54 protein-coding genes and 2 pseudogenes (1 of these 56 cut by a window edge) are annotated in these 55,618 nt (G+C 71.7%); 35 read left to right on the forward strand and 21 right to left on the reverse strand.

Annotated elements, in window-relative coordinates:
* Window positions 1-19 carry the end of a DEAD/DEAH box helicase gene (locus ACMCNO_RS05145; protein ID WP_412753620.1) on the forward strand. Its footprint begins 2,123 nt before the window's first position, so 19 of the gene's 2,142 nt are visible here — the last part of the coding sequence; the start codon falls outside the window, past its left edge; it ends in the stop codon at window positions 17-19.
* Between the two features lie 11 nt (window positions 20-30).
* Here the strand turns inward: ACMCNO_RS05145 and ACMCNO_RS05150 are convergent, their stop codons facing one another.
* A complete protein-coding gene (locus tag ACMCNO_RS05150) occupies window positions 31-984 on the reverse strand; it encodes an NlpC/P60 family protein (protein ID WP_412748273.1) in 954 nt (317 codons plus the stop codon).
* A 102-nt stretch (window positions 985-1,086) separates the two neighbouring features.
* Between ACMCNO_RS05150 and ACMCNO_RS05155 the strand changes: the two genes are divergently transcribed.
* The 3 genes from ACMCNO_RS05155 (at window position 1,087) to ACMCNO_RS05165 (ending at window position 2,688) form a co-directional block, all read left to right on the forward strand.
* Complete coding sequence (locus ACMCNO_RS05155; protein WP_412748274.1) at window positions 1,087-1,407, forward strand: metal-sensitive transcriptional regulator; 321 nt, start codon at window positions 1,087-1,089, stop codon at window positions 1,405-1,407.
* 92 nt (window positions 1,408-1,499) lie between these two features.
* Window positions 1,500-1,712 carry a heavy-metal-associated domain-containing protein gene (locus ACMCNO_RS05160; RefSeq protein WP_412748275.1) on the forward strand — a complete coding sequence of 71 codons (213 nt, stop codon included), beginning with the start codon at window positions 1,500-1,502 and terminating at the stop codon, window positions 1,710-1,712.
* Window positions 1,705-2,688: a hypothetical protein gene (locus ACMCNO_RS05165; RefSeq protein ID WP_412748276.1), complete on the forward strand. Its 984-nt coding sequence runs from the start codon at window positions 1,705-1,707 to the stop codon at window positions 2,686-2,688. Before ACMCNO_RS05160 ends, ACMCNO_RS05165 begins: the two co-directional genes overlap by 8 nt.
* A 20-nt stretch (window positions 2,689-2,708) precedes the next feature.
* On the opposite strand, the gene ACMCNO_RS05170 is transcribed toward ACMCNO_RS05165, so the two are convergent.
* Window positions 2,709-3,857, reverse strand: coding sequence for a class I SAM-dependent methyltransferase (locus ACMCNO_RS05170; RefSeq protein WP_412748277.1), 1,149 nt, complete (start codon window positions 3,855-3,857; stop codon window positions 2,709-2,711).
* 72 nt (window positions 3,858-3,929) lie between these two features.
* The gene (locus tag ACMCNO_RS05175; protein WP_412748278.1) at window positions 3,930-5,735 is read right to left on the reverse strand and encodes a hypothetical protein; all 1,806 of its coding nucleotides are present in this window, start codon (window positions 5,733-5,735) and stop codon (window positions 3,930-3,932) included.
* Window positions 5,736-5,962: 227 nt separating this feature from the next.
* On the opposite strand from ACMCNO_RS05175, the gene ACMCNO_RS05180 reads away from it, so the two are divergent.
* The gene (locus ACMCNO_RS05180) at window positions 5,963-6,151 is read left to right on the forward strand and encodes a hypothetical protein (RefSeq protein WP_412748279.1); all 189 of its coding nucleotides are present in this window, start codon (window positions 5,963-5,965) and stop codon (window positions 6,149-6,151) included.
* 116 nt (window positions 6,152-6,267) lie between these two features.
* Here the strand turns inward: ACMCNO_RS05180 and ACMCNO_RS05185 are convergent, their stop codons facing one another.
* From ACMCNO_RS05185 to ACMCNO_RS05195, 3 genes are all read right to left on the reverse strand, one after another.
* Window positions 6,268-8,040 (reverse strand): DEAD/DEAH box helicase, encoded by a 1,773-nt coding sequence (locus ACMCNO_RS05185; RefSeq protein WP_412748280.1) that lies wholly within the window; start codon window positions 8,038-8,040, stop codon window positions 6,268-6,270.
* A 429-nt stretch (window positions 8,041-8,469) separates the two neighbouring features.
* Window positions 8,470-8,694, reverse strand: coding sequence for a DUF3107 domain-containing protein (locus ACMCNO_RS05190; RefSeq protein WP_412748281.1), 225 nt, complete (start codon window positions 8,692-8,694; stop codon window positions 8,470-8,472).
* Window positions 8,695-8,750: 56 nt separating this feature from the next.
* Window positions 8,751-9,413 (reverse strand): TetR/AcrR family transcriptional regulator, encoded by a 663-nt coding sequence (locus tag ACMCNO_RS05195; protein WP_412748282.1) that lies wholly within the window; start codon window positions 9,411-9,413, stop codon window positions 8,751-8,753.
* A 157-nt stretch (window positions 9,414-9,570) separates the two neighbouring features.
* On the opposite strand from ACMCNO_RS05195, the gene ACMCNO_RS05200 reads away from it, so the two are divergent.
* From ACMCNO_RS05200 to ACMCNO_RS05220, 5 genes are all read left to right on the forward strand, one after another.
* Window positions 9,571-12,018, forward strand: coding sequence for a hypothetical protein (locus tag ACMCNO_RS05200; protein WP_412748283.1), 2,448 nt, complete (start codon window positions 9,571-9,573; stop codon window positions 12,016-12,018).
* On the forward strand, window positions 12,018-12,974 hold the full coding sequence (locus ACMCNO_RS05205) for an alpha/beta fold hydrolase (protein WP_412748284.1): 957 nt from the start codon (window positions 12,018-12,020) through the stop codon (window positions 12,972-12,974). The genes ACMCNO_RS05200 and ACMCNO_RS05205 overlap by 1 nt, the downstream gene beginning before the upstream one ends.
* Before the next feature lie 132 nt (window positions 12,975-13,106).
* Window positions 13,107-16,163, forward strand: coding sequence for a DUF3152 domain-containing protein (locus ACMCNO_RS05210; protein WP_412748285.1), 3,057 nt, complete (start codon window positions 13,107-13,109; stop codon window positions 16,161-16,163).
* Between the two features lie 108 nt (window positions 16,164-16,271).
* Window positions 16,272-17,453: an adenylyltransferase/sulfurtransferase MoeZ gene (moeZ, locus tag ACMCNO_RS05215; protein ID WP_412748286.1), complete on the forward strand. Its 1,182-nt coding sequence runs from the start codon at window positions 16,272-16,274 to the stop codon at window positions 17,451-17,453.
* A gap of 105 nt (window positions 17,454-17,558) precedes the next feature.
* Complete coding sequence (locus tag ACMCNO_RS05220) at window positions 17,559-18,389, forward strand: squalene--hopene cyclase (protein WP_412748287.1); 831 nt, start codon at window positions 17,559-17,561, stop codon at window positions 18,387-18,389.
* A gap of 105 nt (window positions 18,390-18,494) precedes the next feature.
* On the opposite strand, the gene ACMCNO_RS05225 is transcribed toward ACMCNO_RS05220, so the two are convergent.
* Window positions 18,495-18,935, reverse strand: a complete 441-nt coding sequence (locus tag ACMCNO_RS05225) for a MarR family winged helix-turn-helix transcriptional regulator (protein WP_412748288.1) — start codon at window positions 18,933-18,935, stop codon at window positions 18,495-18,497.
* Between the two features lie 84 nt (window positions 18,936-19,019).
* Between ACMCNO_RS05225 and ACMCNO_RS05230 the strand changes: the two genes are divergently transcribed.
* Complete coding sequence (locus ACMCNO_RS05230; protein ID WP_412748289.1) at window positions 19,020-19,871, forward strand: SDR family NAD(P)-dependent oxidoreductase; 852 nt, start codon at window positions 19,020-19,022, stop codon at window positions 19,869-19,871.
* 85 nt (window positions 19,872-19,956) lie between these two features.
* On the opposite strand, the gene ACMCNO_RS05235 is transcribed toward ACMCNO_RS05230, so the two are convergent.
* From ACMCNO_RS05235 to proB, 3 genes are all read right to left on the reverse strand, one after another.
* Complete coding sequence (locus ACMCNO_RS05235; protein WP_412748290.1) at window positions 19,957-20,592, reverse strand: hypothetical protein; 636 nt, start codon at window positions 20,590-20,592, stop codon at window positions 19,957-19,959.
* Window positions 20,593-20,693: 101 nt separating this feature from the next.
* On the reverse strand, window positions 20,694-21,935 hold the full coding sequence (locus ACMCNO_RS05240; protein ID WP_412748291.1) for a glutamate-5-semialdehyde dehydrogenase: 1,242 nt from the start codon (window positions 21,933-21,935) through the stop codon (window positions 20,694-20,696).
* A gap of 8 nt (window positions 21,936-21,943) precedes the next feature.
* Window positions 21,944-23,056 (reverse strand): glutamate 5-kinase, encoded by a 1,113-nt coding sequence (gene proB, locus ACMCNO_RS05245; protein ID WP_412748292.1) that lies wholly within the window; start codon window positions 23,054-23,056, stop codon window positions 21,944-21,946.
* A 60-nt stretch (window positions 23,057-23,116) separates the two neighbouring features.
* Between proB and ACMCNO_RS05250 the strand changes: the two genes are divergently transcribed.
* Window positions 23,117-23,431, forward strand: a complete 315-nt coding sequence (locus ACMCNO_RS05250; RefSeq protein ID WP_412748293.1) for an MGMT family protein — start codon at window positions 23,117-23,119, stop codon at window positions 23,429-23,431.
* A 16-nt stretch (window positions 23,432-23,447) separates the two neighbouring features.
* Here the strand turns inward: ACMCNO_RS05250 and ACMCNO_RS05255 are convergent, their stop codons facing one another.
* Window positions 23,448-24,851: a gamma-glutamyltransferase gene (locus ACMCNO_RS05255; RefSeq protein WP_412748294.1), complete on the reverse strand. Its 1,404-nt coding sequence runs from the start codon at window positions 24,849-24,851 to the stop codon at window positions 23,448-23,450.
* Between the two features lie 198 nt (window positions 24,852-25,049).
* Between ACMCNO_RS05255 and ACMCNO_RS05260 the strand changes: the two genes are divergently transcribed.
* Genes ACMCNO_RS05260 through ACMCNO_RS05275 form a run of 4 tightly spaced genes read left to right on the forward strand, consistent with a single transcriptional unit; the run spans window position 25,050 to window position 28,594 of the window.
* Complete coding sequence (locus tag ACMCNO_RS05260; RefSeq protein WP_412748295.1) at window positions 25,050-25,601, forward strand: NADH-quinone oxidoreductase subunit B; 552 nt, start codon at window positions 25,050-25,052, stop codon at window positions 25,599-25,601.
* A 10-nt stretch (window positions 25,602-25,611) separates the two neighbouring features.
* A complete protein-coding gene (locus ACMCNO_RS05265; RefSeq protein WP_412748296.1) occupies window positions 25,612-26,907 on the forward strand; it encodes a DUF2252 domain-containing protein in 1,296 nt (431 codons plus the stop codon).
* A gap of 35 nt (window positions 26,908-26,942) precedes the next feature.
* Window positions 26,943-27,635: an NADH-quinone oxidoreductase subunit C gene (locus ACMCNO_RS05270; RefSeq protein WP_412748297.1), complete on the forward strand. Its 693-nt coding sequence runs from the start codon at window positions 26,943-26,945 to the stop codon at window positions 27,633-27,635.
* Window positions 27,635-28,594 carry a complex I subunit 1/NuoH family protein gene (locus ACMCNO_RS05275; protein WP_412748298.1) on the forward strand — a complete coding sequence of 320 codons (960 nt, stop codon included), beginning with the start codon at window positions 27,635-27,637 and terminating at the stop codon, window positions 28,592-28,594. The genes ACMCNO_RS05270 and ACMCNO_RS05275 overlap by 1 nt, the downstream gene beginning before the upstream one ends.
* Before the next feature lie 40 nt (window positions 28,595-28,634).
* Here ACMCNO_RS05275 and ACMCNO_RS05280 read toward each other — a convergent pair whose 3' ends face one another.
* Window positions 28,635-28,865 carry a hypothetical protein gene (locus ACMCNO_RS05280; RefSeq protein WP_412748299.1) on the reverse strand — a complete coding sequence of 77 codons (231 nt, stop codon included), beginning with the start codon at window positions 28,863-28,865 and terminating at the stop codon, window positions 28,635-28,637.
* A gap of 101 nt (window positions 28,866-28,966) precedes the next feature.
* On the opposite strand from ACMCNO_RS05280, the gene ACMCNO_RS05285 reads away from it, so the two are divergent.
* The gene (locus ACMCNO_RS05285; protein ID WP_412748300.1) at window positions 28,967-29,218 is read left to right on the forward strand and encodes a hypothetical protein; all 252 of its coding nucleotides are present in this window, start codon (window positions 28,967-28,969) and stop codon (window positions 29,216-29,218) included.
* A 65-nt stretch (window positions 29,219-29,283) separates the two neighbouring features.
* Here the strand turns inward: ACMCNO_RS05285 and ACMCNO_RS05290 are convergent, their stop codons facing one another.
* Window positions 29,284-29,853 (reverse strand): Uma2 family endonuclease, encoded by a 570-nt coding sequence (locus tag ACMCNO_RS05290; protein ID WP_412748301.1) that lies wholly within the window; start codon window positions 29,851-29,853, stop codon window positions 29,284-29,286.
* Between the two features lie 104 nt (window positions 29,854-29,957).
* Between ACMCNO_RS05290 and ACMCNO_RS05295 the strand changes: the two genes are divergently transcribed.
* The 8 genes and pseudogenes from ACMCNO_RS05295 to ACMCNO_RS05330 all read left to right on the forward strand — a co-directional run bounded on the left by ACMCNO_RS05295 (window position 29,958) and on the right by ACMCNO_RS05330 (window position 39,166).
* Window positions 29,958-30,692, forward strand: a complete 735-nt coding sequence (locus ACMCNO_RS05295; RefSeq protein WP_412748302.1) for a 4Fe-4S binding protein — start codon at window positions 29,958-29,960, stop codon at window positions 30,690-30,692.
* Window positions 30,689-31,213 (forward strand): NADH-quinone oxidoreductase subunit J, encoded by a 525-nt coding sequence (locus ACMCNO_RS05300; protein WP_412748303.1) that lies wholly within the window; start codon window positions 30,689-30,691, stop codon window positions 31,211-31,213. The genes ACMCNO_RS05295 and ACMCNO_RS05300 overlap by 4 nt, the downstream gene beginning before the upstream one ends.
* A pseudogene (nuoK, locus tag ACMCNO_RS05305) lies at window positions 31,213-31,617 on the forward strand (NADH-quinone oxidoreductase subunit NuoK); the annotation flags it as partial. The gene ACMCNO_RS05300 and the pseudogene nuoK, both read left to right, overlap by 1 nt.
* Before the next feature lie 155 nt (window positions 31,618-31,772).
* Window positions 31,773-33,662, forward strand: a complete 1,890-nt coding sequence (locus ACMCNO_RS05310) for an NADH-quinone oxidoreductase subunit L (RefSeq protein ID WP_412753621.1) — start codon at window positions 31,773-31,775, stop codon at window positions 33,660-33,662.
* 11 nt (window positions 33,663-33,673) lie between these two features.
* Window positions 33,674-35,203, forward strand: a complete 1,530-nt coding sequence (locus ACMCNO_RS05315; protein ID WP_412753622.1) for a complex I subunit 4 family protein — start codon at window positions 33,674-33,676, stop codon at window positions 35,201-35,203.
* The gene (locus ACMCNO_RS05320; protein WP_412748304.1) at window positions 35,200-36,699 is read left to right on the forward strand and encodes an NADH-quinone oxidoreductase subunit N; all 1,500 of its coding nucleotides are present in this window, start codon (window positions 35,200-35,202) and stop codon (window positions 36,697-36,699) included. Before ACMCNO_RS05315 ends, ACMCNO_RS05320 begins: the two co-directional genes overlap by 4 nt.
* A 132-nt stretch (window positions 36,700-36,831) precedes the next feature.
* A complete protein-coding gene (htpX, locus tag ACMCNO_RS05325) occupies window positions 36,832-37,719 on the forward strand; it encodes a zinc metalloprotease HtpX (protein ID WP_412748305.1) in 888 nt (295 codons plus the stop codon).
* Window positions 37,720-37,897: 178 nt separating this feature from the next.
* Entirely contained in the window at window positions 37,898-39,166 is a 1,269-nt protein-coding gene (locus ACMCNO_RS05330) for an MFS transporter (RefSeq protein WP_412748306.1), read from the forward strand.
* A gap of 14 nt (window positions 39,167-39,180) precedes the next feature.
* Here the strand turns inward: ACMCNO_RS05330 and ACMCNO_RS05335 are convergent, their stop codons facing one another.
* Window positions 39,181-39,831: a class I SAM-dependent methyltransferase gene (locus ACMCNO_RS05335; RefSeq protein ID WP_412748307.1), complete on the reverse strand. Its 651-nt coding sequence runs from the start codon at window positions 39,829-39,831 to the stop codon at window positions 39,181-39,183.
* 74 nt (window positions 39,832-39,905) lie between these two features.
* Here ACMCNO_RS05335 and ACMCNO_RS05340 point away from each other — a divergent pair, with 74 nt between their 5' ends.
* The 6 genes from ACMCNO_RS05340 (at window position 39,906) to ACMCNO_RS05365 (ending at window position 47,937) form a co-directional block, all read left to right on the forward strand.
* On the forward strand, window positions 39,906-40,370 hold the full coding sequence (locus ACMCNO_RS05340; protein WP_412748308.1) for a DUF1707 domain-containing protein: 465 nt from the start codon (window positions 39,906-39,908) through the stop codon (window positions 40,368-40,370).
* A 52-nt stretch (window positions 40,371-40,422) separates the two neighbouring features.
* Window positions 40,423-41,265, forward strand: a complete 843-nt coding sequence (locus ACMCNO_RS05345; protein WP_412748309.1) for a GNAT family N-acetyltransferase — start codon at window positions 40,423-40,425, stop codon at window positions 41,263-41,265.
* Complete coding sequence (locus ACMCNO_RS05350) at window positions 41,262-41,921, forward strand: MOSC domain-containing protein (protein WP_412748310.1); 660 nt, start codon at window positions 41,262-41,264, stop codon at window positions 41,919-41,921. Before ACMCNO_RS05345 ends, ACMCNO_RS05350 begins: the two co-directional genes overlap by 4 nt.
* A 196-nt stretch (window positions 41,922-42,117) precedes the next feature.
* On the forward strand, window positions 42,118-42,426 hold the full coding sequence (locus ACMCNO_RS05355) for a protealysin inhibitor emfourin (protein WP_412748311.1): 309 nt from the start codon (window positions 42,118-42,120) through the stop codon (window positions 42,424-42,426).
* A 30-nt stretch (window positions 42,427-42,456) separates the two neighbouring features.
* On the forward strand, window positions 42,457-43,494 hold the full coding sequence (locus tag ACMCNO_RS05360) for a M4 family metallopeptidase (protein WP_412748312.1): 1,038 nt from the start codon (window positions 42,457-42,459) through the stop codon (window positions 43,492-43,494).
* A gap of 354 nt (window positions 43,495-43,848) precedes the next feature.
* Window positions 43,849-47,937 (forward strand): SGNH/GDSL hydrolase family protein, encoded by a 4,089-nt coding sequence (locus tag ACMCNO_RS05365; RefSeq protein ID WP_412748313.1) that lies wholly within the window; start codon window positions 43,849-43,851, stop codon window positions 47,935-47,937.
* Window positions 47,938-47,983: 46 nt separating this feature from the next.
* On the opposite strand, the gene ACMCNO_RS05370 is transcribed toward ACMCNO_RS05365, so the two are convergent.
* The 4 genes and pseudogenes from ACMCNO_RS05370 to ACMCNO_RS05385 all read right to left on the reverse strand — a co-directional run bounded on the left by ACMCNO_RS05370 (window position 47,984) and on the right by ACMCNO_RS05385 (window position 49,564).
* Window positions 47,984-48,352: a hypothetical protein gene (locus ACMCNO_RS05370; protein ID WP_412748314.1), complete on the reverse strand. Its 369-nt coding sequence runs from the start codon at window positions 48,350-48,352 to the stop codon at window positions 47,984-47,986.
* A gap of 24 nt (window positions 48,353-48,376) precedes the next feature.
* On the reverse strand, window positions 48,377-48,658 hold the full coding sequence (locus ACMCNO_RS05375) for a hypothetical protein (RefSeq protein WP_412748315.1): 282 nt from the start codon (window positions 48,656-48,658) through the stop codon (window positions 48,377-48,379).
* Between the two features lie 66 nt (window positions 48,659-48,724).
* Window positions 48,725-48,871, reverse strand: a pseudogene (locus tag ACMCNO_RS05380) (PadR family transcriptional regulator); the annotation flags it as partial.
* Between the two features lie 498 nt (window positions 48,872-49,369).
* Window positions 49,370-49,564, reverse strand: a complete 195-nt coding sequence (locus ACMCNO_RS05385) for a hypothetical protein (RefSeq protein WP_412748316.1) — start codon at window positions 49,562-49,564, stop codon at window positions 49,370-49,372.
* Between the two features lie 95 nt (window positions 49,565-49,659).
* On the opposite strand from ACMCNO_RS05385, the gene ACMCNO_RS05390 reads away from it, so the two are divergent.
* Window positions 49,660-50,571 carry a hypothetical protein gene (locus tag ACMCNO_RS05390; RefSeq protein ID WP_412748317.1) on the forward strand — a complete coding sequence of 304 codons (912 nt, stop codon included), beginning with the start codon at window positions 49,660-49,662 and terminating at the stop codon, window positions 50,569-50,571.
* 1,001 nt (window positions 50,572-51,572) lie between these two features.
* Here the strand turns inward: ACMCNO_RS05390 and ACMCNO_RS05395 are convergent.
* On the reverse strand, window positions 51,573-51,701 hold the full coding sequence (locus ACMCNO_RS05395; protein ID WP_412748318.1) for a hypothetical protein: 129 nt from the start codon (window positions 51,699-51,701) through the stop codon (window positions 51,573-51,575).
* Window positions 51,702-52,433: 732 nt separating this feature from the next.
* Between ACMCNO_RS05395 and ACMCNO_RS05400 the strand changes: the two genes are divergently transcribed.
* Window positions 52,434-52,802, forward strand: coding sequence for an NUDIX hydrolase (locus ACMCNO_RS05400; RefSeq protein ID WP_412748319.1), 369 nt, complete (start codon window positions 52,434-52,436; stop codon window positions 52,800-52,802).
* A gap of 376 nt (window positions 52,803-53,178) precedes the next feature.
* Window positions 53,179-53,577, forward strand: a complete 399-nt coding sequence (locus ACMCNO_RS05405; protein WP_412748320.1) for a hypothetical protein — start codon at window positions 53,179-53,181, stop codon at window positions 53,575-53,577.
* 302 nt (window positions 53,578-53,879) lie between these two features.
* Here the strand turns inward: ACMCNO_RS05405 and ACMCNO_RS05410 are convergent, their stop codons facing one another.
* A complete protein-coding gene (locus ACMCNO_RS05410) occupies window positions 53,880-54,167 on the reverse strand; it encodes a hypothetical protein (protein ID WP_412748321.1) in 288 nt (95 codons plus the stop codon).
* 278 nt (window positions 54,168-54,445) lie between these two features.
* Between ACMCNO_RS05410 and ACMCNO_RS05415 the strand changes: the two genes are divergently transcribed.
* A complete protein-coding gene (locus tag ACMCNO_RS05415) occupies window positions 54,446-54,991 on the forward strand; it encodes a hypothetical protein (RefSeq protein ID WP_412748322.1) in 546 nt (181 codons plus the stop codon).
* A 31-nt stretch (window positions 54,992-55,022) separates the two neighbouring features.
* On the opposite strand, the gene ACMCNO_RS05420 is transcribed toward ACMCNO_RS05415, so the two are convergent.
* Window positions 55,023-55,238, reverse strand: coding sequence for a hypothetical protein (locus ACMCNO_RS05420; RefSeq protein ID WP_412748323.1), 216 nt, complete (start codon window positions 55,236-55,238; stop codon window positions 55,023-55,025).
* Between the last annotated feature and the right edge of the window lie 380 nt (window positions 55,239-55,618).

The following is a 55,618-nucleotide window of genomic DNA, read 5'->3' on the forward strand; positions in this document are numbered from 1 at the left end:
GCTGGCCGTGGCGGGCTGACCCGACCCGGCTCAGCGGGGTCGGCCGTACCCGTGGATGGGCATGGAGTCGATCGATGAGACGCGCACGTTCTCCCCGTACTCCGGGGCGTGGATCATCCGCCCACCGCCGATGTAGATGCCGACGTGGCTGATCCGGCCGTAGAAGAACACCAGGTCCCCTGGGTGCAGCTGGTCGCGGCGCAGCGAGGCCACCACGCCGTACTGGCGGCCGGAGTTGTGTGGCAGGTGTACGCCCGCGGCGCGCCACGCCGCCGAGCTGAGCCCGGAGCAGTCGTACCCGTTCGGGCCCGAGCCACCCCACCGGTACGGCTTGCCGAGCTGCGCGTACGCGAACGCCACCACCCGCCCGGCCGGCCCCGGCACGTACGTCGGCGCGGGCAGCGGTTCCGTCTCGGTAAACCGGGAGCCACCGTCGTACGCGACCTGCCGCAGCTGTTGCAGCGCGGCGATCTCACCCTCGATGGTCGCGCGCCGGGCGGTCAGCCGGATCTGCTCCTGCTGTTGCCGGTCGGCCAGCTGGGCGAGGGTGCGGCGGGCGTCCAGCACCCGCGCGCGGGCGGTCCGCAGGTCGGCGAGCGCGCGCTGTTGCTGGCCGGCCAGCATCTCCAGGACCAGCAGCCGGTCCACGAACTGGTGCGGGGTGCGCGAGGTCAGCAGCGCCATCGTCGGCCCGCTGCGCGTCTGCTGGTACGTCCGGGCGGCCATGCCCCCGATCAGCCGCTGCCGCTGCCGCAGGTCGCGCTGCATCGGGGCCAGCCGTCCGGTCAGCGCCCGCGAGCGGACCCTGGTCTGGGCGAGGCCGTCCCGCGAATCGTTGTACTGCTCCACGACCAGCTCCAGTTGCCGGGAGGCGGCCACGATGCGACGGTCCAGGTCCGCCCCGCTCGGCCGGTCCGCGCTGGCGGCACGGGGCGGGGCGGCGCCGGTGACGGCGAGGACGGCGGCGAGCACGGCTAGGCCCACTCGGATGATCGGGGGGTACGGCACACCGGGATAACGGGGCAGGCCGCCATAGGTGACCGGGTCCGCGGATGAACCATACGGGTAGGGGGTATGCTGACGGGCATGTCCGACGACATCGGCCCCGCCGAGGCGCCCGCCCACCCCGGCCCGCACGGATACTCGGGCGACAAGGCGGCCCTGCTCGGCCGCCTGCGCCGGATCGAGGGCCAGATCCGTGGCCTGCAGCGGATGGTCGACGAGGACACGTACTGCATCGACGTGCTCACCCAGATCTCGGCCGCCACCCGGGCCCTGCAGGCGGTCGCGGTGGGCCTGCTGGAGGATCACCTGGCCCACTGCGTCGTCGACGCTGCCCGGGCGGGCGATCCCAGCGCCAAGGTCAAGGAGGCCTCCGCGGCCATCGCCCGCCTCGTCCGCTCCTGAGCCTGCACGCGAGCCGCCACGCGGCGGACCGCAGGGTCAATTCGGTGCCACCGGAGCTGCGGCCCGGCGCACACCCTGGGAAAGGAATCGCCATGTCCGTCACCACCACCTACACCGTGACCGGAATGACCTGCGGGCATTGCGTGCAGGCCGTGACCGGTGAGCTGAGCTCCCTGCCGGGCGTCGAGGACGTCCAGGTCGACCTCGGCACCGGGGCGGTCACGGTGACCAGCACCCAGCCGCTCACGACCGACACGGTGCGCGCGGCCGTGGACGAGGCCGGGTACGAGCTGGCCGATGCCTGACCAGCAGGCCCCCGCGCCACCACCCGCCGCCCAGGCCGGGACCCCGGGCGACCGGGACACGTTCCGGCTGGCCGCGTTCGGCGCGCTGCTCGTCGTGGTCCTCTTCGCCGGGTACGGCATCGGCCGCCTGACCGGGTCCTCCGGCAACGGTTCCGGCGCGGCGAGCGACCCCGCCGCGTCGACCGCCCAGCACCCGGGCATGACCGGTAACGAGAACGCCCCGCACACCCACACCGTCGGCGGCGCCGCGACCGCGAACCCGGGCGAGGCGGTCGGCGGGCTCGCGGTCACCGCCTCCGGCCTCACGCTCGCGCCGGAGCAGGGGATCACCACGTTCCCGGCGGGCGTCGCCAAGCCGTTCCGCTTCCGGATCAACGGGTCCGGCGGCGCGCCGGTCACCACGTACGCCACGGTGCACGCCAAGCCGCTGCACCTCGTGGTGGTGCGCCGCGACCTCTCCGTCTACCAGCACCTGCACCCCACCATGGCGCCGGACGGCATCTGGACGGTGGACCTCGTCCTGCCGGACCCGGGCAGCTACCGGGCCATCGCGGACTTCACCGCCGCCGTCGGCGGCAACCAGGTGCCCACCACGCTCGGCGTCGATCTGACGGTGCCCGGCGACTACCGCCCGGTCCCGCTGCCCGCGCCCGCCACGTCGGCGACCACGGACCGCTTCACGGTCACGTACGAGGGGACCCCGCAGGCGGGCGTCGCCGAGCCTCTGCTCATGTCCGTGACCTCCGTCGACGGCGGCCCGGTCACGCTTGAGCCGTACCTCGGCGCGTACGGGCACCTGGTGGTGCTCCGCGACGGCGACGTCGGGTACGTGCACGTCCACCCCGAGGCGCAGCTGATCGACGGCAAGGTGAAGTTCTGGCTGGCCGCGCCGGGCCCGGGCCGGTACCGGATGTTCTTCGACTTCCAGGTGGCCGGCGCGGTCCACACCGCGGCGTGGAGCGTGACGGTCAGCTGAGCGGTGCTCGGCGCGCCGGTTCAGGCCGGGCCGAGCAGGCGTTCCAGGGCGGGCGTCACGCCCCACTGGGCGGTCAGCGCCGCGTACTCGGCGCGCTGTGCCTCGGTCGGGGCGGCGCCGGTGTGTCGGGCCCGCAGCAGCATGTTGCGGGGGGTGTGCGCCGAGTCGACGAACTCGACGACCTCCACCCGGTAGCCGCGCAGCCGCAGCTGGGCCGCGCGCAACGCGTCGGTGAGCACGTCCGCGAACCGTTCCCGCAGGATCGCGTGGCGGGTCAGCTCGCCGTACGGCCCGGGGGCCGGGGCCGACTTCAGCTGGGCCGCGATGTCGTGGTGGCAGCACGGGGCGGCCAGCACCCAGCGGGCCTGCCAGCCGACCGCGCGGGCCAGTGCCTCGTCCGTGGCGGTGTCGCAGGCGTGCAGCGCCAGCACCAGGTCCGGCGCGGGGGTCACCTCGGCACCCGCGATGGTGCCCGCCACGAAGGTCACGTCGTCGCCGCACCCGAGTTCGCGGGCGAGCGAAGTGTTGCGTACCCGCTGGTCCTCGCGCACGTCGACGCCCACGACCTGGACCTTCGCGCCCCGGTCCTGCAGATACCGGTACGCCGCGAAGGTCAGGTAGGCGTTGCCGCAGCCCAGGTCCGCGACCCGCAGCGGCGACGGGAGCCGCGCCGGATCGTCCGGCAGCGTCGCGGCCAGCGCGCGCAGGAACGCGTCCACCTGGCGGCGTTTGGCCGCCGTCCCGCCCACCACCGCGAACAACGGGTCCCCCGGGTCGAGCAGCCACTGCTTGGCCCGGTCGTGGCCCTGCGCGACCGCCGTGGTCGTGCGCGCGGCCCGGTGCACCTGGGCGTCGCCCTTCTTGGTGACGCGCACCTGCACCGTGGCGCTGTCCGTCTCGACGTGCCAGTTCCCGAACGGCTCGGCCAGCAGCGCGTCGACCGCGGCGGCGGCCTGCGCACCCGCGAGATTCCTGGTGTACGGGCGGGCGCCGTCATCGGTCACGATCTGCAGCCGGGTGCCCGCCTTCAGCGCGACGGGCCGCAGTTCGGCGCGGGTGACCGACGGGGTCAGTCCGCGTCGGCGGCCCGCGGCCACCGCCCGGGTCAGCGCCGGATCCAGCAGCAGCTCGCGCAGCTCGGCGAACACGGCGTCCAGGGGTTGCGGCATCCCCCCATTCTGCCCGGCGGTCGCCCGGCACCTCGCGGGCTACTCCACCGATCTTGAAGATCGCACCGGCGGTCAGTGGTGACCGGTGGTCCATTCGACGCTGGTCTCGCAGGTGCCGGTGGTCAGCGTGGCGTGGAAGGTCACGTCGTGCAGCGTCCAGGACGTGGCGTAGTCGAGGCTCTGCTCCGGGTGGTCGGTGGTGAGGGTCCCGTGGGTGGCGGCCGATCGATTGACGTCCACCTGCCAGGACACGGTGCTGCCCGGGCAGGGTTTGGTGAGCCGCAGCCACCCACCCACGGTGGTCTTGCCGGGCTTGGGGCCGTCCACCGGGGTGAGCGTGGTGGTGATCGCGCGGGAGGCCGGGGTGAGCTTCCAGGCCAGCGTGGTGGTGCCCGGCGCCACCACGCAGGCGTCGCCGACGCAGGCGGCCTCCCCCGGTTCCCCCGTCACGGTCGGCCGGTCGCCGCTGGCGTAGTCGAGCTTTTCGGGAAGTCCCGCCGTGTTCACGATGAGGATCCCGAGTCCGGGAATACCGGTCACGACGGCGACCATCCCGAGGACCTTGTGCCAGCTGCGCCGCGGCGCGGATGCGGGCCGCGATCCGGGTACGGGCGGCGCCGGTCGCTGAACCGGCGGGTCGATGGCGGCGCCGCTGCCGAGGTCGGCGGGGATTTCGCGGGCCGGTGAAAACTCCGGGCTCGCGGGGAACGCGCTGTCCTGGTGACCAGCGGGGGACCGGTGGTGCCGCGGTGCGGGCACGCCCGTGCCGGCGGCAGGCCTCGACGCGCCGCCTGCCCCGGCCGGTTCGTGCGCTGCTGCCGGCACGGCGTCGCGGGTGCCGGTGGTGGTCAGCCTGGCGATCGTGGTGGTGTGCTCGGCGAGTTCGGCGGTGAGCTGGTCGATATGGGCGCGTGCGGCGACCAGTTCCCGGTCCGCGGCCGTCAGCCGGTGCTGCAGCTCGCGTCGTTGCGCGGCTTCGTCCGCGGCGAACCGGGCCGCGGCGTCGCGTTCCGCCTCCAGCCGGGTGCGTTCGGCGGCGGCGCCGTCGAGCATCGCCTCGATGCGCTGGTTCTGCCGGGTCTGCTCGGCCAGCAGGTATTGCAGGAGGTTCGCCTGTTCGTGCTCGAGCCGTCGGAGGGTGTCGGTGGCCGCCTGCCGCTGTGCTTCGTGGAGCTCAGACTGCTCGGCGAGTTCCTGTTCGCGGGTGTCGAGCAGGTGTTGCAGCTGCGCGAGACCGCGCTCGGTGGCCCGCAGGTCCTGCTGGGCGTGTTCGAGTTCCTCGGTCAGGTGCTGGACGCGTTCGTGCTGGGCGGCCTGCTGGCGGTGGTGGGTGATCCGGGCGGCCTGGTCGCGGTCGCGCAGCCGCCGGTGCTGGTCACGCAGCCGCACCAGCAGGCTGTGCTGGGCGGCGAGCTGACGGTGCAGCAGTGGCGCCTTCAGGTCCGCGCGGTCGGTCTGGGCGGGGTCTGTCATGGCTGGCAGCAACTGCCCGTCCGGGGTGCGGATGTCGTCGACGTAGCCGGGCGGGCGCTCCACACCGCCGCCCTCGGCGGCCATCCACAGTCCGGCCAGCCGCTGCGTCCACTTCGCCTGCTCCGGCGCACTGACGCAGACCTGGACCATCTGCACGACCGCGGGCCACGCGTTGCGGGACCGCTCGGGGCTCAGCTCCCGGGTGTTCTTCTCGAACGTGTCGTTCACGATCTTGCTGACCTGCTTGTCCGCCTTCCCGATCGCCTGACCGAGGCGGGCGTACGCGCCCTGCGGCGCCTTGGTGCCGCGCCGCCTGGCCTGGGGGAACTCGACCAGGTACCAGCGGCTGATCATTTCATTGAGCAGTGCACTCAGCGGCGCCGGTGACCTGTCGGGATCGGGCACGGTCTGCTTCTCTCATCGTGGGCGGCGAACCGGTCGATGATGCCAGCACTGTGGACGTTCTCGTCGCCCGACGAAACCCCGATCTGAGTTCTGAGCAGGAAGAACATGCCTTCGCGGCTGGCGGAAATTTCACCCGATCGGCTTCATGGAAGGTGCCGCGGCGCCAGCGTCCCGGCCCGTCCGGTGTCGCCGGGCGTCAACCGAACCCTGTGAAAGGTCGATCCAACATGAACCGGCTTCCCTGGATCCTGGTCATCGTGCTCAGCGCACTGCTCGGCGCGGATGTCACCCGGCAGGTCTGGCTGGCCCTGGACGGCACCGCGCTGCAGGCGCTCAGCGCCGCGGGGGCGGTCGCGCTGGGCGTCTTCACCAGCGGGACGGCCGTGTACCGCCTGACCGGCGCCACCGGCTCATAAGCGCCGTGCCGGCCGGTCCGTGGCCTTCGCTGCCCGACGCCGGGAGCTGGACTGAGTCCCGCGTCGGGCATGGCCACCCGGGGCCGTACCGTCGGTACGGCCCCGGGTGTGCATGGTCATGCGTCAGTGGTGTCCGAGCCGCCGCCGGTCTCGTCGGCCCCGGCCGTCCCGGTGTCGTCACCGCGCCCGCCGCGGCGGCGCCGCCGCCTCGGGCGGCCCGCGGACTCGCCGTCGGTCGCGTCGCCGTCGGCCACCGCGCCGGCTTCGGCACCGCCGTCCGAGAACTCGGGTACGGCTGCCGCCCGGCTCCCGCCGCGCCGCCGCCGTCGGCCGCCGGCCTGCTCGTCGCCCGCTTCGCCCGTGGGCGTCGCCTCGGCCGTGCCGGACTCCGTACCCTCAGCGGTCTCGGCGTCGACCCGGCGCCGACGGCGCTGGCGCTGGCGCGGCTCGCCGGAGGGCTCCTCCGTCGCGGCCTGGCCCTCGTCGCGGCCGCCGCGGGAACGCCCGCCGCGACCCCGGCCCGGCCCGCGCCCGCCCTCGCGGCCGCGCTTGCGTCCCCCGCCGAGGTCCTCCTCGACCTCGGCGGACAGGCCCGCGCGGCTGCGCTCCGCGGTGGGCAGAGTGCCGGTGACGTCGGTCGGGATGTCCAGGTCGGTGTAGAGCGCCGGGCTGGTGTGGTACGTCTCCGGCGGCTCCGGCATGTTGAGCCCCATCGACTTGTCGATGAGCACCCACCGCGGCATGTCCTCCCAGTCCACGAACGTCACCGCGACGCCGGTGGCGCCCGCCCGGCCGGTGCGGCCGATGCGGTGGGTGTACGTGTCCGGGTCCTCCGGGCAGTCGTAGTTGATGACGTGGGTGACCCCGGAGACGTCCAGGCCGCGGGCGGCGACGTCCGTGGCGACCAGGACGTCGATCTTCCCGGCCCGGAACGCGCGCAGCGCCCGCTCCCGGGCCCCCTGGCCCAGGTCACCGTGGACGGCCGCGACCGCGAAGCCGCGGAAGTCCAGGTCCTCGGCGACCCGGTCGGCGGCCCGCTTGGTCCGAGTGAAGATCATCGTGAGGCCGCGTTCCTTGGCCTGCAGCATCCGCGCGACCATCTCCAGCTTGTTCAGCGGGTGGGTGCGGTAGACGACCTGCTTGGTCAGCGGCGACGGCCCACTGTCCTGGGTGTGCCCGGCGTGGATCGTGACCGGGTGGTGCAGGAACCGCCGGGCCAGCGCGACGATCGGGTCCGGCATGGTGGCCGAGAACAGCATCGTCTGCCGCTTGTCGGGCAGCATGGCGAGGATCTTCTCGACGTCCTCCAGGAAGCCCAGGTCGAGCATGCGGTCGGCCTCGTCGAGCACCAGCCCGCGGATGCCGTCCAGCTTGAGCTGCTTCTGCTTGGCCAGGTCCAGCAGGCGCCCAGGGGTGCCGACGAGGATCTCGACGCCCTTCTTCAGCGTCTCCACCTGCGGCTCGTACGCGACGCCGCCGTAGATGGGCAGCACCCGCACGCCGCGGGTCTTGCCGGCGGCGGCCAGGTCGCGGGCCACCTGCAGGCCCAGCTCCCGGGTCGGGACGACGATCAGGGCCTGCGGCCGGCCGTCCGCGCCCTCCGAGGGGGCGAGGACGCGTTCCAGCAGCGGCAGTCCGAACCCGAGGGTCTTGCCGGTGCCGGTGGGGGCCTGGCCGATCAGGTCGGTGCCGCGCAGCGCGATCGGCAGGGCGTACTCCTGGATCGCGAAGGCCCGGGTGATCCCGGCCGCGGCCAGGGCTTCGACCGTTTCCGTACGGACGCCGAGTTCGGCGAAGGTGGGGCTGTCGGGGCGGACGGGGGCTCGGTTCAGCACTGGTACCAGTGCGGGTTCCTGCTCGATGCTTTCGGTGTTCTCGATTTCGGTCATGGAGTTCTGCGGGTGCCTCTCGTGGTGCGCCCGTCGAAGTCCAGGGCGCGATATGGGTGGTGCGCGGGCCACACGCGAAATCGTTCGCGGGCCGCACGCGCACGGCGGGGGCGCCGCACCGAACCGGATGGGCTCGGCGCTCGCCCAGATCGCCTATCGACTGGACCGACCAATCACCTGAATCGACCATATGGCGCATACCAGCCACATGGCCCAAATTGACCACGTTGCCTGTGCCGCTCGATGGCCGGGATCAGCCAGTGGGCCTGGTTCAGCAGTCGGCTGATTCCATCGGTTACATCGAATCGACGCCGACGGCGACCGGCCAAGTCTACCTGACCGAGTGAAAGCGCACCTCAGAGCAGGGGTTCCGCAGGCCCGACAGGCCGACGGCAGGAAATCCGGAGATCTCCCGCCGTCGGTCGCGGGTCAGCGCGTGGTGAAGCCGAACGGCCGGTTGGACGTCTCGGCGATCTCGACGTACGCCAGCTTTCCCACCGGAACGATCACCCGACGGCCCTTCTCGTCGGTCAGGGTCAGCACGCTGTCCTTGGCCATCGCGTCGGTCACCGCCGCCTCTACCTCGGCCGGCGTCTGCGCGCTCTCCAGCACCAGCTCGCGCGGGGCGTACTGCACGCCGATCTTGACCTCCACGGGGTCCTCCCTCGAATGAAATCCACCGGCCTGCCGGTTGTCTACCGGTCTGAAGGCTAGCCGATTTCGCGCGCCATTCCTCCCGTTGGCTCACCCTGCAACGGGAAGCTGGCGATACCGCGCCAGATGAGCGCCGCGACCAGTGCCTCCGCCTCCTCCTTGTTGGTGCGTCGGCCGTTGGCCAGCCAGAACTGCGCCGACTGGCCGGCCGCGCCGACCAGGCCCGAGGCCAGCAGTTCGGCCTGGTCCGTGCTCAGCCCGGTGTCCGAGATGATGGTGTCGGTCACCGCCACGATGCAGCCCTGCTCGACCCGCTCCACCCGCTCCCGCACCTGCGGGTCGTTGCGCAGGTCCGACTCGAAGACCAGGCGGAACGCCTCACTCTCGTGATCCATGAAGTCGAAGTACGCCCGGACCGCGCCGCGGACGCGCTCCTTGTTGTCCGGGGTGGCCAGCATCGCACCGCGCACCTTGGCGATGATCGAGTCGCAGTGCACGTCCAGCAGCGCCAGATACAGCTCCAGCTTGCCGGGGAAGTGCTGGTACAGCACCGGCTTGGAGACGCCCGCCCGCTCGGCGATGTCGTCCATCGCCGCGGCGTGGTAGCCCTGCGCGACGAAGATCTGCTGCGCGGCGGCCAGCAGTTGCTTACGGCGCGCGGAGCGCGGCAGACGCGCGGGGCGCCCCGCCGTCTGTGCTCCGCCGGACGCAGCGGTCATGATTCTCCAACCTCCGAGGTGTAAGTTCCCCGCGGTTACGGCGCGGATCGCCCGGCCTGGCGCGTGGCACAGCCGGAAGGGCAATTGTCGCGACGCTGCAACTTATCGCCAATGCCACCACACGGTAGCCTCAGGCGGGGCGAGCGAGGAGCGCGCGGTGGACGAGACAGGACAATCCGGTGACACCGGAGCCGCGGTGGGCGGCCCCGGCGCCGACGCGCGCGACCGTACCCGGCTGAACGGCTGGGCGACCTCAGACGGCGCCTGGCCCGCCACGCGCGACCCCGAGGACGACGTACCGGCCTGGCGGCGCCCGTTCACCCGGCCGTTCGCGCAGCGGGCGTTCCCGGCCAGCCGGGCGCCGCTGCCACCGGGTCACTCGTCCGGGGATTTCCCGGTTTCCGACCCCGTGTCGTACGGCGAGCCGGGTGGCTCCGGCGATGTCCACCCGTTCGGCGACGCCGGCACGTCGGGTGAGATCCGGCCCTACCCCAACGGGTCCGGCGGGCCTCGGCCGTTCGGCCTGAACGGTTCCGGTCCGTACGGCGACGACCACGGCTCCGGGGAGATCGCCCCGTTCGGTGAGGCGGGCTCCGGGGAGATCACCTCGTTCGGCGACGCCGGCTCCGGTGAGATCGCCGCGTACCGGGATGCCGGTGGTTCCGGTGAGATCCGGCCGCAGGGTGACGCGGGCGGCGGTGCCGACACGCGGGCCCCGCAGCCCACCGGCCCCGAGCCGAGGGTGCCGACCTGGTCCGAGGGCCGATCGCGGTTCGCCGACCTGTTCGCCCAGCGCTCGGCCGAGAGCACCACCCGGGCGATCTTCCCCGCGGTACGCCCGGCGACCCCGGGCGGGCGCCGCGTCGACTGGAGCACCGCCGAGTCGGCCCGGCACGCACGGGAACCCGGCAACCCCGCCGGGCGGGCCTACCCCACCGACGACCAGGGCGCGCCCCGGCCGCCGTACGACGCGGGCCTGCCGGGCCTGGCGCAGTACGAGCCGGGCACCCCGCCGGAAGCCGCCCCGTCCGCCGGCGGGTACGCCGCGCCGTCGGCGTACCCCGGCTACACCGACCGGTCCGCCGGTGACCTCGGCGCGGGCCTGGAGGAGCCGCTGTCGGGAGCGCTGCCCCAGCGCGTACCGGCGGAGCCGGACGTGCCCACCGTCCCGGAGCCGCCGTCCGTGGAGCCCTCGGCCGAGACGCCCGCGCTGGCCCGGATCGCGACACACCTGCGTCGCGGTGACGTGCTGACCGCACAGGACCGCCAGGAGGGCTTCGACGTCCAGGCGATCCTGGCCGCCGTACGTGAGGTGGCCGGGGTCCGCGACGCGTCCCTGCGCACGACGCCCGCGGGCGCGCACAGCCTGCGCCTCGACCTGGCCGACGGCGCCGACCCCGCCGAGGTGAGCCGCCAGGTCGCCCGGCTGCTACAGGACCGGATGGGCCTGGACGCGGCCATGCAGGGCGGCGAGGTGGCGCCGCCGGGCGCACCGGCCTCCGCGCCGCCGGCCGTGCCGTTCGTGCCCAGCCAGCCGACGCCCGCCGGGCGCGACAACCTGGGCGTTCCGTCAGCGGCTGCCGGGCCGGGTCCGCTCGGCCCATCGTCGGCGCCCACCGGTGCCGATTCGCTCGGCGGCCTCTCGAGCCCCGGCGGCGATCGGTCCGGTCCCGGTCGGTTGGAATCTCTCGGGGGCCTGTCCGGTCCCGGTGGGTCTCTCGGCAGCCCGTCCGGTCCCGGTGGATTGGAATCGCTCGGCAGCCCGTCCGGTGGCTTGGAATCACTCGGCGGCCCGTCCGGTCCCGGTGGCTTGGAATTACCCGGCAGCCCGTCCGGTCCCGGTGGGATGGAATCTCCGGGTAGTCCGTCGGCGCCAGGTGGGCTGGATTCGCGGGGCGGCCCGGCGGCCTCGGGCCTGCGTGAGCCGCGGCGGCTGTCGCAGCCCGCCGGGCCGGTCGACGCTCCGATCGCCGGGTCCGCGCCCGGCCAGGCCACGCCGCTGTCCGCGCCCCCGTACCCGCCGCCCGGGTCGTTCTCCGCACCCCCTGGGCCGCCCGCGACGCCCCTGCGCACGGCCGGGTCCCCGCCCGCGGCCGGAGCCACGCAGGCGCTGGAACGTGCCGCGTTCGCCGCGGTGGAGCCCCTCGCCACGGGCGTGAACGGCGCGCCCGCGCGCCCCCTCGACATCGGGGACCGCCCGGGCCCGCGCGTCGTCATCGAAAACGTGCAGGTCAGCACGTTCGGTGCGGAGGCCACGGTCGAGGTGCGACTGGCCGTGGGCAGCCGGATCGCCGCCGGGGAGGCCACCGGACCCGCGGTCGACGGGTACCTGCTGCGCCTGTGTGCGATGGCCACCGCGCGGGCGGTCGACGAGCTGCTGTCGGCGTCCGAGCATGCCGACGGGCCCGCCCGGTGCTTCGTCGAGCATGCGGCGGCCGTACCGTTCGGGCCGATGCAGGTGGCCGTCGTCGTGCTCCTGCTGTCCTACGGCGGCTGGGTGGAACAGATCGCCGGATCCGCGGTGGTCGCGGGCGACGACCGGCACGCCATGGTTCGCGCCACCCTGGCGGCGGTCAACCGTCGCCTCGAAGCCCTGCTCTCCTGATGAAGGGCGCGGTCCTCGCACCCGACACCGCCCTTCCCGACGACGGTGTGCCGCCGCCGTGGCCCGCCCGCCGCGTCACCATCGGCGGGGCGATGCTGCAGGTCCGCGACACCCCGGCCACCACGCCGGACGCCCAGCCCGCGGTGTACGTGCACGGGCTCGGTGGGTCCTCGCAGAACTTCACCGACGTCGCGGGCCTGCTCTCCGGGCACCTCGCCGGGCAGGCGGTGGACCTGCCGGGATTCGGCTACAGCGATCCGAGCCGCCGGTACTCCCTGCCCGCCTTCGCCGACCGGCTGACCGGATACCTGGACCACTGCGGGCGCGGCCCGGTGCATCTGGTCGGCAACTCCCTCGGCGGCGCCATCTCCGTGCTCGTGGCCGCGCTGCGGCCCGACCTGGTCCGGACGCTCACCCTGATCTCCCCGGCCATGCCGTTCCTCGACCCACGGCGTACCGCGCAGGGGCCGGTGCTACCGCTGCTGGCACTGCCCCGTGCCGAACGGCTGTTCGCCTGGGGCATGGCGCGGATGACGGTCGACGAGATGGCCGATCAGGTCCTCGCGGCCTGCTTCGGTGACGCTGCCCGGGTGAGCCCGCAGCGCCGGGCCGAGGCCATGGAGGAGATTCGGCTGCGGTACACGGTCGCGCACTACCCGAAGGCGTACCTGGGTGCGCTGCGCGGGCTGGTCTCGAGCTTCGTGCGGGCGTACCTGCCGGGGGACAACTCGCTGTGGCGGCTGGCCGCCCGGATCACCGCGCCGACCCTGGTGATCGGCGGGCTCGACGACCGGCTGATCGACCCCAGGGTGCCCGGCCAGGTCGCTCGCCTGGTCCCGGACGCGCGGCTGCTCATCCTGCCCCGCGTGGGACACGTGGCGCAGATGGAGGTGCCCCGGCTGGTGGCCCGCGGCATCGTCGGCATGCTCAGCGACACCCGCGCCCGGATCGGGTAATCCACACCGGAGGCACGGCGGGGGTGCGCTGGAGGGAGCGCAGGATCTGAAGCTTCCTCGCGAAACGCCGGTGACCCGGGGTGCGTGCATGGCACTCTGGCACTTGCTATGGCAAAGGCGACAAAAGGTTCCGTGAATCCCGCGGCCGACCCGCCGGCCGCGTTGCGGGCGGTTGAGGACGGCGCGCCTGAGCGGGCCGTCTCGGAGCACTCGGCGCGCGCGATCGCCGCCAGCGGTCCCAGCCCCCGGGAGTCGGTGACCGCCGAGGTGCCCGAGGAGGCACCGGCAAGCCGGCCACGGCGGCGACGCACCCCGGCGGACGGCGCATCAGCCGACGCCGTGGCCCGCCACAAACGCGTCGAGAACCCCGTCGAGGACGCCCTCGCGTGGGTGACCGAGCCCCGCCCCCGGCGCCGCCGTCTCACCGACGGCGAATCCAGCCGGCGCCGTCGCAGCGGCGTTGCCCTGTCGGCCGGGGGCGACGCGCCGCCGGGTCCCGGCGGCCCGCCCGGACCGAGCGCCGCGAGCCCGTACGCGCAGGAGGCCGCACGGCCGCGCCGTCGCAGATCGGGCACCGGATTCCCGTCCGACGTGGCGACCGCGGAGCATCCGCGGGGTGACCCGGAGCCCGGGGAGTGGGATGCGGCGGCGCCCGACGAACCGGACGAGCCGACCCGTGGCGAGGGAGGCAAGCCGCTCACGTCCCGATCGCGCCGCCGCCGCATGCCCTTGGACTCGGGTAACGGTGCCGCCTGGAGTGCCCTGTCCGGCGATGGTCCGGACGAGCCCCGCAAGGGGCGCGGCCGGTCACGTCGGGGCGGCGCCGCCGGGGCGCCGGACATCGGCCCGGCACCGACCGGGGCGCGGCGCCGGGGCGCGACCGACGACCTCGACGCGCAGCGGAACGTCATCGCGGCCCGGGCCGCGGCGCGACGCCGCCCGACGGCCGCCGCGGCGGCCCGCGCCACGGCACCCGGGGCGCTGGGCCAGCGACCGGGCGCGACCGGCGTGGGCCCGCTGACCCCGGAGCTGGCAGCCGCGCTGCATCGGACCCAGGAGGCCGTGAACCGGGCCGCGATGACGGACCGGACCACCGCGCACCGTCCGCACCCGGCGGAGGTCCATGAGGTCCACGAAGTCCACGACGTGCGCGAGGCGCAGACGGCCGCCGAGAACGACGTGGCCGCCTGGGTGGACATGCTCATCGGTACGGTGAACCGAACCGAGGAATCCCAGCCCGCGAGCCTGTGGCCGGACGGCCCGGAGGCCGACGTGGACACGGCGCCCGGTGACGTGGTCACGGGCGAGCCGAGCTGGGACCTGCCCGACATCGCCGGTCTGGCGGACGCCCGGCGGGCGTTCTGGCCGCCGATCGTGGTGGGACCGGCACCGGCCGAGCCGATGACCGCGGAGACACCGCCGCCCGACACCGCCGCGACGGCCGAGGAGCAGGCGACCGCACGGGCCGGGGATCTGGCGCCGGGTGCTGCGGCGACGGTGGAGGCCGAGGAGCAGGCGCGGGGCGCCGCGTCGACCGAGGTGGCCGAGGAACTGGGCGCCGAGACGGCCGAGGAGCCGGGCGCTGAGACGGCCGAGGAACTGGCGCCGGGTGCTGCGGCGACGGTGGAGGCCGAGGAGCAGACGCGGGGCGTTGCGACGACCGGGGAGGCCGAGGCGCCGGGCGCCGAGCGGGCCGAGGATCAGGTGTCGGGCGCCGCGGCGACGGTGGAGGCGCAGAAGCGGACCCGGGACGCCGAGGCGGGCGCGTCGACCGACGTGCACCCGCAGGACACCGTGGAGGCCGCCGAAGTGGCGGCGGAGCGGACCGGTGCCGGGACGCGCGACACCGGCGTGCCCGCCGAAGGGACCGAGCCCGAGGAACCCGCAGCGGACACTCTCCGCCCCGCCACGCAAGCCGCCGCTGCGGCGACGCTGGGCGCGGCGGAAGCCCACGAACCGGCCCCGGCGGATGCGGACACGGTCGAGGTGACCAAAGGCCAGCGGGAGGCCGCGACAGCCGGGCACCTCGCCGCGGCCGGTGCTGCCGCTACGGCGGTCGGACACGCGTCGGCCCCGCCCGATTCCGAGATCGCCCCGCCCGGCCACGGCCCGGTCGAGGTGGCCCTCCCCTCCGCAGCGGCCGGGGGTCTGGCGACCGCGCCGCCCGGCGCCCCGTCGGACGCGGGGCCGATCCTCCTGCCCGGGGTGGCGGGTGCCCCGCCGGACCAGGGCGCGCCGCAGACCGCACCCACACCGGGAAAACGGCGGCGGCTCTGGGCCGCGCTGCTGGCGCTGCTCACCGTCGGTGTGCTGATCGCCGGGATCATCTGGCTCGTCCGGCGGGACCCGCTGGCCGCGCGCCGCACCGTCGGCCACACGCCCTCGGCCGCCCCGATCACGCCGCAGGAACAGCCGGGCGGGACCGGGCCGGCGGCCGGGGCCGCTCCCGCGCCGACGGTGAATTCTGCGGCACCGGCCACGACGACACCGGCCACCACCGCACCGGCCACTACGGCACCGGCCCAGACCACCGCCCCGACCAGCGGGGCGGGCGCCGTGCCGCCGCCGGACGAGGCGCAGCAGGCGCCGAGCGGGAGCGTGCCGTCGGGCAGCTTCAAGTACGCCACCGGGTACGGCCCGGTGCTGGGTACGAAGGGCACGATGCGCACCTTCCACGTGGCGGTGGAGAAGTACATGGCCCAGGGCGACGGGGAGTACGTCGACTCCGGGCCCGACGCCAGCGCCTTCGCGGCCGAGGTGGACGACATCCTGGGCGACCCGCGCAGCTGGGTGGCCGGTGGGAAGGTCCGCTTCCAGCGGGCGCCGAACGGGTCACCCGCAGAGTTCACGATCTACCTGGCGTCGCCGGACACCTCGGAGGAGATGTGTGCGCGGGGCGGGCTGGAGACCAACGGCTTCAGTTCGTGCCGGCTGCCGGGCCAGGTGGTGATCAACTCCGAGCGCTGGCGCAAGGCGGTGCCGCACTACGACGCGCCAGTGGAGGTGTACCGGGCGTACGTGCTCAATCACGAGATCGGCCACCAGCTCGGCCACGGCCACGAGAAATGCCCCGGCAAGGGCAAACCTGCGCCGGTCATGCTGACCCAGACCTACAGCCTGGACGGCTGCACCGCGTACGGCTGGCCGTACCGCGACGGCAAGCGGTACACGGGACCACCGGTCGTCTGATATTCCCCGTCCCGCATGTCGGACCGGGTGTTCCTGGTCATGCCCGGTCGGCGCCCGGGCGCGCAACAATGGGGGCCGCACCTTACCGCCGAACCCGGGGAGTAAACCGTGTCGCTGCCCCCGCTCGTCGAGCCTGCCGCCGAGCTGACCGTCGACGAGATCCGCCGTTACTCGCGTCACCTGATCATCCCGGACGTCGGGATGGACGGGCAGAAGCGGCTCAAGAACGCCAAGGTGCTCTGCGTGGGCGCCGGTGGCCTCGGCTCGCCCGCGCTGCTGTACCTGGCCGCGGCGGGCGTCGGCACGCTGGGCATCATCGACTTCGACACCGTCGACGAGTCCAACCTTCAGCGCCAGATCATCCACGGCGTCTCGGACGTGGGCCGGCCCAAGGCCGAGTCGGCCGCGGCCAGCATCCGCGAGATCAACCCGCTGATCGACGTGGTCATCCACAACACCGCGCTGGACCGCGACAACGTCCGGGAGATCTTCAGCCAGTACGACCTGATCGTCGACGGCACGGACAACTTCGCCACCCGGTACATGGTCAACGACGCGGCGGTGCTGCTCGGCAAGCCGTACGTGTGGGGGTCGATCTACCGCTTCGACGGCCAGGCGTCCGTCTTCTGGGCCGAGCACGGCCCGTGCTACCGCTGCCTCTACCCGGAGCCGCCGCCGCCCGGCATGGTGCCCAGCTGCGCCGAGGGCGGGGTGCTCGGGGTGCTCTGCGCCTCGATCGGCTCGATCCAGGTCAACGAGGCCATCAAGCTGCTCACCGGCATCGGGGAGCCGCTGGTCGGTCGCCTGATGGTGTATGACGCCCTGGAGATGGAGTATCGCAAGATCAAGGTCCGGAAGGACCCGAACTGCGTGCTCTGCGGTGAGAACCCGACCGTGACCGACCTGCTGGAGGACTACGAGGACTTCTGCGGCGCGGTCTCCGACGAGGCGGCGGCGGCCACCGAGAACGCGACCATCACGGCCCGCGAGCTGAAGGAGTGGCAGGACTCCGGCAAGGACATCTTCCTGGTCGACGTCCGCGAGCCCGCCGAGTACGAGATCGTCAACATCAAGGGCGCGACCCTGATCCCGAAGGGGGACATCCTCTCCGGCGAGGCGCTGTCGAAGTTCCCGCAGGACCGGCAGATCGTGCTGCACTGCAAGTCCGGGGTCCGCTCGGCGGAGGCGCTGGCGGCGCTGAAGGCCGCCGGCTTCGGCGACGCGGTGCACGTCCAGGGCGGCATCGTCTCCTGGATCAACACGGTCGACCCGTCACTGCCGTCGTACTGATCAGGCCCATCCTGATCGGACACCCGAGGCCGGGTGTCCGATCGGACTGAGACAGTGGCCGATGCGGGGCAGCGGTCATGCGCGGCGCCCGGTAGCGTCACGGTCGTGGTCGACATCGATGCCGCCATCGGATACGTCGTCGCGCACGGTGACCCCGTGGAACGCGCGCGGCTCTCCTTCCTGCGCACCGGGGCGGTCCCCGCGGACGAGGTGATCGAGCGCATCACCGCCGGGCAGACGCCCGAGGGAGGCTGGCCCGCCACGGGGGACGGTCCACTGCCGTCGGTGGACGCCACGTGCTTCCGCCTCGGCGAGCTGGACGACCTGGGCGGCCTGCGCGTCCCGGCGGTGGAGCGCGCGCTGGCCTGGCTGGTCGGGGTGCAGCACCCCGACGGCACCTGGCAGGAGGACGAGGCGCTGGCCGCGGAGGCTCCGGCCTGGGCGGCGCCGGGCGACCCCGAGGCCACCTTGTATCAGACCTCGGTCGCGGGGTTCTGGCTGACGGTCGCCGCCGTGGAGGCGTACCCACGCCACGAGTGGCCCGCTCGGTATGCGGCCGCCCTGCAGGCCGCCGCCGCGTACGTGGTCGCGCACGTGCGTCCGGACGGGACCTGGCCGTCGTTCCTGGCGGCGGGCTGGCATGCCGCGGTGCTGCTGCACGAGCAGCAGCACTTCTACGAGTCGGCACGGATGCAGCTCGTGCTGGCCGAGCGGCTGGACGGCATGGCGCCGGCCGACCTCGCGTCGATGGCCGCCGCGGTGCGCCGGGTGAATCTCGGCGACGACTGGCTGCTGCGGGCGGCCTACAAGCGGCTCGGCGAGACGCAGCGCACCGACGGCGGCTGGGACAGCGCCGAGGGCCCGATCTTCGACGTCAACACGACCCTCACGGCCCTGCGCGCCGTGCTGCCCCGGGTCGGCGCGGGCGCGCTCTGATCCGCACTCCGGCCTGGACCGTCACCGTCGACCAAGGACCGCCGGTCGGGTCCAGTCGACTGGGTCCAGCCGAGCGAGGCCGGCCGCCGAGGGGGGTAGAGCGGGTCAGCGTGGCTGCCGGGTTGATTCCAGGGCGCGTGTTGCCAGCTGGTGCAGGGTTCGGCGCTCCGCCGTGCTCAGTCCGGCAAACACCGCGGCCTCGACCTCGTCGAGCACCTTCTCGGCCGCCCGTAGCGCGGCGATCCCGGCCGTGGTCGGGCTGACGACGTAGCGGCGCCGGTCGTCCGGGTCGCGTTCGCGGGTGGCGTATCCGCCCGCCTCCAGGTCGTCGACCAGGCCGACCATCGTCGTGCGATCCAGCCCGATGCCGGTGCTCAGCTGCTGCTGGGACAGCCGGTGCGTCTCGATCAGCGTCAGGACGTTCACGTGCTTGGCGCGCAGTCCCAGGGGCGCCAGCGCCCGCTCCGCCGCGGCGAGGGCCTCCTCGCCCAGCTTGATCAGCACGTACCCGGTGCGGGACGCGAGCTGGTCGGTGGGGCTGGTCATGTGCCGACTGTACGGGACGGCTTGTCAGCTCCGGCATCAGTCTGCAAGACTGACCGTCAGTGTCACTGACGATCTGGAGGACTGATGAACTGGCGAGGTCAGACGGTCATGATCACCGGTGCGTCGTCGGGCATCGGGGCGGGATTCGCCGAGGCGCTCGCCGCCCGGGGCGCCGATCTCGTGCTGGCCGCCCGCAGCGCCGACGTGCTGCACCACACCGCCCGGCGGCTGCGGGCGGCGCACGGCGTACGCATCGAAGTGGTTGTTCAGGACCTGACCGCGCCGGGGGCCGCCGCCGCCGTGCGGGCCGCGACAGACCAGCATGGACTGACCGTGGACGCCCTGATCAACAACGCCGGCTTCGCCAGCGCGGGCAAATTCCACGAGGTGCCCGCCGACCGGGTGCACACCGAGGTGGCCCTCGACGTCTCCGCGCTGGTGGATCTGACCACGGCGTACCTGCCGGGCATGGTCGAGCGGCGCCGCGGGGCGATCGTCAACGTCGCCTCGATCGCCGCCTTCCAGCCGACGCCGTACATGGCGGTGTACGGCGCCGCGAAGGCCTTCGTGCTCTCGTTCAGTCAGGCGCTCTGGCAGGAGTACCGGCGCGCGGGGGTGCGGGTCACCGCGGTCTGCCCCGGGCCGGTCGACACCGGGTTCCTCGGGGTGGTCGGCACCCCCGAGGTCCGCGTCGGGCGCCCCCGCCCGGTCGGGTACGTGGTGGCACGCACCCTGCGGGCGGTCGAACGCAACCGGCCGGTGGTCACGCCCGGCCCCGAGAACGCCTGGGTCCCGTTGGTGAGCCGGCTGCTACCCCGGCGCCTCGTCGCGACGGTCACCGGCCGCAGCCTGCGCGGAGCCGCAGACGCGCCCTCGGCGGAGCGGGTGCCGACCGCTGGCGCGCTCACCGCCGGATTCCCGGCGACGGAGCACTGATCGCGGCGGCCGTGCCCCTGCCCGGCACTCGACCATGCCGCCCTTCGGGTGCCGGCGTCGCCGGTCCTTGGGTCAGCACGATCGGTCATGGGGCCGTCTGGGGAATGGCGACGATTTCCATCCAGGACCAGCCATCGCCCAACGTCCAGCACCGCACATTCCACCGGCTCCGGCAATCCATGTCCGCGTCGGCCGGCAGGCCGTAGGCGTAGCCGGTCGGGCCGCCGGCCGGCCCGGTCCAGGTGGGTACGAACACGGCGTGGGAGCCGAGGGTGAAGGGGTCCCCATTGACCGCCAGGTGCTGTAGCTCGGCAGCGGGGTGACCAGTGGGGTCGAGCTGGCCGGTGCGGGCAAGTGCGGCTACTGCCAGGAAGTCGGAACGGTGGATCCGGTAGTAGCCGTACGCAAAGGGGCGGGTCCAGTCGATCTGCGCGATCGTCAGCGCGCTCACGGCGCTCAGGGCGACCACCATTCCGGCGCCGACGAACCGGCGGGTGCGACCGAGCCGTACCGCGACCAACGCCGTGACGGTGGCGGCAACCAGCCACGCCAGCCCGTACGCGCCGCGGGTCCAGTGCCCGAGGTGGCTCCACACCCAGATGCCGAACAGGTGGGTCACGGCGACCATCTCCCAGGTCAGGGACACGGCAACCAGCAGCCCCACCGTTGCCCACCGTCGCTTGCGCGACGCCAGCACTTCATGATCCTCGAGCGATCCCATCAGATGATCATGACCGTGACTCGCCCTCGACGCTCGCCGCGTGGGCACAGCTCCACGGAACCTCCACCGATCCCCCACATCGTCAGCAATCACGAACCGGCTCAGCGGGTGTGGCCGTTGCCGGTGACGATGTACTTGGTGCTGGTCAGCTCGGGCAGGCCCATGGGGCCACGGGCGTGCAGCTTCTGCGTACTGATGCCGATCTCGGCGCCGAAGCCGAACTCGCCGCCGTCGGTGAAGCGGGTCGACGCGTTGACCATCACCGCGGCGGCGTCCACCCGCGCCGCGAAGCGCCGGGTCGCGGTCACGGACTCGCTGACGATGGCCTCGGTGTGGCCGGTGCCGAAGCGGCGGATGTGATCCAGGGCGTCCTCCAGCGAGTCCACCACCGCCGCCGAAATGTCCGCGGAGAGGTACTCCGTGCCCCAGTCCTCGGCGTTCGCGGGCACCACGTCGTCGCTGTACGCGGCCACCCGGGGGTCGCCGTGCACGGTCACCCCGGCGGCCGCCAGCTCCTCCAGCACCAGCGGCAGGAACGAGTCCGCGATCTCCGCGTGCACCAGCAACGACTCGGCGGTGTTGCAGGTGGACAGCCGCTGCGTCTTGGAGTTCATCACCACCGCCAGCGCCTTCTCCAGGTCGGCGTCGGAGTCCACGTACACGTGGCAGTTGCCCACCCCGGTCTCGATCACCGGTACGGTCGACTCCTCCACCACCGCCTTGATCAGCGAGGCCCCACCGCGCGGGATCAGCACGTCCACCAGGCCGCGGGCGCGCATCAGCTCCTTGACCGAGTCGCGGGTGCTGGCGTCGAGCAGCTGGACGGTGTCCGCGGGCAGCCCCGCCTCCGTGACCGCCTCGCGCAGCACCGCCACGATCGCCGCGTTCGAGCTGTACGCGGACGACGAGCCCCGCAGCAGGGCCGCATTGCCCGACTTGAGGCAGATCCCGGCCGCATCCGCGGTGACGTTGGGCCGTCCCTCGTAGATGATGCCGACCACCCCGAACGGCACCCGCACCTGGCGCAGCTCCAGCCCGTTGGCCAGCGTGGAACCGCGCACCACGTCGCCGACCGGGTCGGGCAGCGCCGCCAGCTGGCGCAGCCCGTCCGCCATCGCGGCCACCCGTGCCGTGGTCAGGGTCAGCCGGTCGATCATCGCCGTGGTGGACCCGCCCGTGCGGGCCCGGTCGACGTCCGCCGCGTTCGCGGCGACGACCTCGTCCGCGCGCTGCGCCAGCAACTCCGCCATCAGCAGCAGCGCCTCGTCCTTCTCGGCGCGGGTGGCAGCGGCCAGCTCGATCGAGGCGGCGCGCGCGTCGGCCGCCTGCTGCAGGACACTCATCGTCACTCCTAGAGAAGGACGAGGTCGTCGCGGTGGACGACCTCTCGTTCGTACTCGGGACCGAGGGCGGCCGCCAGCTCCGTGGTGGTCCGGCCGAGCAGCGCGGGCAGCTCGACGGCGTCGTAGTTGACCAGACCCCGCGCGATCGGTACGCCGGAGTCCGCGGCCACCAGATCCACCGGGTCACCGGCGGAGAACGAGCCGTCCACCGCGGTGATCCCGGCGGGCAGCAACGACTTTCGCCGGGCCACGACCGCCGCGACCGCGCCCGCGTCGAGATGCAGCCGCCCACGCGGGGCGGTGGCGTGGGCCAGCCAGAACAGCCGGGCCGTGGGGCGCTGGGCGGCCGCCTCGAACAACGTGCCGATCTCCGCGCCCTCCAGCGCGGGACCGGCCAGCGGGGCGGCGGTGAGCACCACCGGAATGCCGAACCCGGTGGCGATGCGGGCCGCCTCCACCTTGGTGACCATGCCGCCGGTGCCCAGCCCGGCGCGCCCGGCCCGGCCGATCGCCACCGCCTCCAGGTCCGAGGAGTCCCGGACCACCTCGACGCGCCGCGAGGCGGGGTCGGCCGGGTCGCCGGTGTACAGCCCGTCCACGTCGGAGAGCAGCACCAGCAGGTCGGCGTGCACCAGCGCGGCCACCAGGGCGGCCAGCCGGTCGTTGTCGCCGAAGCGGATCTCCTCGGTGGCCACGGTGTCGTTCTCGTTGACGATCGGCACCGCACCGAGGTCGAGCAGCTTGCGCAGCGTCCGGTACGCGTTGCGGTAGTGCGCCCGGCGGGTCACGTCGTCGACCGTCAACAGCACCTGCCCGACCGTACGGCCGTGCCGGGCGAAACCGGCCGCGTACCGCCCGATCAGCAGGCCCTGGCCGACGCTGGCGGCGGCCTGCTGGGTGGCCAGGTCACGCGGGCGCTTCGGCAGGTTGAGCGGGGCCAGCCCGGCGGCGATGGCGCCGCTGGACACCAGCACCACCTCCCGGCCGTCCGTGGCCAGCTTGCCCAGCACGTCGACCAGGGCGTCGACGCGCTGCTGGTCGATCCCGCCCGCCGCCGTGGTCAGCGAGGACGAGCCCACCTTCACCACGATCCGGCGCGCGCCGGTCACCACTTCCCGCACCCGACCATTCTGCGCGGAGTGACGTACCGGGCCGATCCCGGATCCCATATCGTGGCGGCGGTGACACCGCAGGAGTACGTCGAAGAGGTGCTGGCGCTGGTCGAGCGCATCCCCGAGGGCCGGGTCATGTCGTACGGGGCGGTCGCCGACGCGCTCGCGGACCGCTCCGGCCGCAACTCGGCCCGCCAGGTCGGCTCGATCATGGCCCGGCACGGCGGCGGGGTGCCATGGCATCGGGTGGTCACCGGCGGTGGGCGGCTACCGCCCGGGCACGAGCAGGAAGCGCGCCAGCTGTTGCTGGCCGAGGGGGTACCGCTGCGGGGCCAGCGCGTCGACATGGCCCGGGCCGCCTGGCACCCCGACACGGTGCGGTGATGCGACGGCGTAGCGATCAGAGGTGCAGGCCCGCGCCGCCGCGCCGGGGGTCGCCCGCCGCGCCGCCCGGCCCCACTCCGGTCACGCCGCCGAAGTAGTGGTCGATGTCCGGCCACCGGTTGATCATCCACCCGGCGTCGGCCAGCGCGGCCAGCTCCACCTCCGGGTACCCGACCTCCGCGTGCACCGTGTCGCCGACCACGTGGAACCGCGGCCGGGCGACCGCCTGCTGCAGATCCAGCCCGTCGACGAGCACCCCGAGCAGCGTGTCGAGCAACGCCGTACGGATCCGGGAGGCCCCCGCCGAGCCCAGTGCGACCGTCAGCCGGTCCTCGGCGTCGGTGACCACCATCGGGCACAGGTTGGACTTCATCCGCAGGCCGGGGGCCAGGTCCGGGGTGAGCAGCTCCCCCTCGCCGAGCATCGAGTTCATGTTGACGCCCAGGCCCGGCAGCCACACCGCCGCGCCCAGCCCGAGCGTCGTGGTGACCACGCAGGCGTTGCCCGCGGCGTCGACCACGGCCACGTTCGTGGTGTCGCCGACCCGCTGGCGGCCGCGGTCGCGCAGGGCGGTCGCCACCGCGACGGCCCGCTCCGGGCGGCTCAGCTCGGCGACGTCGGGCGGCAGGGCGGCGATGGTGTCGACCGCACGGTTGAGGTCGTGCCGGGCGTGCACCCGGTGCCCGGCCAGGTACGCGTGGTCCACCGGCGTCTCGTACACCTGGTAGGAGGCCAGGTCGGCGGGGCCGAGGTTGCCGCCGTCGGCGCGGACCGCGTCCACCAGAATCTTGGAGAACGCCCCGGTGTAGAACACCGACGGCCCCTCCGCGGCCAGCCCTTCCAGGGTGGTCGTCAGGCCGGGGTGGAACAGCAGCTCGCCACCCTGCATGAGCTGGCCGTTCGGGGCGTACACCGCGCCGCCCTCGCCGTACGCCAGCGCGGGCGCGCAGGACGCCAGCGTGCGGGCCTGCGCCGCCGGCAGGATCACCCCGGTACGGGCCAGGTCCAGCGCGGGCGCCACCAGCTCGGTCCAGGGCAGCCGTCCCCACCGGCGGTGCAGCTCACCGCACCCGGCGGGCACCCCGGGCACGGCCACACTCGCGCCGCCGATCGCGTACACCTGGGGCACGCCGCCGAAGAACACGTCGACCGCCACCATCGCGTCCGGCTCGACGTCGCCGTCCGTGCCGGGCACCGCGACGAAGAAGTCCAGGCAGGTGGCCGTACCGGTGAAGGCGTCGTAGTACGTGGCGAAACCGCCGCCGCCCAGTCCGGTGTAGATGGTCTCGGCGACGCAGGTCGCCAGCACCGCGGCGACCGCGGCGTCGGCCGCGGTCCCGCCGGCCCGCAGGATCTGCAGCCCGGCTTCCGCGGTCGCCGGATGGGCCGCGGCGACCCCGGCGGCGATGGGAGCCTTCATCTGCCGAAGCGTAGGCCCGCCTTTTGAACAGGGCACTGCATTCGCAGCGACACTCGGCGCCGTCCCACTTCCGACGTACGGCCGGCGCGGCCGCACCTTCGGCCGGTGTGCCCTGGTCCGACCGGCCGACCAGGTGTCACCCCGGGTTTGCGGTGGCCTTGCTGCGGCGCGCCCGGGGCGCCGGGGTAGGTTGACGGCGTGGCCGGTCTGCCAGGAGTCCTCGGTGAGCCCATCAGGTTCGTCCTGAACTGGGGCCGCCGCTACTCGCTGTGGGTGTTCAACTTCGGGCTCGCCTGCTGTGCGATCGAGTTCATCGCGACCAGCATGGGCCGCCACGACTTCATCCGGCTCGGGGTGATCCCGTTCGCGCACGGCCCCCGCCAGGCCGACCTGATGGTCGTCTCCGGCACGGTCACCGACAAGATGGCCCCGGCGATCAAGCGGCTGTACGACCAGATGCCCGAGCCCAAGTACGTGATCTCGTTCGGCTCCTGCTCCAACTGCGGTGGCCCGTACTGGGACTCGTACTCGGTGACCAAGGGCGTCGACCAGCTCATCCCGGTCGACGTGTACGTGCCCGGCTGCCCGCCGCGGCCCGAGGCGCTGCTGCACGGCATCCTGCGGTTGCAGGAGAAGATCGCCGCAGAGCAGTCCGGGCCGGGCGGGGTGCCCCGGCCGGACCCGCTGCGCCGCGACGCTGCCTCGCTCACTGCCCCGATGGTCACCCCACCGGTGGCCACGGGCGGTTAGCCTGCGTTTCATGACCACGCGAGCCGATTTCATCATCGACGTCCTGACCCGCGAATTCGGCGAGCTGATGGCGCTCGATCCGGCCGCGTTCCGGCGCAAGTTCCGGAAGATGGCGGCCTCGCCGTTCGCGTTCTACCGGGGCAGCGCGTCGCTGTTCTACGCCGACCTGACCGGCGACTACGCCGACGACAGTTTCCTCGACGAGCGCACCAGCCGGGTGTGGATCCACGGCGACCTGCACGCGGAGAACTTCGGCACGTACATGAACTCGTCCGGCCAGCTGGTCTTCAACGTCAACGACTTCGACGAGGCGTACGTCGGGCCGTTCAGCTGGGACCTCAAACGGTTCAGCGCCAGCGTGGCCCTCATCGGGTACTCCAAGGCCCTCTCCGACGCGGCGATCTCCGAGCTGGTCACCACGTTCGCGCGGGCGTACCTGCTCGAGCTGCGGGCCATCGCGGCCGGCGGCGACGACGCGATCGGCTCGATCACTCTGGAGAACGCCACCGGCGTGCTGCGCCGGGTGCTTCAGCAGGCCCGCCTCAACACCCGGGTGGAGCTGCTGGCCGGGCAGACCACGATCGACGACTACGAGCGCCGCTTCTCCCTCGGCGACGGCGTGTACGAGATCGACACGGAGACCCGGACCACGGTCTGCACCGCGTTCGACGCGTACCTGACCACGCTGCCGGAGCACCGCTCCGTGGCCACCAACATCAAGGATGTGGTGCTGCGCAAGGGCGTGGGCATCGGCTCGGCCGGGCTTCCCTCGTACAACCTGCTGCTGGAGGGGCACACCCAGGCGCTGGAGAACGACGTCGTCATCTACATGAAGCAGGCCCAGGTGCCCGCGGTCGCGCGGTGGATCGACGACGAGCGGGTCCGCGGGTACTTCCGTCACCAGGGTCACCGCACCGCCGAGTCGCAGCGGGCGTTGCAGGCACACGCCGACCCGTGGCTGGGCTTCACCGAGCTGAACGGGGTCGGGCAGCTGGTCGCCGAGGTGTCCCCGTACGCGGCCGACCTGGACTGGTCCGACGTCAACGAGCCCGAGGAGCTGACCGACGTCGTCGCCGACCTGGGCCGCGCGGTCGCCCGCATGCACTCGGTCGCGGACGACGAGTCCAGCCACGACCTGGTCGACTTCTCCACCGAGGAGACCATCGTGGCCGCGGTCGACAAGGATGAGGCCGGCTTCGTGCGGCACCTGGTCGAATTCGCCCACCGGTATGGCGACCAGGCCCGCGAGGACCACCAGGACTTCGTCGACGTGTTCCGCAACGGCCGCCTGCCGGGCCTGCAGTAGCGATCCGGCGGGCTGGTGCCCATAGGATCAAGGCCATGACGCCCGAGGAGGTCGGTGAGCGCCTGGTCGCGCTGCTGACGGACGAGCAGCACGCCGACGCCGGTCCGGTCGCTGCGAGCGTGTCCGGGGGCGGACCCGGGCACGAGCGGGCCGTGGTGGACGTCCCCGTCGCCCGGTGGTGGGCCGCGGTCTCCGTCGCCCGCGACCCGGCCGCGCTGGGCTGCGACTTCTTCGACTGGCTGTCGGCGGTCGACGAGCTGGCGGACGGCTTCCGGGTGGTGGCCCACCTGTGGTCGAGCAAGCGCCAGCACGGTCTGCTGCTGCGCACCCTCGTACCACTCGACGAGCCGGTGATCGAGTCGGTGGTGGACCTGTTCCCGGGCGCCGACTGGCACGAGCGGGAGACGTACGAGATGTTCGGCGTCACGTTCGCCCGCCACCCGGACCTGCGGCCGCTGCTGCTGCCGCCCGGGTTCGAGGGGCATCCGCTGCGCAAGGAGTTCGTGCTGGCGTCCCGGGTGGCCAAGGCCTGGCCGGGCGCCAAGGAGCCGGGGGAGTCGGAGTCCGGCTCGGCGAAACGCGCCCCGATGCGCCCGCCCGGCGTCCCCGACCCGAACGAGTGGGGCCCGCTCAAGGGCCAGGTGCCCTCGCCGGAGACCCCACCCCGCCGCGCCGCCGCGGAGCGTCCCGCCCGGCGTGAGAAACCGCCGTCCGAGGGGACCGACTGATGCCGCTCTGGCTCGACCTGACCGTCCGCGTCGTCGCGGTGGTCGGCGGCTTCCTCACCCTCCCGCTGGTCGTTGGCCAGGCCGAACACAAGGTCATGGCGCACATGCAGGGTCGCCTCGGGCCGATGTACGCGGGCGCGTTCCACGGCTGGGCGCAGCTGATCGCCGACGGCGTGAAATTCGTGCAGAAGGAGGACATCGCGCCACGTGCCGCCGACCGGCGGGTGTTCCAGCTGGCGCCGATCGTCGCGCTCTTTCCGTACCTGCTGATCCTGCTGGCCATCCCGCTGGGGCCCGGCGGTCTGGTCGCGCAGGCCATGGACATCGGCCTGTTCTTCGTGCTGGCCGTGCTCGGCGTCGGCGTGGTGGCGGTGCTGATGTCGGCGTGGGCGTCGGCGAACAAGTACAGCCTGCTCGGCGGCCTGCGCGGCGCCGCCCAGCTGCTCGGCTACGAGCTGCCCCTGGTGCTGGCCGCGGCCAGCGTCGCGATGGCCGCGGGCACCCTGAGCCTGCCCGGGATCGTGGCGGCGTGGCAGCCGTGGTGGCTGGTGTGGCAGTTCCCGGCCGCGGCGGTCTTCTTCGTGGCGGGCCTGGCCGAGATCCGGCGGCCCCCCTTCGACATGCCGATCGCCGACTCGGAGCTGGTCTTCGGCTACCTGACCGAGTACACCGGCCTGCGGTTCGCGTTCTTCCTGCTGGCCGAGTACGTCGGCATCGTCGTCATCGCCGCCCTGACCACGGTGCTGTTCCTCGGCGGCTGGCACGGCCCGTGGGCGGATCAGCTCGGCTGGCTGTGGACGCTGGTCAAGGTGTTCGCGGTGTCGTTCGTCATCATCTGGCTGCGGGTGACCTACCCGCGCCTGCGCGAGGATCAGCTCCAGCGGCTGTGCTGGCTGGTCCTGGTGCCGGTCGCCCTCGCGCAGCTCGTCCTGACCGCGGCCGTCAGGGTGCTGACATAGGCTCTCGCACCGGCTCGTCGACGTCGCGCAGCCCTGATGGTCACTCCCCTTCCGCCGCGAACCAAACGATCAGCAGGCGGCGGATGCCGGTCGCCTGACGGACCGCGGCAGCCGCCGCGTCGAAAGTTCGATACTCGGCGAGGTCCTCTCCAGAGACGGCAAGGCGCCAACCCTGCCCATCCCACAATGCTGTACCAACGAAGCGGGCCGCGAGGGGACGGGGTTCGTCGGCGTCCCGGAACGTCACCACCAACCCGGACAACTCAGCCATGCCACATACAATACATTTATGTGGCCTCTTCGTGGCTGAGTGCGAGGCCACATCTGTTGGTTCTTCAGTGGCCTCGCCTGCGCAGGTGCTTGACTACCGGCGTGCTGAAGGACCTTGAGACGGCCGCCCAGGCGTACGCGGACGCGCAAGGCGCTATCGCCGAGGCACAGCAAGCGTTGTCAGCCGCTCGCGACGATGTCCGGATCGCACGGCAAGGACTGGCGGACGCCATCGTTGCCGCGACCCTGGCGGGCGCCCGCCAGATAGACGTCATGAAGGTGACCGGTTACAGCCGCGAGCAGATTCGCCGGATCCTGCGTGCAGCAGGGGTGGAGGCGTCGACAAACTCCTGAGCGGCCTTGCTCACGAGATTGTCAGGGGTCGGCCTACCGTGTTGCGCACACGGGAGGAGACGTACTCAGAGATGCCGAGGCGTGAGAACGCTGATCGGAATCTTGATGGCCCAGGGTTCGGCCACGTCGATCATGTCGCCGAACGTGCCGGACGGCCGGTAGACCTCTGCGAGCGGATCGATCTTCATAGTGTGCACCGCGATCCCATCGTCCGTCTCCACCGACCAGAAGTACGGGATCTCAGCCGCCGCATAGAGGGCCGGTTTCGTGATCCGGTCCATGCTCTGCGATGTCGGCGACACGATCTCGACTGCCAGGACGACCTCGTGAGGTCGGAAATGCTGTGGGTTGCGGCGTGCTGCGGCGTCGGTCGTCACGAGCACGTCCGGAATGAAGGACTGACGCGAGCTGATCCTGACCTCGACGCGCTGTGTCGCCTGTAGATCCGGCGGGCAGGTCTGCTCGAGTGCGACCATGAGGCGGGCCGCGATGACCTGATGTGCGGTGGTGGGGGTGGGGGACACGAGGAGCACTCCGTCGAGCAACTCGCGGCGCAGGCCGTCTTCGGGCAGGGTTTCGAGGTCGTCGGTGGTCCAGCCGCCGGACGGCGGACGGACGCCCAGTGCAGTGGTCATCGGGGCCTCCGGGGATACCTCGCGCGCCCTGCTGGCACCGTACCGGAAGATCGCGGTGGGGGTGTGCTCGCGTCGCGCCCGGCGACCGGGCAGGATATGCGTTTGTGACTGACGACCGGGACCGGGGCGCGCCGGGTAAGGGCCTGCTCAACGGGCTCGCCGTCACGTTCAAGACGATGACGCGGCGCAGCACGACACAGCAGTACCCCGACGTCGAGCCGGAGCTGCCGCCCCGCTCCCGCGGCGTGATCGCCCTGCTGGAAGAGAACTGCACGGTCTGCATGCTGTGCGCCCGCGAGTGCCCCGACTGGTGCATCTACATCGACTCGCACAAGGAGGAGGTCGTCGTCCCGGGTGCCGCCCGCCCCCGGCAGCGCAACGTGCTGGACCGCTTCGACATCGACTTCTCCCTCTGCATGTACTGCGGGATCTGCATCGAGGCGTGCCCCTTCGACGCGCTCTACTGGACCCCCGAGTTCGAGTACTCGGAATACGACCTGCGCGATCTGCTGCACGACAAGGACCGCCTGGGCGAGTGGATGCAGACCGTGCCGCCCCCGCCCGCGCACGACCCGCTCGGCGAGCCGTCGAAAGAAGAGGCCACCGCGGCGCGCAAGGCCGCAGGCCCGGGCGCGGCCACACCCGCCAAGACCGCCCGGCCCGCAACGGTACGGCCCACCCCCGCCCCACCCGCAGCGGCGCCCGCCCCCGATCAGGAGCCCGAACCGGGCCCCGGCAGCGGCCCAGCTCAGCGACCGCGTCCGAGCCAGGAGCCCGGCCCGAGCCAGGAGCCCGGCCCGAGCCAGGAGCCCGGCCCGAGCCAGGAGCCCGGGACGTGACGGTTGCCGACGCCCTCCTGCTCGCGCTCGGGGTCATCGCGGTCGGTTCGGCCGCCCTCGTAGTGACCAGCGCCCATCTGGTCCGCTCCGGTCTCTACCTGGTCGTCAGCCTGGGTGCGCTGGCCGGGCTGTACCTGGTGCTCGGCGCCGAGTTGCTGGCCTGGGTGCAGGTGCTGGTCTACGTGGGTGCGGTGGTGGTCCTGCTGCTGTTCGCGGTGATGCTGACCCGGGCCCCGATCGGCCCGTCGCCCGACCTCGACCGCCCGGCCTGGGCGGCCGGGCTGGTCGGCGGCGGGGTCGGGCTGGGACTGGCCGCCCTGTTCGCGGACGCGTACCGGTGGGTCGGCTTCCCGCAGCCCGAGACCGGCACCGCGGGGCGGATGGGGGAGCAGGTCTTCGGCGGCTGGGTGCTGCCGTTCGAGGTGCTGTCGATCCTGCTGCTGGCCGCCCTGGTCGGCGCGATCGTGCTGTCCCGGCCGGACCTCGGCGCCCGCAGCGACGAGCAGGCGGAGACGCACTGATGCACGCGGTCATCCCGATGGTCACGGCGGGCCTGCTGTTCGGGCTCGGCGTCTACGGCGTGCTGCGGCGGCGCAACGCGATCCTCGTGCTCATGGCGGTCGAGCTGATGCTCAACGCGGTCAACCTGGTCTTCGTGACCGCGGACGCCACGATCCGCTCCGCGCCGGGCGGTGGCCAGGCCGGAACCCCCGGCACCGGCGCGGCGCACGCGGGTGCGGTGTTCGCCCTGTTCGTGATCGTGCTGGCCGCGGCCGAGGTCGGCGTGGGGCTCGCGATCGTGCTGCAGTTCTACCGGATGCGCGCGAACGTCGCCGTCGACGAGGTCACGCTCGACCCGGCATCCGAGGCGACGGGAGATGTGACCACCACCGGGGCAGCGTCGCCGGCCGGGGTTGCTGCCACGACGGCTGCGGAGTCCGGGGCGGCGGGATCAGGGACAGCGGCGGTATCAGGGACAGCGGCGGGATCAGGGACAGCGGCGGTTTCCGGAACGGCGGCGGGCGCCGGGCCGGATGCGGCGGGGACGGAGAACGTGGCCGGGTGAACATCGACGCCCTCATGCCGGCGCTGCCCGGCGTACCGCTGCTGCTCGGTCTGGTGGGTCTCGTGCTGGCGCCCGGCGACGGTGGCCGCGCCCGGCGGTGGCTGGCCGCCGCCCTCGGCGTGCTGGGGGCGGCCGCCGCGCTGGCGGCGACGGTGCTGCTGCTGGCCCGCGTGGACGGGCCGGTCGAGTCCGGCGTGCGCTGGGTCGCGTTCGGGGACCTGCCGGTCACGCTGACGTTCTCGGTCGCCCCCGCGACGCTGTACGTCGCGGTGGCGGTAACCGTCGTGGCGCTGGCGGTCCAGCTGTACTCCGTCTCCTATCTGCACGACGATCCCCGCTACGCGCCGTACGCCGCGCAGGTCAGCCTGTTCACGGGCGCGATGCTGCTGGTGGTGGTCGCCGGTGACCTGATCCCGCTGCTGGTCGGCTGGGAAGTGATGGGTGCCTGCTCGTACCTGCTGATCGGTCATGACCGGCGGCTGCCCGAGGCGCCGGGCGCGGCGGTGAAGGCGTTCCTGGTGACCCGGGTGGGCGACGTCGGTTTCCTGCTCGGCATCGCCGTCCTGGGGGTCGGCGCGGGCAGTTTCCGGCTCGCGGACGTGCTGGCCCAGGACTACCCGCCGGGGACCCTGACGGTCGCGCTGCTGCTGATCCTGGCCGGGGTCGCGGGCAAGAGCGCCCAGTTCCCGCTGCACACCTGGTTGCCGGACGCGATGGCCGGTCCGACCCCGATCTCGGCCCTCATCCACGCCGCCACGATGGTGGCCGCCGGGGTGTACGTCGTGGCCCGGCTGTTCCCGCTGTTCGCGGCGTCCCCCGCGGCGCTGGCCGTGCTGGGGGTGATGGCCGCGGTCACGCTGCTGCTGGGCGCACTGTGCGCCACCGCCCAGGAGGACATCAAGCGGGTGCTGGCCTGGTCGACGGTGTCCCAGATCGGGTACATGACCGGGGCGCTGGCGGTCGGCTCCCCGTCCGCGGCGCTGTTCCACCTGCTCACCCACGCCGCGTTCAAGGCGCTGCTGTTCCTCGGCGCGGGCGCGGTGATCCACGCGGTCGGCACGAACGCGATGTCGCGGATGGGCGGGCTGCGCACCGGGATGCCGGCCACGTTCTGGCCCATGGCGATCGGGCTGGGGGCGCTGGCCGGGCTGCCGCCGCTGTCCGGCTTCTGGTCCAAGGAGACCGTGCTGACGGCCGCGCAGCACGCCGCCCAGGGCGGCGGGCCCGCACCCGCCTGGGTCGGCTGGACGGTCTGGCTGGCGGCGCTGGCCGGGGTCGCGCTGACCGCCTGGTACGCCACCCGCCTGCTGCTGCGCGTGTTCTTCGGCGCGGCCCGGGCCCGTGACGACGACTGGCAGGTCGGCTTCGACGACGCCCGCTACGACCGTGACTTCCCCCGGCCACACGACCCGCCCGCCCTGATGCGCTGGCCGGTCCTGCTGCTGGCGGTGCCCGCGGCACTGCTCGGCCTCGCCGTCTACCTGCCCGGGTTCCGGGACAACCTGGCGCTCGAACGGCCCCACGTCGGCCCGGCCGTCGCGCTGCCGCTGGTCCTGCTGGTCGTCGGGGCGGGCGCCGCGTGGTGGCGCTGGCGGGCCGTGCCCGGCGCCGACCCTGCCGACGCGCTGGGCCGGGTGCGCCCGCTGTTCGCGAACGGTTTCTTCCTCGACACGGTCCAGGACCGCCTGGTGGTACGCCCCGTCCGCGCCCTCGCGGGCGGCCTGCGCCGCTTCGATGAGCGGGTGGTCGACGGGGCCGTGGAGGGCACCGGGACCGCCACGACCCGGCTCGGGACGGCGCTGGCCGTCGTGCACCGGGCCGCCCTGCCCCGCGCCGCGGTGGCGGTGCTCACCGGCGCGCTGCTGCTCGGGGTGGCCGCCGCGATCTATGGAGCCGCGTCGTGATCGCGCCCGAGGTGTCATCGGTCATTCAGGCGCAGCTGCTGGCCGTACTCATCCTTCCGGCGCTGGGCGCGGCGGTCGTCGCCCTGTTGCCCGCGCGGCGCGACCGAGCCGGACGCCTCGTCGCTACCGGCTTCGCCGCGCTGACCTTCGTGGTGGCGCTGCTGCTGGCCCAGCCGTCGGTCCGCGGCGGCGGACGGATCGGGACCACAGCGGACGGCCGGTTCCTGTTCCTGCCGGCCGTCGAGGTGCACACCTCCTGGGTGCCGGCGCTGCATCTCGACCTGCACCTCGGCCTGGACGGCATCTCGTACCCGCTGGTGCTGCTCACCACGCTGCTGACGCTGCTGTGCTGCGCGTACACGGTGTGGTGGGCGCCGGACGGCGGCTCCGGCCGGGCCCTCGCCGCGCTGCTGCTGGTGCTGGAGGTCGGCATCCTCGGCACCTTCCTCGCGCTGAACGTGGTGCTGTTCTTCGTCTTCTTCGAGGTCGTCCTGCTGCCCATGTACGCGGTGATCGCGGCCTGGGGCGGCCCGGGACGGCAGGCGGCGGCCCGCAAGTTCGTGCTGTACACCCTGTTCGGCTCGGTGCTGCTGCTGCTCGGCGTGTTCACGGTCGTCACCGCGGCCGGGACCGGCGACCTGACCGTGCTGGCGGGCGGCGCCGGGCTGTCCCGCACCGTCCAGTACGCCGCGTTCGCGTTGTTCGCGGTCGCGTTCGCGGTGAAGGCCCCACTGTGGCCGCTGCACACCTGGCTGCCGGCCGCGCACACCGAGGCCCCCACGGTGGGCAGCGTGATCCTCGCCGGTGTGCTGCTGAAGATGGGCACGTACGGCCTGATCCGCATCGGAGTGGGGGTGGCGCCGGTGGGTGCGGCGTGGGCCAGCCCGGTCCTCGGGATCCTCGCGGTCGCCGCGATCGTGGTGGGTTCGCTGGTGTGCCTGCGGCAGACGGAGCTCAAGCGGCTCATCGCGTACTCCAGCGTCGGGCACATGGGGTTCGTGCTGCTGGGCATCGTCAGCGGAACGACCATCGGGATGCAGGCGGCCCTGATCGGCAACGTGGCGCACGGCATCATCACCGGCCTGCTGTTCTTCCTTGCCGGGGCGATCAAGGACCGGGCGCACACCGGTGACCTGGCCGAGCTGGGCGGGCTGCGGGAGACCGCGCCCCGGCTGGCCGGGCTGCTCGGCTTCGCCGCGATCGCCTCGCTCGGCCTGCCCGGGCTGGCCGGGTTCTGGGGCGAGGCGTTCGCGGTGGTCGCCGCGGTGCAGCGGGGCGGGTCGTTGTGGACGACGCTCGCCGCGGTCGCCGCGGTCGGCGGCGCGCTGACCGCCGCGTACTTCCTGAGGCTGTTGCGCCGGGTCACCCACGGCCCGGCCACGCCGCTGGTCTCGGACCTGCCGCGGCCGGTTCCGGCGGGATACGAGTGGGCGGCGTGGGCGCCCTTGGTGCTGCTGGCCCTGCTGGTCGGCCTGGTGCCCGCCCTGGTGCTGGCCGGCACCGGCGCCCCGGTGGAGCTCCTGATGGGAGGGCCGTGGTGACCCAGTCCGTCGACCACGTCGCCTTGCTGCCGCTGTACGCCGCGGCCGGTACCGCCCTGCTGGTTCTGCTGGCCGAGGTGACCGCCGGTCGCCGGGCCGCCGTGCTGGGGGCCGCGTTGCTGGGCGCCATGGCCACCGCGGCGTGCGCCGGTGTGGTCGCCGCCGACGGCCGGCGGTCGACGTTCTGCGGTGAGGCGGGCTGTTCCTGGGTGGCCACCCCGCTGGCCGCGGTCGCCGCGGTGCTGTTCGCCGCGCTGACCGCCGGTGTGCTCGCCCTGTCCGTGCCCGCCCTGCGACTGGGCGCGGCGCCGCCGGGCGAGTTCTGCTTCCTGCTGGCCTGCTCGATGACGGGCGGCGTGACGGTCGGCTACGCGGGCGATCTGATCACCCTGATCGTCGGGCTGGAAACCCTCACCCTCCCGCTGTACGTGCTGGTCGGCCTGCGGCGTTTCGCTCCGCGCGAGCGGGTCACCGCCGCGGGCGCCTCGGCCGCGGTCACGTTCTTCCTGATCAGCGTCGTCTCCACGGCGGTGGCCCTGCTCGGCGCCGCCCTGCTGTACGCCGCCACGGGCGTCCTGCACCTGTCCGCCCTCGGCGGCGACGCGGCGGCGCGGGCCCTGGCCGAGATGGGCCTGTCCCTGCAGGACCTGGGCGGGCAGGCGGCCGTCGGGCAGGTCTCGTCGGCGCCGCTGGCCACGGTCGGCGCGGCGCTGCTGGTCGTCGGCTTCGGTTTCAAGGTCGCCGCGGTGCCGCTGCACGCCTGGGCGCCCCCCACGTACGACGGTGCCCCGGTGCCCGTCGCGGCCTACCTGTCCACCGCCTCCAAGCTGGGTGGTGTGGTCGCGCTGGCCGTGGTCGTGCCGCAGCTGGACACCGGATGGCTGATGGCGGTGCTGGCGGTGCTGACCATGACGGTGGGCAACCTGGTCGCGCTGCGGCAGACCCGGATGGTGCGGCTGCTGGCCTGGTCGTCGATCGCGCAGGCGGGCTACATCCTGGCCCCGCTGGCGGCGGGCGCTGCCGGGGTGCCGGCGGCGGTCGCGTACGCGGTCTTCTTCGTGCTGCTGGAGTTCGTCGCGTTCGGGGCGCTGGTCGCCCTGCGCCGCCCCGTCGCGGACGGCGGCGCGATCGCCGACTACCGGGGCGCCGGGCGCCGGGCCCCGTGGCGGGGCGCCGCGCTGGTGCTGGCGTTCGCCGGGCTGGCGGGTCTGCCGCCCGGGCTGGCGGGCCTGTTCGCCAAGGTGACCATCGTGGACGTGCTGATCGACACGGGCTGGGCGTGGCTGGCGGTGGTGGTGGCGCTCAACGCGGTCGTCGCGCTGGCGTACTACGTGCGGGCCGCCGCCGTCCTGTACGCCCCCGAGCCCCGGGCCGAGGGGGCGCCGGTGCGTTCCCGGGTGGCCGGGCCGGTCGCCGCGGCGCTGACCCTGGCGGCGGCGGTGGCCGTACTCGTGGGCCTGGCCCCGCAGTTGATCTTCGACGCGCTGAATCCGTGACCGCCGGCCGTGGCGTACGCCACGGCTGAGCGTCGCGTACAGCGAACTCACAGTCACTTACGGATGAATTCCCGGCGGGGTCATGTTCCCTGGGATGCGGGCACCTCCCGCCCGCGTGCTGAAGGAGTGATCGTGCACAGCCACCACAACGGCCTCAAGACGGCCGCTCTGCTGGGTCTGCTCACCGCCATGATTCTCGCCGTCGGGTACTGGCTCGGCGGCAGCGCGGGGCTGGTCCTCGCGGTCGTCGTGTCGCTGGCGATGAACGCCGGCAGCTACTTCCTCTCCGACAAGATCGCCCTGCGCGCGATGCGGGCTCAGCCGGTCACCGAGGCCGAGTTCCCCGCCCTGTACGAGATCGTCCGCGAGCTGGCGGCCGAGGCGCGCCAGCCGATGCCCCGGCTGTACGTGAGCCCGGCGATGCAGCCCAACGCGTTCGCGACCGGGCGCAACCCGCGCCACGCGGCCGTCGCGGTGACCGTGGGCATCACCCAGCTGCTGGACCGGCGGGAGCTGCGCGGCGTGATCGGCCACGAGCTGTCGCACGTCTACAACCGGGACATCCTCATCTCCAGCGTGGCAGCCGCGCTGGCGGGCATCGTCACGATGATCGCGCAGCTGGCGTTCTTCCTGCCGCTCGGCGGCTCGGACGACGACGACGCCCCGAACCCGGCCGTGCTGCTGCTCATGCTGATCCTCGGGCCGCTGGCCGCCTCGATCATCCAGCTGGCGATCAGCCGGAACCGGGAGTTCCAGGCGGACGCGTCGGGCGCCGCGCTGACCCGGGACCCGCTCGCGCTGGCCAGCGCGCTGCAGAAGATCCAGTACGGGGCCCAGCGCATGCCGTTGCCCGCCGACGGCCAGCTGGCCACCTCGGCCCACCTGATGATCGCCAACCCGCTGCGCACGGGCGGCATGGCGTCGCTGTTCTCGACGCACCCGCCGATGGAGGAGCGCATCCGCCGCCTGCACGAGCTGGCCGCGGTCGGCTCCCGTGGTCCGGTCCAGTACGTGCGCTGACGACATCGCCCGCGCTGAGGGGGCTATCCGCGCTGAAGGAGTCGCAGGTCACCCCGTCGCCCGTCCGGGCGGCGGGGTGACGTCCGTGACAGGCGATCGAATTCAGAGGCGTCCCCGCCCCGCCGACGGTTAGCGTCGAAAGCCGATTCGCTCGTTACCGATCTCCGGAGGTGGACCCGTGACCGCGTTGCGTCAGTACCTTGGCGTGTGGCAACTGCCAGGCGGGCGGGCTCTGCTCGTGATCGGCATCTTCGCCCGCCTCGGCATCGGCATGACCCCGCTGGCGCTGCTGCTCCTCGTGCAGCAGACCACCGGCCGGTACGCCGCTGCCGGCCTGGCGGGCGGCATGTACGCGCTCGCGGGCGCCGCGCTCAGCCCGATCGCCGGTCGCCTCGCGGACCGCATCGGCCCGGCCCCGGTGCTGCTGGTCACGGCCGTGCTGCACCCGCTGGCGCTGGCCACGTTGCTGATCGTCAGCCGGGCCGGGGAGTCCGCCCTGCCCCTGATCATCGTGGCGGCGGCCGCGGCCGGGGCGACATACCCGCCGCTGACCGCGGCGGTCCGCCGGGCCTGGACCGACGCGACCGATGTCGCCAGCGGGCGGCACCACCTGCGCGGCGCCGCGATGGCCGTCGAGACGTCGCTGTTCGAGCTGGTGTTCGTCGTGGGCCCGATGCTGGTCGCCGGGTTCGTGGTGGCCACCCACGAGCCGTCGGCGGCGCTGGTCGCCTCCGCCGTGACCACGTTCGTGGGCACGCTCTGGATGGCCCGGCTGCCGATCATGCGGCACGCCCGGCGGCACGCCGAGGACGAGGCGGCCCGAGGTCTCGGCCCGCTGCGCGTGCGCGGTTTCCCGGCGCTGCTGGTCTGCGTCGGCGCGCTCGGCACCGCGTTCGGCGCGGCCGGTGTGATCGTGCCCGCGTACGCCGGTCAGCACGGTGGCGGGGACGCCCTGGGCGGGATCCTGCTGGGTGTCTGGGGCGTCGGCTCGGCCATCGGCGGGCTGGCGTTCGGCACCCGCAAGCCCGCGATGGCGCTGCCGCGGCAGCTGGCCTGGCTGCTGGGTGCGGTGTCGGCGAGCTTCCTGGCGCTGGCGGTGATGCCGAACCCGATGGCGCTCGGCGTGGCCCTGGTGATCGGCGGGGCGACGATCGCCCCCGCGCTGACCGTCGAGACCAACCTGGTCGGACGGCTGGCCCCGCCGTCGATGATGAACGAGGCGTACACCTGGGTGGTGACCGTCTCGGTCGCGTGCAGCGCGTTGGGCGGCGCGGTCTCCGGCGCGATCGTGGACCAGCCCGGCGGCCTGCCGTGGGCGTTCGTCTTCGCGGCCGGGGTGCTGGCCCTGTCCGCGGTGGTGGCGGCGCTGCCCGCCGGTTCCATGGCCCGGGCGGACCAGCACGCGGCGGACCGGATCCGGCACGCGCTGGCCGCCGAGGCCGCCTGAGAGCCCGGCAGCGGTCAGGACGTCTCGGCGGGCCGGGCGACCGTGAGTGCCTGGAACCGGATCTCGCCGTCGGCCACGGTGTGGAAGTCGACGATCTCGAACACGGCCGCGGTGGCGCGCAGGATCTGCTCGTCGGTGCGGAACGCGAAGAACCGCGCGGGCTCCTGCACGTCGTCCTCCGCGATGCCCTGCGCGGCCCGCCCGCCGTACATCCCGAGGTAGCCCAGGCCGCCCGGCTTCAGCACGTCGCGGACCGCGCGCAACGCCGTGCCAAGATCCGCATTGGGTACGTGCAGCAGCGAGTTCATCGCATACGCCGCGTCGAAGCCGGCCAGCGGGACCCCCAGGTTCAGGAAGTCCCCGACGTACGCGTCGAGCCCCTTGGCCCGGCAGCGTTGCACCATGGCGGGCGCGAGGTCCACCACGACCACCTCCAGGCCCCCCTCGTCGCGGAAGAAGAGCCCGTCCTCGCCCGTGCCCGCGCCGATCTCCAGCAGCGTCTCCGCCCCGATCGCGCGCAGCCGGTCCAGGAACGCCTCGCGTTCCGCCAGCTTCCAGTACTGCTTGTCCATGCCGTCCCGCAGTTCCGCCCCCGCGTCGTACGACGAGCGCAGGCGGGCGGTCACCTCGTCGTATCCGGCCGGTTCCCCGTCACGCAGCCTCATCGGTGTCTCCTGTTGTCAAGAACGCCCTCTTAGATAGCCTGGCGCCTACGGCGGGGCTTGTGAAGGAGCGTTGGATGGCCAAGGATGTCGCGCGTCGCCCGGAGCAGCGCGTGGAGACCATGCGCGCATCGGACACCGACCGGCAGCAGATCGCGGACCGGCTCAAGTCAGCCCTGGACGAGGGGCGGCTCAGCCTTGCCGAGTACGACGACCGGGTCCGCGACGCGTACGCGGCCCGCACGTACGCGGATCTGCTCGAACTGACCGCCGACCTGCCCCAGCCGGGGCTGAGCGCCACGGAGGTGAGCGCCCGCCAAGCCGCCGAGGCCCGCCGCGCCGCCCGGCGGATGCCGACCGCGCTGATGGTGCTGTGGACGGTGTGGGGCGCGCTGGCCGCGGTGAACGTGGCGGTGTGGCTGATCGTGGCGGTGACGGTCGGGCTCGACGTGTACGTGTGGCCGGTCTGGCTGCTCGTGCCGGGCGCCGCGCTGGGCGTGGTCACCGCCGGGGTGCAGGGGATCCGGCGCCGCCGCGGCTGAGCTGCGGCGAAATCGCATGCGCCGGTGCCCGCCCGCCGACCAGGATGGGCCCATGACGTGGCACAGCACCGGCAGCGTGACGGAGTTCGCGGAGGCCGCGGGTGAGTTTCTGCGCGCCCACCCGGTCGAGCACAGTGTCCCGCTGACCCTGGTGCGCACGCTGGAAATCAACGGCCCGCATGCGTACGGGTCCGACGACCCGATCTTCGGCTGGTGGCGGGAGGCCGACGGGACGGTGTCCGGGGCCTACCTGCAGACCCCGCCGTACCCTCTGCTGCTGACCGGGGTGCCCGCGCCGGCCGTCCCCGCCCTGGCCGAGGCGCTGGCCGGGCGTGTGCTCAGCGGCGTGAACGCCCGCGCGGCCGACGCCGACGTGTTCGTGGCGGAATGGCAGCGGCGCACCGGAGCCACGTTCACCCCACGCGTGCGGACCCGGCTGTTCCGGCTGGGCACGCTGACCCCGCCGGACCCGTACCCGCCCGGGCGGGCCCGGGTCGGCGGCCCGGGCGACCGCGAGCTGCTCGTGCGCTGGATCGAGGCATTCCACGAGGAGGTGGGCGAGTCCGTCCGCGACAGCGGCGCGGTCGTCGACGAGAAGCTCGCCTACGGTGGCCTGAGCCTGTGGGAGGTCGACGGCGAGCCGGTGTCGATGGCCGGCACGACCCGTCCCGAGGCGGGCATGGCGCGGGTGCTGGCGGTGTACACCCCGCGCGAGTGGCGCGGCCGCGGCTACGCCGGGGCGGTGGTCTCCGTGGTGAGCCGCGCGGCGGCCGACAGCGGCGTGCGGGACGTGGTCCTCTTCACCGATCTGGCCAACCCCACGAGCAACGCTCTGTACCAGCGTCTGGGCTACCGGCCGGTCGAGGACCGCGTCGTGATGGAATCTGCGGCATGAACGGCGGCAGAGTCATATCGGTCAATCTGGCGGTGCCCGAGCCCGGCCCGAAGGGCGTCGGGACCACGGGCATCAACAAGCGCCCGGTGGAGCACCCGGTCGCCGTACGCGCTCCAGGCCCCAAGACGACCGGCCTGCACAGCGGCCTGGTCGGCGACCAGATCTTCGACATCAAGCACCACGGCGGCGACGACCAGGCCGTCTATGCGTACGCCCGCGAGGACCTCGACTGGTGGGAGCGGGAACTGGGTCGGAGCCTGCCCGGCGGGCTCTTCGGGGAGAACCTGACCACGACCGGGGTGGACGTCAACGGCGCGGTGATCGGCGAGACCTGGCGGATCGGGGAGGAACTGCTGCTGCGCACCACGTTCGGCCGGATCCCCTGCATGACGTTCCAGGCCAAGATGAACGAGCCGCACTGGGTGAAGCGGTTCGCCGCGGAGAACCGGCCCGGGGCGTACCTCAGCGTGGTGTGCCCGGGCGACGTCCGGGCCGGTGACCCGGTGGAGGTCGTGGACCGCCCGGCCGGCGGGGTCAGCATCGGCGAAGCGTTCCGCATCTGGATGCACGATCAGGCGGAACTGCCGCGCCTGCTGGAGGCGGAGGGAATTGGCGAGGGCTTGCGAGCGGACCTACGCAAACGGCTGCGGCTCTGAGCCTTGCGTCGTGTCCACCCTGGACGGTTTTCTGGCCGTTCCGGGGAGGGTTCATCGATAGCCGCAAATGATGCGGCGCTTGCCCGCCGATTCGTCAAGATTGGCGATTCCGTAGCGCTTCTGGCGGATAATTTCGCGATTGCTCTTGACGGCGGTTCCCGGGCGGATTGTGCTTGAGGGGCGAGGTGGTGTTCCCATGAAGATCGTCCTCGAACGCTCGGGTGGATTCGCGGCCGTTCCGGCGTTGTCCGGCGACGTGGTCGTGGACACCGCCGAACTGCCGCGGGAAACGGCATCGGAACTGGAACGGTTGGTGGACGCGGTCCACCGCGCGCGCGGGCTGCGCAAATCGCCCGCCGCCACCGGCGCCGCCGACCTGCGCAGTTATCGCCTCACCATCGACGGGCAGCGCCGGACCGATGTCCTGGCATTCACCGATCTGACTCTCGACCCGGCCCTCGAGGCGCTCGTGAAACGGCTGGAGGCGATTGCCCGAGGACGGTAGCCCGAATGCCCACCACCGCGAGGAGCGACCATGATGCGAAACCGCCTTCAGTGCATCATCCCGCCGTACGTTCTCGAGGCCATCCAAGCCAACGGAACCCCGGAGCAGCGGGCCTGGGCAGCCGCCACCCTGCGCGTCGACGCGGCGGTGCGGGACGCCCGGCTGGAGGCGCCGACGGCGCCACCGCACCCCGCGGCGGACGTCACCGCGAATCGCCGGGTCTATGACGCCGGGCACACGACCTCGCTGCCCGGCACGCTGGCCCGCGGTGAAGGCGATCCGGCCAGCGCGGACGTCAGCGTGAACGAGGTGTACGACGGTTTCGGCACGACGCTCGACCTCTACGGGCAGGTGTACTCGCGCAACTCGCTCGACGATGCCGGACTCGACCTGATCGGCACGGTCCATTACTCGACCGACTTCAACAACGCGATGTGGGACGGCGAGCAGGCGATTTTCGGCGACGGCGACGGCGACATTTTCAACCGGTTCACCATCGCCATCGACGTCATCGGTCATGAGCTGACCCATGGCGTCACCCAGTACACGGCCGCTCTCGCGTACCGGAATCAGTCGGGTGCCCTGAACGAGTCCATATCAGACGTTTTCGGGTCGCTGGTCAAGCAGTATCACGCCTCCCCCCGCCAGACCGTCGACCAGGCCGACTGGCTGATCGGTGCCGGGCTGTGGGCGCCGCGCATCCACGGGGCGGCGCTGCGCTCGATGAAGGCGCCGGGAACGGCGTACGAAGACCCGTTGGTGGGCAAGGACCCGCAGCCGGCGACTATGGACGGCTATGTGACCACCCGGCAGGACAACGGCGGTGTCCACATCAATTCTGGAATCCCCAATCACGCGTTCTATCTCGCGGCGGTCAACTTCGGCGGATACGCCTGGGAGAAGGCCGGGCGAGTCTGGTACGCGGCACTCACCGACCGGTCACTGTCGAGCAACGCCGGATTCCTTGATTTCGCCCAGCTGACGGTGCGGAAGGCCGAGGCCCTGTTCGGTGCGGACGGCCGCCAGCGGATCCACGACGCCTGGACCCAAGTGGGCATCGCCACCTAGACCGCAGGACCGCCTCGATCGGAACGGCCATCGCGCACGGCGGCGAACCGCCATCGTGCGCGGGTGCCGTCTGACCGGTGCCACGAGCCGGTGACGTGGTTCGTCACCTCCGCGGCCCAATCGCCTTTGCGGCACATCGACATATCTGACTATGGTGTTCCCGCGACCGGTCATCGATGTTGGTCGCATTACTGCGCCGCTTGGTGGCAGCGATGGCAGCACGGGGGATGTCGAGATCTGCGGATGCCGCCTCGGCGCGGCGCCTGTCCATCCACACCACCGGCCCGTCGGCCGGTGGCATTCCGCCGTGCACGCCCTCGTGGACCGCTGGTCGGCACGAGGACGGGAGTGCCATTGAAGCGTCAGCTCAGAACGTTGCTGGCCGCCGCGGTGGCGGCGAGCATCCTGGCGACGACCGGCCAGTCGGCGTCCGCCGGGCCAGCCACCATCACGGACACACCGGCCGCCAAAGCACCGGCCGCCAAAGCACCGGCCGCCAAAGCACCGGCTCCTAAAGCACCGGCTCCTAAAGCCACGGGGGCCACCCCGCGGGTGGACGACGACACCCGGCCGCGCGACCGGATCGCCGCCGCGGACCGCGCTCACGTGCTGGGGGCCGCCTGGCAGAAATCCTCCGACCGTCTGTGGACCACCTCCGGCGACAGCACTGGGCTCCACCTGCTGGTCGCCGAGGCCGATGACGGCTACACGTGGCGGACCGTGGCCACCCTGGTCGAGCCCGGTATCGCGAGCGACATGTGGATCGGCAACGCCTGCCTCACCGCCTCGGGCAAGCGGGCGGTCGTGGTCTACGAACCGCGGCACTTCGCCAACCGGCAGCACCTGTTCGACCGGGGAGCCTTCGCCGCGGTCGTCGACATCGACACCGGCGCGGTCACCAAGCTCGACGCCACGGTCAGCATCGCGTATTACAACCCCGGCTGCGGGGCAGGCGAGACCGCCGCGCTCACCCAGGGCGGCGCCGTGGACCTGGGCAAGACCGCGATCAATCTGCTCGACACCGGCACCCGCAAGGTCACCTCACGGGTCGAGGTGACCGGCCAGGTCACGTCGGCGGTGCCGTACGCCGGGAAGATCGCCGCCTCCGACGGTAAGCGGATCGTGTCGATCGACCCGTCCGGCAAGACCGAGACCCTGACCCCGACCGGCCGGGCCGTGGCGCACCTGACGGCCGACGCCTCGGGTGGCCTCACCTACCTCGAGGAGACAGACGCCCACACCACCGTGGTGCGGCACCTGGACAAGGGCACCACCCACGTCCGCGAACTCGGCCGCGGTCCGCTCGCCGACGTCTCGCTGGCCCGCGGCACCGGTGGCCGGGTCTTCATCACCGGTCGCCCGTCCCGGGTCGGTACCCTGCCGGCCGGCGTCAACGCGATCGACGCACCCGCCGACGCCGAGATCTCCAGCACCGGCGCGGCCGTGCTGACCACGCCGGACCGGGCGCCGGCCGAGGCGGGCGCGACCCCGGACGCCGCTGTTCCGGTCGGCCGCCGGGCGACCTTCCGTGAGACCGGTCGCAGCGCCGATTTCGTGGTCGACCCGGACGCGCGGATCAGCGCGAAGAACGCCACCGGCAGCGCGCCCACACCGCAGCTGAAGGCCGCGGGACTCGCCGCGGCCGGTTCCGCGACCGATCCCACCGAGGCGGACCGCTACTGCGGCGTCTCCCGCAACGACCTGACCGCGCAGGTGGAGCAGCCGCACTGGCACCAGATCGCCTGGGCGGCCCAGCTCGCCGTGCGGGGCAACCTGACCCTCACCCGGCCGGCCAACTGGAAGGGCACGAACCTGCCGGCCTGGTCGCCGCAGACGATGGAGGGTTTCACGCATCTCAACGGCGGCGGCTACATCCCGGCACAGATCATGCTCGGCATCCTGGCCCAGGAGTCCAACCTCTGGCAGGCGTCGTACCACGCGCTCGAGGGCGTGCCGGGCAACCCGCTGGTCGGCGCGTACTACGGCATCCGCAGCGGCTGGGCGATCAACTGGGACGCCGCGGACTGCGGGTACGGCGTGGCTCAGGTCACCGACGGCATGCGGATCGCGGGGCATCCCAAGCCGGGGGAGCACCTGCGCCCACCGAACGAGCAGAAGGCGATCGCGGTGGACTACGCCACCAACATCGCGGCGGGCGTGAACATCCTGACCGAGAAGTGGAACACGACCCGCGGCCTCGGCATGACGGTCAACAACGGTGACCCGGCCCGGCCGGAGAACTGGTTCGCTGCGGTGTGGGCGTACAACAGCGGGCTCAACCCGCAGGCGTCCACCGGGAACACCACCGGTTGCACACCTGGGCCGTCCTGCACCGACAGCCGCGGCGCGTGGGGTCTGGGCTGGGGCAACAACCCGGCTAACCCGGACTACCCGTACAACCGCCACGCGTTCCTCGACGGGCCGAACGGCGGCGGTGTCGGCGGCCAGGCCGATGCCGCGACTCCGCAGAAATGGCCGTACCCCGAGAAGATCATGGGGTGGGCGGCGTACCCGATCGTGAAATACGACTACCGCGACAACTCCTACGAGGCCGCGTTCAACCAGGCCTGGTGGGGAGGCGCCGACAACGACGAGGCCAACCTCCACCGCACCCAGGGCATCAAGCCGCCGCTGAACACGTTCTGCAGCGCGGCGAACAACTGCACGACGGCCGGCGGTCAGCCGAACGGCCAGGGCAAGTGCGGGTACAGCGACTACCACTGCTGGTGGCACTGGTCCGCGTCCTGGAAGGGCGACTGCTCCACCTGTGGAAACGAGAATCCGAACCCGAACTACACGCCGGGGTCGGCGGAACCGGCCCGCGGCACGCACTTCCCGCCGGTCTGTGCGCAGAACACCAGCCTGCCGTCAGGGGCGTTGGTGATCGACGATGTGCCGTCGTCGGCACCGGTGGTCCGGTCCGATGAGTGCAACGGCGGCACGGTGGCCAACAGCGGAACGTTCGGGCTGAACTTCAGCGGGAACGGCACCACGTACCCGTCGAAGCTGGACTTCCATCAGCTGGGCACCGGCCTCAACGGCCACCTGTGGTTCTCCCACGAGGAGAGCATCGCCCTGAATGCCAGCAGCCATGTCGGGGTCACCGGCACCTGGACCCTGGGGCGGTCGCTCAACCAGTGGGCGAAGGTCTGGGTGCACCTTCCGTACGAGGTCGGCGAGACTCAGCAGGCGCACTACCGGATCGACCGCGGGGCGGGCGCGCCCTCCGGCACCCGGTACAAGTGGCGGGTCATCGGGCAGGACCGCGGCCACAGCGAGTGGGTGTCGCTGGGCGCGTTCCAGATCCAGGGCACGCCGTCGGTGAGCCTCAGCAACATCACCCGGACCAGCGAGGCCACCCAGGGCGTGGACAACGTCGTCTGGGACGCCGTGGCCTTCGAGCCGTTGACCGCGAAGCCGAAGGACTTCGTGGTGGCGATGGGCGACTCGTTCTCCTCCGGCGAGGGCGTCGTGAACGATCCCCGAACCGACTACTACGTCGACTCGAACCACAACACGCAGACCGGCAACGACGCCTTCCGCAACGGCTGCCACCGCTCCCCGTACGCGTGGGCGCGGCAGGCGACCTTGGCGGGCGATTCACGTACCATCGGCGCCCGGACCGACGCCCGGGACACCACGATGGACTATCACATGGTGGCCTGCTCGGGCACCCAGAGCGAGCACATGCTGCCGAGCCTCAGCAATCCGATCACCGGCGCCCAGAACCCGGATCCGACCACCGGCGGGGCGTGGACCAACGGCTGGGGTCAGACAGCGTCGTCCAACGGCGGCTCGATGCGGGAAGTGACCCAGATGGACTCGGGTTTCCTGGACGAGAACACCACGCTGGTCACCATCTCCGTCGGCGGCAACGACGTCGGCTGGAGCGGGGTCGTGACGAAGTGCCTGCTGGTGCCGGCCGTGCCGGACTGCAAGTACAAGTCCAATGATGACGGCCAGCTGCTCATGAACTACGTGCCGGAGGTCATGGAACAGAAGCTCCGGCCGACGCTGGTCACGATGATCCGGGCGATCCACACCATGGCGAGCAACGCCACCATCGTCCTGATGGGTTACCCGAAGCTCATCTCCGGCGCCGGCAACTGCATCATCGTTCCGGTGCCGTTCCTGGTCGATCTGACCGTGGGCGAGGTCGACTGGATGAACCAGGCCGCCGTGGAGATGGCGGCACTGGAGCAGGAGATCGCCGACACGGCGCGGAGGAACGGCACCAATGTCTGGTTCGCCAACCCGGTGCCCCAGTTCGAGGGCCACGGTGTCTGCGGCTCACCGGAGGGTCTGCACGACGCCGACTTCATCACGGGGTCCGGCGAGAAGGACGACGCGCTGATGGCGTCCAGCTCGCTGCACCCCAACATGTACGGCGGAGAGCTCTACCGCGACACGCTGAACAGCACGCTGCGCGCCGCGGGCAAGTGATCGGCAGCGGCGGCGCGCTCACCGGCGCGCCGCCGCGCCCGACCCGTTACACCCGGACGTCGTTCGCCCAGCTGAGAAATGCCACGGCCACCACCGCCCACCACATGATCGCTGCCAGCAGCGCACCCAGCGCGAACGCCCACGCGGCATAGAACACCGCGACGTCGGGTCGGCGGGTGGGTCGGCTGCGGGCCGAGCCCAGCAGTCCACCAGCCAGCGCCGCGATCGGCGGGACGGTCGCCGCGACGGCCAGCAGCACCTGCCAGAACGGCTTGTCGGATTCGCCGGACCCGGCACCGGACACCGCGGTGTAGTAGAGGAATGCGCCGACGACGGCCAGCAGGACCGCGAACTTGATCAGGTCAGGTCGGGACTGCGCCAGGACCCACTCCCGGAAGCGGCGCCGAGTTTTCATACCCTCGCACCATAGCCATCTTCATCAATGCCGTCCGGCGGTCGCGCCCACACGCGGCAGATTGTCGGCCTGTGACGGCTCGGAGGGGGTGTCACGATCGGTCACCCGTCCGCTGGACAGCGCCGTCGTGATCGCCTCGGTGGCGTCGACCTCACCGATCAGAGTCGACAACGCGGCGCGCGAACTCGACAAGCTTGATATCGTCTCATCGGTCAGTTCAACACTCCGGATCTGCGCACGATCCTCGTACCACGAACACTCCGATTGCGGGAGCCATTTCGACACCAGGATCGGGTGCACTGTCATGCCGCGATCCGCGCGCTACGTATCGTCACGGGCAGCCTCCTCTGTGGGCCACGTTCTTGCCGAGATCAGTGCCCCGTACAGCGTGCCGGGTCGCAGCGAGATACGGCCGTCGGAAAGCCGGGCCACCTCAGCGTTCAAGCCATACCCATGCATCGGCTCACCGGCCAGGGCGGTGAGAATCAGGAACGTGGGTTCGCGCAACGGAGTCTCCACACACGACCATATTACGGCTGCGAAGGTATGCCGAAAGATCGCCATCACTGCCGGCCGCGGAAGCACTCCACGCGTGCCGGAGCACTGCATCCCGAACCAGCACAGTGACCCGGCGGTCCGGCATCCGCTACGCACGGCACACTCGACTGCGATACGTAACATCCTCTGCCGCAATCCGCGCCGTCCGTGTCGCAGATCATTTGGCGGACGTGTGTCGCAGATCAGCCGACGGAGGACACGTGACCCGACCAGTGCTGCCGAATCTGCCTTCAGGATCAAGGCGCCGCTGGCGCGGCGCACCGTGCGCGCTCGCGCCCCGCTGCTGGCGGCCTACGTCCGGCATCGCGGGCCGCGGCGCGCGGCACCCTCGGGCGACGAATCCAAGAACGCCTCTGGCGGAGGCGCTCGGGCTTCTGCGATGGCAACCGGGTGGGCGAGCATGGTGTGGCGGTCACCATCGCTAGTCCTCCAGTGGTGGGGGAGGGTCTTCGGCGTCTGTCAGGCGAACCGGCTCGGAACGGCCGGACCTAGCCAGCGGCGACCGGTGTTGTCGACGAAAATCACGTCCAGTGACACTGCGCGCGGCTTGTCGGCGCTGCCCGCGATGCCGAGGTGTTTGAAATACCAGGCCTGCGGCGCATTAAGCCACCCGTCGGTTTCGGAACTCCGAGGTGCGACGCGGTCGATGAACATCGGCCGTTGCTCGCGCCCAGGTACGGGAACCCGGACATCCCAAATAGGCTCGTCGCTCTGTGACAGGAGTGCTCGCTACTGTAGCGTATGGCGCCATGACAAAAAGGCGCGGTAATGCGCAAGGGCGATCTACCCCACGGCAGAGAACCATCGATCCAGATGCGGAACAGCCAACGCACTCGAATGATCGCTCGACCCCGCAAGACGCGAGAAGCGACATTAGGGCGGCGCTGCTCGGATTGCCCGGCTGGGTGGCGGCAACATTTGCAGCCGCCCTGCCAGTGACTATCGGCATCGTCCGCACCTACTGGATGGCTCACGGTGATGGCGTGGTGATGTCGGAACTGCTGCGCAGAACTGACGTGACAGCTTTCCTGGCGACAATGCTTGTCATGAGCATCAATAGCGGTGTTCTCCTTCTTTTCGTGACCGGGTACCGTTTCGCACTGAAGATGACGATGGACGCGACCGAGCGTGAGCGGGTGTTCCCGCTGCGGCGATATCTGGCGATATGCCTACCTTTGTTGGCCATCATGGTGTTAATCACGACAGGACCAGCTGCTCTCGTTCTCGTTGCCGTTTTCGCCGTAATAAACGGCGCCCGCAACAACGAAAGTGCACAGAGTCTTCGCGAACTTGTCACTAACGCCGTCATGATGCTTGTGGCCGTCATGATGCTTATCGCGAACACTTACTCGCCACCGCCTGAGCTGGTGCAGGTAAAGGCCGACAAACCTCAGTGGGTGTACGTCATCGCTGTCGAGGACAGCCACACGACCGTGCTGCACGTAGGTGGTGGCATTGAGCGGATCAGCAATTCCGAGGTCACTGGACGGGCACTTTGCCCAGAATCGCAAGTTTACGGCGGAGCCCAAGGGTGGCGAAGTTGGTTCGTCGATTCCAGGCATCTGAGCATAGCCCGAATCTGGCTACGAGACTCGGACGAGCGCATACCCGACCTCTGTACGCAAGCGCCGAAAGTGCCAGTGTCATTCGGTACTGCATAGCATGTGACACGCCTTATTCGGCCGCACTCGTCACCCCTTGGGCGAAACTCCGCTGAAGTCAGATCGAAAGCACAGTCATGCCGCCGACAGCGCTCCACCGTCTATCCGATGGTCACCGAGAGTGCTCGACGAGGTGGGCTTCTTGTTGGGAGCGACAGCTTCGAGCCCAAACCGGCTTGGTTTGCCGTTGCCGCGCATTTGCCGAAGGCTGGCTCGCACCGACGGGCTGAGCTATTCGCATCGAGGTGCAGGACGCCGTACCACTCGATCTCGAGACCGGCTGCGACCTCTCGGCTACCGCCTGCAAACCTGACCGCACCCGGTCGGGCGCACTCTCGATCAGTGATCTTCATTAAGCGCAAGGCGGCGACCCTGGGCATCGCGTCGGCGATGGTACTGGGTGTCGCGAGCGTTGCCTCCGCCAGCGCGCCTACTAGTGGCACCGCCAACATGATCTATGCCTGCACGAATAGCGGAGGGCAGATCAAGCTGATCGACTACCGCAGCGGCAAGCGATGCTCTCGTGGTTGGAAGATGATCAGTTGGTCCAGCGGAGCGACCGGGCCGACCGGCGCCCAGGGTTCGATCGGACCTCAGGGGCCTGCCGGACCAACGGGTGACCGTGGCCCAGCCGGGCCGCAGGGGCCCACGGGCGAAGCCGGTACGCAGGGTCCGGCTGGGCCGCAGGGGTCTACGGGTGAGGCTGGCATGCAGGGGCCGAAGGGCGACCCTGGACCGCAGGGGCCTGCGGGACCTCAAGGGCCGCAGGGTGAGGCTGGCCCAGCGGGTGCCCCGGGAACTGTGGTCTCTACAATGCGGTTCGGGTATTTCAATTGCACGCCAAACGTTGAATGCCCCCACGCAGTGGAAACAGCTACGCCTGGACTTGCTCTGAAAGTTGGGAAGGTCGTTCCCGTAGGTGCATCGGGGTCGGGTACCTACTTTTGCGTTGATGGCGTCCCGGACACCGCGCGCACGGTGCTCGTTCAGGCGGAAGTAGCTCATCCCCAGAACGGTTTGTGGGCCAATCCGATCAACCAGTCGAACGACGCATACTGGTTCAGCACAGTTCGTCCCTCGTCAACCGTGCTCTCTTCCAGCGGCTGTGCGGCCGGAACCGACTTTGTCATGTGGAAAGGTTGGGATGGCAGCGCATTTCAAGTCCTCCATTCCTCGGTCAGAGCGTGGACGCTGTTGTTCCAATAGTCTGCCGACCGCGTCTGTGTGTCCCTGCACGTCCGACGCTATCGGCGCACCTGACCTGGGGGTGACCCCGGCCTTCCCGCTGGTCAGACCTTGTTCAGGGACGCCAGGGACAGCAGGGACACTGTGAGCGAGCGACCTATGAGGGATACCTTGGTCGTGACATCGAACCCGCACTGTCGGCTTGGGAGCCGTACAAGATCCCCCGGCGGGCACCCGCAGGGCCAGCTCGCAGCAGCACCGAGCGGCCTGGCGTGATCCTGATGCGCCACCTGAGGTCGCACCTGGTCTGGAGGTTCCAGGAAGCTCCAGCGAGCCTCCGATCAGCGGCGACGCCACGATCGGAATGCTTGTAGAACTGATGGAGCACCAGGAAGCTCGCAGACTTCAGTTCCGGCTGAACGAGTGGTCTGAGTACCGCGCCCGCGGCCTGACACCCGCCTGAATCGTCACGACGCCCATGGCCTGCCCTGAATCGCGGCAGGTCCCGCCGAGTTGATCCGCCAGGTCCGCACCGCCGACCACATCGATCACGACGGAGCAGCGCGGCCGCGCTACAAACGCCATGACGATGCCACGGCCGCCCTCTGCCTCTTCGACGAAGGGAACCCGCATGACGCAGCCGGAACGCCCCCGGTCACTCCGTCAGCGTCGCCGCCGTGATCACCGACGAGGGCGGCCGGGTCCTGGTCGTCCAACGCCGTGACAACGGCAAGTGGGAGATCCCGGGCGGCATCCTCGAACTCGGCGAGTCCATTCATGTGGGGATGCGCCGCGCGGTCGAAGAGGAAACCGGCGTCATCGCCGAACCCGAACGCCTCACCGGGGTCTACAAGAACCTCCGCCTGGGCGTCGTCGCCCTGGTCTTCCGGGCCCGCATCGTCAGTGGCGAACCCCGGTCGACCGAGGAGAGCGCCGCCGTCGACTGGTGGAGCGCCGATGACGTCGCCGCACGCATGGGCGAGACCTTCGCCATCCGCGTCCTCGACGCCCTCGACAGCACCGACGTCGCCTATCCGGCTCCATGACGGGGTGCACCTGCTCACCGAGGAAGTCGCCCCGCCAACCCGGTAGACCCAGTTGCGAATCCTGCTGGCTAACGCCTGACGGTTGGCCTAGTTCTCGTACGCCGATCTGGCAATGCGAGCAGCTGGTTGGGGAGAAGATCAGTTGGTGATGACACCGTCGACGATCGTGGGACCTGCACTGGCCGTCACGATCATCGCGACCCTCGCAGCGTGTGACCCGGGAGCACCGAGGGACAAGGCCAGCGGAGTAGCCCCGTCTGCATCCACGCCGGTTGCCGTACCGGCAACATCGCAAGCCTCAACGATCTGCGCCGATGAGCAGATCAAGTTCGGCCCGATACACAGAAGCGAGATCCTCACGGCAGTCGCCCCGGCTGTGACCATCACGTCCCACTCCGGAGGCCCGCTGGACAAGCCGCTGGCGCCGGTGCGACGCTTCCGGGCCGAGGTCATCGCCGACGGCGACGTCCCGCAGGCCGAGATCTACGAGAAGTTCATCGGCAAGTTCAGCGACCGGGAAGGGCTGCCTGAGCTCGGCGCGGTGGCGCCGTCCGATCAAGGCGCCGTGACGATCAACGGCTCGGGTCGGTTCGTCCACTACGAGGGTGTTCAGGCAGTGGAGGCGACGTTCAGCTCGTCCTGCGGCCCGATGTCGGGTCGCGGCACCGTCACGTCATGGCTCGGCCCTGTCGACGGCGTGCTGTCGTGCGACCGCAGACCCAAACCCAGCGAACCAATCCACGATGAGGCAATCGCCCTGACCTGCACCCCGTAGTCGGCGTTACGCCGCGCGACAAGACGACCCTCGCTCCTTCGCTCTGGGCAACATCTGGATCAGGGCAAGCATCAGGTGGGACGCAGGTGTCATGCGTCGGCCAGGACACGACATAGATCCAATTGCAGGTACTGCCGAATACGCCTTTACGAAGATCAAGGCGCCGCTGACGCGGCGCACCGTGGCGCGCAGGCCGGTCACTCGGGGCCGCTGCGCGGCCCGGCCCGCCTTACGCCTGCGGCGACGGCGGCCGGGCAAGCCCCGGCGCCGGTGCCCGCGCCCGCACCAATCAGAGGTAGCGGCTACTGCTTCAGCTCCCACTCATGGTGTTGGACCCCGAACTCCGCTTCGGCCTGGTCCATGGCGTCAGCGATGGTGTCGTGATACGTGTCGGTCAGTTCCTCGCCGCTCTCATCGCAGTAGAACAGGTAGGCGTTCGGCTCATCGCCCTCGTACTGCACGATGCGCAAGGACACCGGCGGCGGCACTTCGGCCCTGTCCCCACCAGGAACGCCGTAGTAATGCCGGGTGAGCCCCGTAGGTCGATGCTGCGGCCCCAGCTGCACCACGGCCAGTATCCGCTCCAACACGAGAGCAAGGCTAACGCCGCATAAGGGCCACCGGGACATGACTACGACGAGGACCAGGCCGTCAACGAATGGCCGAGCGCCGCTGCGCTCGGCCTGCTGGCGACCTCCGGTCGGCATCGGCCAGCGCAGCGGCGCAGGTTCGGGTTCCAAGGTCAGACGCCTCCGGCGGGGGCACTCGGGCTTCCGGGATGGCGTGGGTGCCGCAGAACGGGAGAACATCCTGCGCACCAGACCCCGATCGCAGGACCTAGATCGACTGAGCCCGCCACAATGGCCCGGTGTGGGACGACATCGACTCGGAGATCACCGACTGGTCAAGTACCCGAATCCGCCAGTGGATCAGCGATCTCGATGAGCAGGCAGCACCGCGATCGGTCAACTGGTGGATCGGCATACGCCAGCGACTACAGCACCGGGTCTACGACCGCGACCTACCGGCAGACCTACGCCGGGAGTGGGGCGAAGTCGTCTTGCTGCTCATGGATTGCGCGGTACGCATTGCCGGGGGTGATCCCTGGAGCACCGCGGTCGGCAAGTTTCATCTGCGCGGCCTGCTGATTCGTGAGCTGGGTCCGGTCCCTGGTGACACAACCTGGGACCAGATAGCGCTGACCCGTGAGGTCTTGGCGACGACAACCCTGGACGTCGATCATGCTCGTGAGATGGCGGGACATTGGCGCACCTTGCCCACCGAGGAGATCCGCGTCTTGCGGCAGCACAAGAGCCTGTTCGCCCCGCTCGCCCTGCTGGCCGACCAACTGCCCGAGGGCGATTACTCGGAGCAGGTCAACGCCTGGTTGGTAGTGCAACCCACGCTGCCCTGAATCCGCATCGGCCGGCCAGCACGCCGCATCTTCAGGCCGTATCCCAATCCGAGGAGGCCGACACCTCGTACGGGATGGTTGCCAGTACGTCAGCCGGACCCTCCAACAACCACGTGCGCACGCAGCATCCGCAGCCACCCTCCTCGGCCACGTAGTCAAGCGCATGTCGGTTGCTATCGAGCCATGCCTCGGCCGCCTCAACCTCAGCCGGCTTGTCCACCGACGCACTCATGGTCTGCCGGATCACGGCAGCACCGTAACGCAGCGTGCCAGGGGCCGCAGGACATTCGGCCGATGCCTTCGGCGGTGGGCTCGGGCTTCTGGGGTGGCTTAGAGCGGCGCCCCGACACGCCCGAAGGAGATGATCAGGTGTTCCCGCTATGTTCCCGTGGAGGGCCGTAGGCGGCCGGATTCCGCCGGACTCAGTTGGACTTACCGAAAACGGCCCCGGTCTGCGTTTACGCAGCTCACGGGACCGTTTCTTATGGTGGTGGCGGGTAGAGGATTCGAACCTCTGTAGCTTTCGCGACGGATTTACAGTCCACGTGATCCGCACGGAGTGACCTGCTGAAACAAGGGGGGTCGGGCGTCGTCGGGGACGCATGGGGGAGAAGGCGCCGTGCTGTC

The sequence above is a fragment of the Krasilnikovia sp. M28-CT-15 genome (assembly GCF_047159595.1).
GTDB lineage: Bacteria > Actinomycetota > Actinomycetes > Mycobacteriales > Micromonosporaceae > Actinoplanes.

Bases quoted from the DNA above. Each gene is read 5' to 3' on its own strand.
- ACMCNO_RS05225 (WP_412748288.1), bottom strand. From the start codon at position 18,935: ATGACCAGCCCCACCGACCAGCTCGCGTCCCGCACCGGGTACGTGCTG.
- ACMCNO_RS05240 (WP_412748291.1), bottom strand. From the start codon at position 21,935: ATGAGTGTCCTGCAGCAGGCGGCCGACGCGCGCGCCGCCTCGATCGAG.
- ACMCNO_RS05230 (WP_412748289.1), top strand. From the start codon at position 19,020: ATGAACTGGCGAGGTCAGACGGTCATGATCACCGGTGCGTCGTCGGGC.
- ACMCNO_RS05275 (WP_412748298.1), top strand. From the start codon at position 27,635: ATGCCGCTCTGGCTCGACCTGACCGTCCGCGTCGTCGCGGTGGTCGGC.
- ACMCNO_RS05310 (WP_412753621.1), top strand. From the start codon at position 31,773: ATGCCGGCGCTGCCCGGCGTACCGCTGCTGCTCGGTCTGGTGGGTCTC.
- ACMCNO_RS05155 (WP_412748274.1), top strand. From the start codon at position 1,087: ATGTCCGACGACATCGGCCCCGCCGAGGCGCCCGCCCACCCCGGCCCG.
- ACMCNO_RS05235 (WP_412748290.1), bottom strand. From the start codon at position 20,592: ATGGGATCGCTCGAGGATCATGAAGTGCTGGCGTCGCGCAAGCGACGG.
- ACMCNO_RS05255 (WP_412748294.1), bottom strand. From the start codon at position 24,851: ATGAAGGCTCCCATCGCCGCCGGGGTCGCCGCGGCCCATCCGGCGACC.
- ACMCNO_RS05375 (WP_412748315.1), bottom strand. From the start codon at position 48,658: ATGACAGTGCACCCGATCCTGGTGTCGAAATGGCTCCCGCAATCGGAG.
- ACMCNO_RS05160 (WP_412748275.1), top strand. From the start codon at position 1,500: ATGTCCGTCACCACCACCTACACCGTGACCGGAATGACCTGCGGGCAT.
- ACMCNO_RS05350 (WP_412748310.1), top strand. From the start codon at position 41,262: ATGAACGGCGGCAGAGTCATATCGGTCAATCTGGCGGTGCCCGAGCCC.
- ACMCNO_RS05385 (WP_412748316.1), bottom strand. From the start codon at position 49,564: ATGTTCATCGACCGCGTCGCACCTCGGAGTTCCGAAACCGACGGGTGG.
- ACMCNO_RS05170 (WP_412748277.1), bottom strand. From the start codon at position 3,857: ATGCCGCAACCCCTGGACGCCGTGTTCGCCGAGCTGCGCGAGCTGCTG.
- ACMCNO_RS05205 (WP_412748284.1), top strand. From the start codon at position 12,018: ATGAAGGGCGCGGTCCTCGCACCCGACACCGCCCTTCCCGACGACGGT.
- ACMCNO_RS05355 (WP_412748311.1), top strand. From the start codon at position 42,118: ATGAAGATCGTCCTCGAACGCTCGGGTGGATTCGCGGCCGTTCCGGCG.
- ACMCNO_RS05195 (WP_412748282.1), bottom strand. From the start codon at position 9,413: ATGACCGCTGCGTCCGGCGGAGCACAGACGGCGGGGCGCCCCGCGCGT.
- ACMCNO_RS05270 (WP_412748297.1), top strand. From the start codon at position 26,943: ATGACGCCCGAGGAGGTCGGTGAGCGCCTGGTCGCGCTGCTGACGGAC.
- ACMCNO_RS05395 (WP_412748318.1), bottom strand. From the start codon at position 51,701: ATGACAAAGTCGGTTCCGGCCGCACAGCCGCTGGAAGAGAGCACGGTT.
- ACMCNO_RS05360 (WP_412748312.1), top strand. From the start codon at position 42,457: ATGATGCGAAACCGCCTTCAGTGCATCATCCCGCCGTACGTTCTCGAG.
- ACMCNO_RS05335 (WP_412748307.1), bottom strand. From the start codon at position 39,831: ATGAGGCTGCGTGACGGGGAACCGGCCGGATACGACGAGGTGACCGCC.
- ACMCNO_RS05370 (WP_412748314.1), bottom strand. From the start codon at position 48,352: ATGAAAACTCGGCGCCGCTTCCGGGAGTGGGTCCTGGCGCAGTCCCGA.
- ACMCNO_RS05185 (WP_412748280.1), bottom strand. From the start codon at position 8,040: ATGACCGAAATCGAGAACACCGAAAGCATCGAGCAGGAACCCGCACTG.
- ACMCNO_RS05165 (WP_412748276.1), top strand. From the start codon at position 1,705: ATGCCTGACCAGCAGGCCCCCGCGCCACCACCCGCCGCCCAGGCCGGG.
- ACMCNO_RS05390 (WP_412748317.1), top strand. From the start codon at position 49,660: ATGACAAAAAGGCGCGGTAATGCGCAAGGGCGATCTACCCCACGGCAG.
- ACMCNO_RS05345 (WP_412748309.1), top strand. From the start codon at position 40,423: ATGACGTGGCACAGCACCGGCAGCGTGACGGAGTTCGCGGAGGCCGCG.
- ACMCNO_RS05340 (WP_412748308.1), top strand. From the start codon at position 39,906: ATGGCCAAGGATGTCGCGCGTCGCCCGGAGCAGCGCGTGGAGACCATG.
- ACMCNO_RS05180 (WP_412748279.1), top strand. From the start codon at position 5,963: ATGAACCGGCTTCCCTGGATCCTGGTCATCGTGCTCAGCGCACTGCTC.
- ACMCNO_RS05265 (WP_412748296.1), top strand. From the start codon at position 25,612: ATGACCACGCGAGCCGATTTCATCATCGACGTCCTGACCCGCGAATTC.
- ACMCNO_RS05280 (WP_412748299.1), bottom strand. From the start codon at position 28,865: ATGGCTGAGTTGTCCGGGTTGGTGGTGACGTTCCGGGACGCCGACGAA.
- ACMCNO_RS05290 (WP_412748301.1), bottom strand. From the start codon at position 29,853: ATGACCACTGCACTGGGCGTCCGTCCGCCGTCCGGCGGCTGGACCACC.